The 57,671-nt window shown below is 42.6% G+C and carries 49 protein-coding genes and 2 pseudogenes (2 of these 51 cut by a window edge); 28 read left to right on the top strand and 23 right to left on the bottom strand.

The features are described 5' to 3' along the window. Both KTR07_RS10230 and KTR07_RS10225 read left to right on the top strand, forming a co-directional pair. Positions 1 to 737: the 3' portion of a glycosyltransferase family 2 protein gene (locus KTR07_RS10230; RefSeq protein ID WP_061473146.1), read on the top strand. The gene continues 178 nt to the left of window position 1, outside the view; the window shows 737 of its 915 coding nt (coding positions 179-915); the start codon falls outside the window, past its left edge; it ends in the stop codon at positions 735 to 737. Then, entirely contained in the window at positions 719 to 1,342 is a 624-nt protein-coding gene (locus KTR07_RS10225; protein WP_113748412.1) for a DapH/DapD/GlmU-related protein, read from the top strand. Before KTR07_RS10230 ends, KTR07_RS10225 begins: the two co-directional genes overlap by 19 nt. Before the next feature lie 582 nt (positions 1,343 to 1,924). On the opposite strand, the gene KTR07_RS10220 is transcribed toward KTR07_RS10225, so the two are convergent. Both KTR07_RS10220 and KTR07_RS10215 read right to left on the bottom strand, forming a co-directional pair. Then, positions 1,925 to 2,536 (bottom strand): response regulator transcription factor, encoded by a 612-nt coding sequence (locus tag KTR07_RS10220; RefSeq protein WP_008763083.1) that lies wholly within the window; start codon positions 2,534 to 2,536, stop codon positions 1,925 to 1,927. Then, positions 2,526 to 3,230: a hemerythrin domain-containing protein gene (locus KTR07_RS10215; protein WP_008763082.1), complete on the bottom strand. Its 705-nt coding sequence runs from the start codon at positions 3,228 to 3,230 to the stop codon at positions 2,526 to 2,528. Before KTR07_RS10215 ends, KTR07_RS10220 begins: the two co-directional genes overlap by 11 nt. A 203-nt stretch (positions 3,231 to 3,433) precedes the next feature. Between KTR07_RS10215 and KTR07_RS10210 the strand changes: the two genes are divergently transcribed. The 9 genes from KTR07_RS10210 to KTR07_RS10170 all read left to right on the top strand — a co-directional run bounded on the left by KTR07_RS10210 (position 3,434) and on the right by KTR07_RS10170 (position 11,287). Then, positions 3,434 to 4,609, top strand: coding sequence for a phosphoribosylaminoimidazolecarboxamide formyltransferase (locus KTR07_RS10210; protein WP_008763081.1), 1,176 nt, complete (start codon positions 3,434 to 3,436; stop codon positions 4,607 to 4,609). A gap of 183 nt (positions 4,610 to 4,792) precedes the next feature. After that, on the top strand, positions 4,793 to 5,299 hold the full coding sequence (gene fldA, locus KTR07_RS10205) for a flavodoxin FldA (RefSeq protein ID WP_008765037.1): 507 nt from the start codon (positions 4,793 to 4,795) through the stop codon (positions 5,297 to 5,299). Between the two features lie 33 nt (positions 5,300 to 5,332). Further along, entirely contained in the window at positions 5,333 to 5,695 is a 363-nt protein-coding gene (locus tag KTR07_RS10200; protein ID WP_008763079.1) for a DUF2023 family protein, read from the top strand. A 153-nt stretch (positions 5,696 to 5,848) separates the two neighbouring features. Beyond that, on the top strand, positions 5,849 to 6,874 hold the full coding sequence (locus KTR07_RS10195; RefSeq protein WP_008765036.1) for a TQO small subunit DoxD: 1,026 nt from the start codon (positions 5,849 to 5,851) through the stop codon (positions 6,872 to 6,874). 702 nt (positions 6,875 to 7,576) lie between these two features. Then, on the top strand, positions 7,577 to 8,581 hold the full coding sequence (locus KTR07_RS10190) for a hypothetical protein (RefSeq protein WP_008765035.1): 1,005 nt from the start codon (positions 7,577 to 7,579) through the stop codon (positions 8,579 to 8,581). Positions 8,582 to 8,638: 57 nt separating this feature from the next. Then, the gene (locus KTR07_RS10185) at positions 8,639 to 9,070 is read left to right on the top strand and encodes a hypothetical protein (RefSeq protein ID WP_008765034.1); all 432 of its coding nucleotides are present in this window, start codon (positions 8,639 to 8,641) and stop codon (positions 9,068 to 9,070) included. A 44-nt stretch (positions 9,071 to 9,114) separates the two neighbouring features. Next, positions 9,115 to 9,684 (top strand): hypothetical protein, encoded by a 570-nt coding sequence (locus KTR07_RS10180; protein WP_008765033.1) that lies wholly within the window; start codon positions 9,115 to 9,117, stop codon positions 9,682 to 9,684. 38 nt (positions 9,685 to 9,722) lie between these two features. Further along, complete coding sequence (locus KTR07_RS10175; RefSeq protein ID WP_008765032.1) at positions 9,723 to 10,184, top strand: radical SAM-associated putative lipoprotein; 462 nt, start codon at positions 9,723 to 9,725, stop codon at positions 10,182 to 10,184. 2 nt (positions 10,185 to 10,186) lie between these two features. Then, entirely contained in the window at positions 10,187 to 11,287 is a 1,101-nt protein-coding gene (locus KTR07_RS10170; protein WP_008765031.1) for a TIGR04133 family radical SAM/SPASM protein, read from the top strand. 321 nt (positions 11,288 to 11,608) lie between these two features. On the opposite strand, the pseudogene KTR07_RS10165 reads toward KTR07_RS10170, so the two are convergent. The 10 genes and pseudogenes from KTR07_RS10165 to KTR07_RS10120 form a co-directional block, all read right to left on the bottom strand. Next, positions 11,609 to 12,643: pseudogene (locus tag KTR07_RS10165) on the bottom strand (ABC transporter ATP-binding protein); the annotation flags it as partial. Between the two features lie 52 nt (positions 12,644 to 12,695). Beyond that, positions 12,696 to 13,037: pseudogene (locus KTR07_RS10160) on the bottom strand (TetR/AcrR family transcriptional regulator); the annotation flags it as partial. A 188-nt stretch (positions 13,038 to 13,225) separates the two neighbouring features. Beyond that, a complete protein-coding gene (locus tag KTR07_RS10155; protein ID WP_008765029.1) occupies positions 13,226 to 15,529 on the bottom strand; it encodes a family 20 glycosylhydrolase in 2,304 nt (767 codons plus the stop codon). A 178-nt stretch (positions 15,530 to 15,707) separates the two neighbouring features. Further along, positions 15,708 to 16,277, bottom strand: coding sequence for a YdeI family protein (locus KTR07_RS10150; protein ID WP_008765028.1), 570 nt, complete (start codon positions 16,275 to 16,277; stop codon positions 15,708 to 15,710). 280 nt (positions 16,278 to 16,557) lie between these two features. Continuing rightward, the gene (locus tag KTR07_RS10145; RefSeq protein WP_008765027.1) at positions 16,558 to 18,897 is read right to left on the bottom strand and encodes a TonB-dependent receptor; all 2,340 of its coding nucleotides are present in this window, start codon (positions 18,895 to 18,897) and stop codon (positions 16,558 to 16,560) included. Positions 18,898 to 18,993: 96 nt separating this feature from the next. After that, complete coding sequence (locus tag KTR07_RS10140) at positions 18,994 to 19,335, bottom strand: hypothetical protein (RefSeq protein ID WP_011107300.1); 342 nt, start codon at positions 19,333 to 19,335, stop codon at positions 18,994 to 18,996. 121 nt (positions 19,336 to 19,456) lie between these two features. Then, positions 19,457 to 21,784: a TonB-dependent receptor gene (locus KTR07_RS10135; RefSeq protein WP_008765025.1), complete on the bottom strand. Its 2,328-nt coding sequence runs from the start codon at positions 21,782 to 21,784 to the stop codon at positions 19,457 to 19,459. Positions 21,785 to 21,873: 89 nt separating this feature from the next. Continuing rightward, positions 21,874 to 22,230 (bottom strand): hypothetical protein, encoded by a 357-nt coding sequence (locus KTR07_RS10130; protein ID WP_008763067.1) that lies wholly within the window; start codon positions 22,228 to 22,230, stop codon positions 21,874 to 21,876. A gap of 75 nt (positions 22,231 to 22,305) precedes the next feature. Next, on the bottom strand, positions 22,306 to 23,904 hold the full coding sequence (locus KTR07_RS10125) for an aspartate:alanine exchanger family transporter (protein WP_008765024.1): 1,599 nt from the start codon (positions 23,902 to 23,904) through the stop codon (positions 22,306 to 22,308). A gap of 48 nt (positions 23,905 to 23,952) precedes the next feature. Next, on the bottom strand, positions 23,953 to 24,852 hold the full coding sequence (locus KTR07_RS10120; RefSeq protein WP_008765023.1) for a cation diffusion facilitator family transporter: 900 nt from the start codon (positions 24,850 to 24,852) through the stop codon (positions 23,953 to 23,955). Between the two features lie 504 nt (positions 24,853 to 25,356). Here KTR07_RS10120 and KTR07_RS10115 point away from each other — a divergent pair. From KTR07_RS10115 to KTR07_RS10080, 8 genes are all read left to right on the top strand, one after another. After that, positions 25,357 to 26,241: a calycin-like domain-containing protein gene (locus tag KTR07_RS10115; RefSeq protein WP_113748410.1), complete on the top strand. Its 885-nt coding sequence runs from the start codon at positions 25,357 to 25,359 to the stop codon at positions 26,239 to 26,241. 16 nt (positions 26,242 to 26,257) lie between these two features. After that, the gene (locus KTR07_RS10110; RefSeq protein WP_008765021.1) at positions 26,258 to 26,920 is read left to right on the top strand and encodes an HmuY family protein; all 663 of its coding nucleotides are present in this window, start codon (positions 26,258 to 26,260) and stop codon (positions 26,918 to 26,920) included. Between the two features lie 17 nt (positions 26,921 to 26,937). Beyond that, positions 26,938 to 29,085 carry a TonB-dependent receptor gene (locus tag KTR07_RS10105; RefSeq protein ID WP_011107297.1) on the top strand — a complete coding sequence of 716 codons (2,148 nt, stop codon included), beginning with the start codon at positions 26,938 to 26,940 and terminating at the stop codon, positions 29,083 to 29,085. A 42-nt stretch (positions 29,086 to 29,127) separates the two neighbouring features. Continuing rightward, on the top strand, positions 29,128 to 33,519 hold the full coding sequence (locus KTR07_RS10100) for a cobaltochelatase subunit CobN (RefSeq protein WP_022471467.1): 4,392 nt from the start codon (positions 29,128 to 29,130) through the stop codon (positions 33,517 to 33,519). A 51-nt stretch (positions 33,520 to 33,570) separates the two neighbouring features. After that, entirely contained in the window at positions 33,571 to 34,272 is a 702-nt protein-coding gene (locus tag KTR07_RS10095) for a hypothetical protein (protein ID WP_011107294.1), read from the top strand. Positions 34,273 to 34,305: 33 nt separating this feature from the next. Then, on the top strand, positions 34,306 to 34,923 hold the full coding sequence (locus KTR07_RS10090) for a MotA/TolQ/ExbB proton channel family protein (protein WP_008763053.1): 618 nt from the start codon (positions 34,306 to 34,308) through the stop codon (positions 34,921 to 34,923). After that, entirely contained in the window at positions 34,920 to 35,246 is a 327-nt protein-coding gene (locus KTR07_RS10085; protein ID WP_008765016.1) for a DUF2149 domain-containing protein, read from the top strand. The genes KTR07_RS10090 and KTR07_RS10085 overlap by 4 nt, the downstream gene beginning before the upstream one ends. 335 nt (positions 35,247 to 35,581) lie before the next feature. Then, entirely contained in the window at positions 35,582 to 35,848 is a 267-nt protein-coding gene (locus tag KTR07_RS10080) for a hypothetical protein (protein WP_008763051.1), read from the top strand. Between the two features lie 201 nt (positions 35,849 to 36,049). Here the strand turns inward: KTR07_RS10080 and KTR07_RS10075 are convergent, their stop codons facing one another. Together KTR07_RS10075 and KTR07_RS10070 are read right to left on the bottom strand one after the other, a co-directional pair. Next, positions 36,050 to 36,721, bottom strand: coding sequence for a bifunctional 4-hydroxy-2-oxoglutarate aldolase/2-dehydro-3-deoxy-phosphogluconate aldolase (locus tag KTR07_RS10075; RefSeq protein ID WP_008763050.1), 672 nt, complete (start codon positions 36,719 to 36,721; stop codon positions 36,050 to 36,052). A 64-nt stretch (positions 36,722 to 36,785) separates the two neighbouring features. After that, a complete protein-coding gene (locus KTR07_RS10070) occupies positions 36,786 to 37,811 on the bottom strand; it encodes a sugar kinase (protein WP_008763049.1) in 1,026 nt (341 codons plus the stop codon). 252 nt (positions 37,812 to 38,063) lie between these two features. Between KTR07_RS10070 and KTR07_RS10065 the strand changes: the two genes are divergently transcribed. Both KTR07_RS10065 and KTR07_RS10060 read left to right on the top strand, forming a co-directional pair. Continuing rightward, positions 38,064 to 39,128 (top strand): LacI family DNA-binding transcriptional regulator, encoded by a 1,065-nt coding sequence (locus KTR07_RS10065; protein WP_011107293.1) that lies wholly within the window; start codon positions 38,064 to 38,066, stop codon positions 39,126 to 39,128. A 25-nt stretch (positions 39,129 to 39,153) separates the two neighbouring features. Next, entirely contained in the window at positions 39,154 to 40,644 is a 1,491-nt protein-coding gene (locus tag KTR07_RS10060; protein WP_008763047.1) for a UxaA family hydrolase, read from the top strand. A 68-nt stretch (positions 40,645 to 40,712) separates the two neighbouring features. Here KTR07_RS10060 and KTR07_RS10055 read toward each other — a convergent pair whose 3' ends face one another. The 5 genes from KTR07_RS10055 to KTR07_RS10035 form a co-directional block, all read right to left on the bottom strand. After that, complete coding sequence (locus KTR07_RS10055) at positions 40,713 to 43,304, bottom strand: hypothetical protein (RefSeq protein WP_117981595.1); 2,592 nt, start codon at positions 43,302 to 43,304, stop codon at positions 40,713 to 40,715. A gap of 132 nt (positions 43,305 to 43,436) precedes the next feature. After that, positions 43,437 to 45,041, bottom strand: a complete 1,605-nt coding sequence (locus tag KTR07_RS10050) for an MFS transporter (RefSeq protein ID WP_022471470.1) — start codon at positions 45,039 to 45,041, stop codon at positions 43,437 to 43,439. After that, a complete protein-coding gene (locus KTR07_RS10045; RefSeq protein ID WP_022471471.1) occupies positions 45,038 to 46,105 on the bottom strand; it encodes an HlyD family secretion protein in 1,068 nt (355 codons plus the stop codon). The genes KTR07_RS10050 and KTR07_RS10045 overlap by 4 nt, the downstream gene beginning before the upstream one ends. Positions 46,106 to 46,117: 12 nt before the next feature. Next, positions 46,118 to 47,437: a TolC family protein gene (locus KTR07_RS10040; RefSeq protein ID WP_008765009.1), complete on the bottom strand. Its 1,320-nt coding sequence runs from the start codon at positions 47,435 to 47,437 to the stop codon at positions 46,118 to 46,120. Beyond that, positions 47,418 to 47,858: a MarR family winged helix-turn-helix transcriptional regulator gene (locus KTR07_RS10035; RefSeq protein ID WP_032840730.1), complete on the bottom strand. Its 441-nt coding sequence runs from the start codon at positions 47,856 to 47,858 to the stop codon at positions 47,418 to 47,420. Before KTR07_RS10035 ends, KTR07_RS10040 begins: the two co-directional genes overlap by 20 nt. Positions 47,859 to 48,060: 202 nt before the next feature. Between KTR07_RS10035 and KTR07_RS10030 the strand changes: the two genes are divergently transcribed. Genes KTR07_RS10030 through creD form a run of 3 tightly spaced genes read left to right on the top strand, consistent with a single transcriptional unit; the run spans position 48,061 to position 50,337 of the window. Continuing rightward, entirely contained in the window at positions 48,061 to 48,660 is a 600-nt protein-coding gene (locus KTR07_RS10030; RefSeq protein WP_008765007.1) for a hypothetical protein, read from the top strand. Continuing rightward, positions 48,661 to 48,957, top strand: coding sequence for a transcriptional regulator (locus KTR07_RS10025; RefSeq protein WP_008763041.1), 297 nt, complete (start codon positions 48,661 to 48,663; stop codon positions 48,955 to 48,957). It begins immediately after the preceding gene. A 24-nt stretch (positions 48,958 to 48,981) separates the two neighbouring features. After that, positions 48,982 to 50,337, top strand: coding sequence for a cell envelope integrity protein CreD (creD, locus tag KTR07_RS10020; protein WP_022471472.1), 1,356 nt, complete (start codon positions 48,982 to 48,984; stop codon positions 50,335 to 50,337). A gap of 124 nt (positions 50,338 to 50,461) precedes the next feature. Here the strand turns inward: creD and KTR07_RS10015 are convergent, their stop codons facing one another. Both KTR07_RS10015 and KTR07_RS10010 read right to left on the bottom strand, forming a co-directional pair. Next, positions 50,462 to 51,046: a hypothetical protein gene (locus KTR07_RS10015; protein ID WP_008765005.1), complete on the bottom strand. Its 585-nt coding sequence runs from the start codon at positions 51,044 to 51,046 to the stop codon at positions 50,462 to 50,464. Beyond that, the gene (locus tag KTR07_RS10010; RefSeq protein WP_008763038.1) at positions 51,046 to 51,327 is read right to left on the bottom strand and encodes a DUF2089 family protein; all 282 of its coding nucleotides are present in this window, start codon (positions 51,325 to 51,327) and stop codon (positions 51,046 to 51,048) included. The genes KTR07_RS10015 and KTR07_RS10010 overlap by 1 nt, the downstream gene beginning before the upstream one ends. 203 nt (positions 51,328 to 51,530) lie before the next feature. On the opposite strand from KTR07_RS10010, the gene KTR07_RS10005 reads away from it, so the two are divergent. After that, positions 51,531 to 51,998, top strand: coding sequence for a macro domain-containing protein (locus tag KTR07_RS10005; RefSeq protein ID WP_008763037.1), 468 nt, complete (start codon positions 51,531 to 51,533; stop codon positions 51,996 to 51,998). A 537-nt stretch (positions 51,999 to 52,535) separates the two neighbouring features. Here the strand turns inward: KTR07_RS10005 and KTR07_RS10000 are convergent. Next, positions 52,536 to 52,979: an N-acetyltransferase gene (locus KTR07_RS10000; protein WP_008765003.1), complete on the bottom strand. Its 444-nt coding sequence runs from the start codon at positions 52,977 to 52,979 to the stop codon at positions 52,536 to 52,538. A gap of 252 nt (positions 52,980 to 53,231) precedes the next feature. On the opposite strand from KTR07_RS10000, the gene KTR07_RS09995 reads away from it, so the two are divergent. Then, positions 53,232 to 54,212 (top strand): linear amide C-N hydrolase, encoded by a 981-nt coding sequence (locus KTR07_RS09995; RefSeq protein ID WP_008763035.1) that lies wholly within the window; start codon positions 53,232 to 53,234, stop codon positions 54,210 to 54,212. A gap of 298 nt (positions 54,213 to 54,510) precedes the next feature. Further along, the gene (locus KTR07_RS09990) at positions 54,511 to 56,745 is read left to right on the top strand and encodes a DPP IV N-terminal domain-containing protein (protein ID WP_022471474.1); all 2,235 of its coding nucleotides are present in this window, start codon (positions 54,511 to 54,513) and stop codon (positions 56,743 to 56,745) included. Positions 56,746 to 56,790: 45 nt separating this feature from the next. Here KTR07_RS09990 and KTR07_RS09985 read toward each other — a convergent pair whose 3' ends face one another. Next, a complete protein-coding gene (locus tag KTR07_RS09985) occupies positions 56,791 to 57,138 on the bottom strand; it encodes a helix-turn-helix domain-containing protein (RefSeq protein WP_008763033.1) in 348 nt (115 codons plus the stop codon). 167 nt (positions 57,139 to 57,305) lie between these two features. Between KTR07_RS09985 and KTR07_RS09980 the strand changes: the two genes are divergently transcribed. Further along, positions 57,306 to 57,671 carry the 5' portion of a DJ-1/PfpI family protein gene (locus KTR07_RS09980; RefSeq protein WP_008765001.1) on the top strand. It continues 162 nt past the right edge of the window, so the window shows 366 of its 528 coding nt (coding positions 1-366); the start codon lies at positions 57,306 to 57,308; its stop codon lies off the right edge, out of view.

Genomic DNA, 57,671 nt, shown 5'->3' with positions numbered 1-57,671 from the left:
ATCAACAGGAAGCATATGAATTCATCACATATAAAGATTTGCTGGAAGCAATTAATTCATTAGATAAAGAACGATACGAATTAGTCATCCTTCTTTCTGATAAAGCCAGTGCTTTATCACCCCATTTTCTGGAAAAGATTTATAATGCCTACGATGCCGGAATACAGGCAATGCAGTTACACACGATCATTAATAATCATAAGGGAGTACGGAAACATTTCCATGCTCTATCCGAAGAAATCAATAACAGTCTTTTCAGATCGGGGAATACTCAGATCGGCTTTTCTTCAAGTCTTTTCGGAACCAATATGGCTTTCGACTTAGAATGGCTACAGAAGAATCAAAGAACTGCCAAAACAAATCTCGAACGAAAGTTATTCAAACAGAATATATATATTGAATATCTGCCGGATGTGATTGTACACTGTGACTCCGCCCCTGTTTATCCCTATCGCAGGCGCATACGGAAGACCCTCTCTTATCTATTGCCGTCTTTATTAGAAGGCAACTGGAATTTCTGCAACCGTATAGCCCAGCAGCTGATACCTTCTCCGATGAAATTATGCACCTTCATCAGTATTTGGACTTTATTGATAACAGGATACCACTGGACCTCGTCACTCAAGTGGTGGATATTGCTTTTAGGATTGGCAATCACATACAGTCTGGCAATACCGGATTATTTAGTAGAAGATAAAAAGAAACAAAAACATTCAATATGGAAAAAAGGACACTGAAACTGCGAATCAAACAAAATCCGGCTTTGAAACAAGTCGTACATCGTTTTATTATGCATCCTGTAAAGACACGCCCCAACTGGTGGATACGCCTTTTCTATTTTGTATATCTGAAACGTGGAAAAGGTTCCGTGATTTATCGCAGTGTCCGCAAAGACCTTCCTCCTTTTAATCAGTTCTCGCTAGGGCGCTATTCGGTAGTAGAAGACTTTTCCTGCCTTAATAATGCGGTAGGAGATTTAATCATTGGAGATTATACCCGCATCGGATTAGGAAATACCATTATCGGTCCGGTTCTTATAGGAAATCATGTGAATCTTGCACAGCATGTAACAGTCACAGGACTTAATCATAATTATCAAGATGCGGAGAAATCAATCGACGAACAGGGAGTAAGTACACAGCCTGTCACTATTGAGGATGATGTATGGGTAGGTGCAAACTCAGTCATACTGCCAGGAGTTACTTTAGGGAAACATTGTGTAGTGGCTGCCGGAAGCGTTGTCAGCCGTTCCATCCCAGCATACTCTATTTGTGCCGGTTGCCCTGCCAAAGTGATCAAATCATATGATTTCGCAACGAAAGAGTGGAAAAAAGTAAAATGATATCCACCACTAATTATTAATAGTGAGAGCAACTACGCAATATACCTTATAAAGGGGATTGTGACAGATACAGAAACGCACTATCTTTGCAGTATCAGAATTGAATTAATTAGTCATAATTTTATTACGTAGCCACATTTAAGTAAAAATGAAATAGGGTCCCGCCGAAGCGATTTCGTCGGGATTTTATTTTATACACTCCTGGCATTAGCAATCCCGGTATTTATATACCTTTCGGCTCCCCTGCGTCTATAAACAAAAAACGAGTCAATTCCTAGAAGGGAACCACTCGCCACAGCATCAGAAAAGCCAAAAAGGCTTTTCTTTTATTACCTCAATTCCTGAAAACTAATCTTCTTTTTACCTTTTAAACTTCTTACCTATTGTTATCCTTTTTACCTTTTACCAAAAAATGTCCTATTGAACACTAAAAAATTTAATACCTTAATTATTTAAATCTAATACCTTAATAATCTTTTCTTTTACCTTTTAAACTAATAGCAATTTCCCAATTGCACTGCAAAGGTACGAAAAGATTCCGTGTTCGCAAACGGCTTCAGATTTTATAACATTCTTTTAAGGTTATAAATCTTTCACATCATTTAGCGTAACAAGCTTATTTACAATAGCATAAATAGTCAGGCCAGCCGCACTGTGTATCTGTAGCTTTTTGCTGATATTTCTCCGGTGAGTAATGACAGTGTGAATAGACAAGAAAAGATTCTCTGCAATCTCTTTATTCGTCATACCTTTCACCACACAGATCACTATCTCTTTCTCCCGTTGGCTAAGCGTTTCCTGATTGTCAAGCTCCTCCTCTTCCGAAGCCAGATTTAGCAGACCATGAATCTTTTTAGAAAGAATATCCAGATCATCAAAGATAGAAATCGACTCATCATATTTAGTCAGCAAAGAGGCATCTACAAAAGAGCTAACCAAAGCAATCAAACGTATTTTCTTACCGGCAGTTTCTTCCCGGAACTTATTTACATCAAAGTAGTCACCAAAAGTAGGATTTACAATCAGCATTTCCGGATATTGCGTACGCAGGCAATCACTCAGAGCCTCTACTGAAAGTAATTCTATAGGTTGCACCTTCACATTAGGAAGACGCTTCAATGCAGCGGTCAGCCCACCCCGGATAATCACTGAGGTTTCGGCGATCGCAATTCGAATGGCTTCGTTATTTTTCATTTTCCCTAATCCTCCTTTCCAACTTCAGAATGGCAGGAACAAAAATATAGTCTTCAACCTTGCAGTGAGATTCCAAACCGGCCTCACAGGCGTATATATCGAAAAGAGCCGCATTCAACAGATTCTCATTGGCTTTGGCAGGACAATATTTAATGATGATATTTTTCAGTTCTGTCAGCTTCTCTCCCACCTGGTCATGATGCTTGGAGAATGTGCTAATCTGATAATTCCGGGGAGCATTGCCATTTATCAGCGCATCCACATATTTGAATACCGTTTTCTCCTCATAATCCATGTGTTTACGTACCTCTCGTGTATATTCATCAAAGAACTTAAGAATCAGAAAAGCTACATCATCCTGCGAACAGTCAATCGCTTCAATCAGTTTACGGCGAATGGCAGGAAGAGAAAAGTCCAGAAAGTAAATATGGGCTTGCCGCAGATAATCGATTAGTGCAGGTATAGAAATATCCTCACTGCTTCCATCCATCCGCGAAAAGCCTTCAGACATAAAGTTGACTACAATCAGAAAAGTCCTGCAATCTACTCCATTAAGCTCGCAAACTTCTTTCACTGTTTTGTCACCAAATCCCAACGAAAGGCCGAAACGGCTCATCACTTGCAACAAGGAATAGTTATCACTGATGAGATCAATCATCTTATCAGTTGGTTTGTATTTTTGCAAATTATCCATTTACACCTATTTATATTAGAGACTGCAAAGAAACGGAATATTTCGAGGATATGCAATCACCACAAATAGGTATTTTCGCTACCCACAGTTTCCCCAATACTAATTACTTGTTACTAATTTATAACAGGAGGCTAGGCTGGCTATTCTTTTTTTAGTAATTTTGTCGCTATCAATTTGTAATCAGTAATTCATAATTAAATAATATGGCAAACGAACTCGAACTGAAATACGGCTGCAACCCAAATCAAAAGCCTGCCCGTATCTTCATGAAAGAAGGCGAACTACCCATTGAGGTATTGAACGGACATCCCGGTTACATCAATCTGCTGGATGCATTCAACAGTTGGCAGTTAGTAAAAGAACTGAAAGAAGCTACCGGACTTCCGGCTGCCGCATCATTCAAACACGTCAGCCCGGCAGGTGCTGCTGTTGCTGTAGAAATGAGTGACACACTGAAGAAAATCTATTTTGTGGATGATGTAAAACTGTCTCCACTGGCAACAGCCTATGCACGCGCACGCGGTGCCGACCGTATGTCTTCTTACGGAGACTTCATCGCATTGTCCGATACTTGTGATGAAGAGACTGCACGCATTATCAACCGTGAAGTATCCGATGGTGTGATTGCACCGGATTACACTCCCGAAGCTTTGGAAATCCTGAAAAATAAAAGAAAAGGAACTTACAATGTGATCAAGATAGATCCGGCTTACCGCCCGGCTCCTATCGAACACAAAGATGTTTTCGGAGTGACTTTTGAGCAAGGCAGAAACGAACTGAAAATAGACGAAAGTCTTTTGAAAGAGTTACCTACACAAAACAAGGAAATTCCGGCTGAAGCCAAACGTGACCTAATCATTTCTTTAATCACCTTAAAATATACACAATCCAATTCCGTATGTTATGCAAAGGACGGACAGGCGATTGGTATCGGTGCAGGACAGCAGTCACGTATTCACTGCACGCGCCTTGCAGGAAATAAAGCAGATATCTGGTATCTCCGCCAACATCCGAAAGTAATGAATCTGCCCTGGATTGAAAAAATCCGCCGTGCAGATCGTGATAATACTATCGACGTTTATATTTCAGAAGATCATGATGACGTATTGGCAGACGGCGTTTGGCAACAGTTTTTTACAGAAAAGCCGGAAGTACTGACCCGCGAAGAGAAACGTGCATGGCTGGATACAATGACTGGCGTAGCTTTGGGCTCTGACGCATTCTTCCCCTTCGGAGACAATATCGAACGTGCACACAAAAGCGGTGTAAGCTATATCGCACAACCGGGAGGTTCTGTACGAGATGATCATGTTATCGGTACATGCGACAAGTACAATATGGCAATGGCATTCACAGGCATTCGCTTGTTCCATCATTAATCGTTTTCTGCTATATTTTAAGATTTATATCAGGTTTGTTGGCTTTAACCTATTTATAGATCCGAAACGTTATGCTATCCCCATTTATAATGAGAATAAAGCAATTATTCCACTATAAATGGGGATTTCCTATTTCTCCGAGACCCTCTATCTTTGCACCATCACATTAAAATAGAATCAAAGATGAATAAAATTGGAGTATTTTATGGTTCCACTACCGGAACAACAGAAGACCTTGCCCGTCGGATTGCAGAGAAACTAGATGTTCCTTCCGCACATATTTATGATGTATCCAAACTCACTGAAGCTTTGGTCGGTGAATATGATGTACTGGTACTGGGCAGTTCCACATGGGGAGCCGGTGAATTGCAGGATGACTGGTACGACGGTATTAAAGTTTTAAAGAAATGCGATCTGTCTCACAAATATGTAGCCTTGTTCGGTTGTGGTGATTCCGATTCTTACAGCGATACGTTCTGTGATGCTATCGGTATTCTTTATGAAGAACTGAAAGATACCCGCTGCAAATTCTGTGGAGCGGTGGACACAGCCGGTTATACATTCGATTCTTCTATCGCTGTCGTTAATGGCAAGTTCGTAGGTCTTCCACTCGACGAAGTCAATGAAGACGGTCAGACAGATGAACGTATCAGCGCATGGGTTGAACAAGTAAAACAAGAAATCAGCTAATCTTTATCTCCATATAAAATAACAGTTTACATCATGGCTACCGAAAGAATCATTCCCGGAGAAATCCGGATTTTCCTCAACCACATTTATGAGTTCAAGAAAGGCGTACGCAACATGGTACTCTATACGATGAGCAGAGAGCACGAAGAGTTTGCCATCCGCCGGCTGAAGAATCAGAAGATCAGTTATATGATACAAGAAGTAGGTACTAACAAGATTAATCTGTTTTTCGGCAAACCCGAATGTATGGAAGCCATGCGGCATATCATCATTCGCCCCTTGAATCAACTGTCTGCCGAAGAGGACTTCATCTTGGGAGCCATGCTGGGATACGACCTTTGCCAACAATGCAAACGGTATTGTAATAAAAAAGAAGGTATAAAGATAGCCGTTTAAAGAATAACTTTTGCATTGTTAGCTTTGTTTTGTATGTAGTTTATCTTGAGTAGAATCGTTTCAAAAAAAACAGGTTTTCATAAAAACATTTTCCACTGGAAACTTGTTCTAATAAGAAACGATTCTCTCAATAACAAACTAACAACAAACAGTATGCTGACACAACAACAAGAACCATCCAAAGCCTACGTACTTGCGGGCATTTTCACTCTCTCCTTACGACTGATCGTAGGCTGGACTTATTTTTCAGCTTTTTGGCGCAGACTCGTTCTCGAAAACAAACTCATTCCGGATGCCACCGGATACATTGGAGAAAAGTTCAATCATTTCCTTCCCAATTCCATTGGTATCAAACCGATTATTGAATACTTGGTCAGCACACCGGATTTACTTTGGTGGGCAATGGTAATTTTCACATTAGTAGAAGGCATCGTCGGGTTACTCTATATGCTCGGTTTCTTCACACGATTAATGAGTATCGGCGTATTCAGTCTGGCATTCGGCATTCTTTTAGGCTCCGGCTGGCTGGGCACTACCTGCCTCGACGAATGGCAAATCGGCATCTTGGGAGTGTCAGCCGGATTCACTATTTTCCTGTCCGGTGGTGGAAAATATTCTTTGGATTATCTGTTATTACCAAAACTTTCCAAGAACAAATGGCTTGTATGGCTTACTTCCGGTGAACTTCCACTATCTATCAAGCAATTCAGTAAAGTCGCAATAAGCGGTGCAGTACTGCTTTTCATACTGACCTTATATACTAACCAAGTCTTCCATAACGGTATTTGGGGACCTTTGCACAACAAATCGGTCAAACCGGAACTGAAAATATCCAATGCAAAGATTCAAGAGGATATCCTCACGTTCAAAGTATACCGGATAGAAGGAGCCGACGTGTACGGTTCCTTCCTGATCGGCATAACACTAAAAGACGAGAATGGAAAAACAATACTTCAAAAGAATGGAGAAGAGCTAGCCCGCTTCCCACTTACCCGAATAAAAAATGACTATGTAGCCAAAGTAGCTCCGGGAAAACACAGCCTCATCATTCCTTTAGGAAGTAAAGCAACTCTTACAATCAGAAGTGATGTTTTTATGGACTTGCCCAAAAGTGACTACGAACTAATTCTGACAGATATAAGTGGTATAACCTGGAAAGAGAAAATTACCGTCAATTAAATCAAGTCAGAAAAATCTAATAACAAAAGACGGACTTTGTGGAAAGAAATATATATCGTACAAACTGTTTTTGCTATTTATGGGGAGTAGATACTGACGCTATTTACAGGATATAGTTACGCTATTTGCAGGCTGTAGTTACACTATACGCACAATATACCTTATCTAACCTTACTCTTCACGCTACTAAGCCCCGTGCTGAAGCACTCTGAGAGCCGGTCCGGGAGTAGAAGAACTACTTTCAGAGAGCGAGAAACCGCTATTTGAGGCAATTCTACAATATACAACGATAGGGAATTACTTTAAATCAAATCAAAAAGAAAGGATATCACAGAAAGTATCACACTTTTTGCTATTACACATATCCTTTCCAATATATGCAAAAGGGGGAGAATATCAATTCGCACATCCTGTGGATAAATACCAGCCTAGCATGGTAAAGATAAAAACGAGCCCGCTCTTTACCTTTTCCTGATCAAACATATCATGCAACAGATCATTGTTGACTGTCAAGGGATGCTTTTTCATAGGATAGAGGAAAAAACTAACAAATTCCTTTGTGGGTGATCAGACAAAACTGTATTTTTAGAGGCATAATATTGATGAATTATTAAATAGAAATGAATTAGATTGCTAACAAACTGATAAAGCACCTTAATAGTCAATTATCTGCCGGACATTAGCGGTTAAAATAAAAAACAAATGAACAGAATATTTGAAATAGAAGAATTAAACGAACTTGAAGTTTTTTTGAAATCTCAAAATGATATTGACAAATTGCGAGATAGTTTATTCGCTGAATTTCTTAAATATGCGGATTACAAAAATGTAGAAGAGTGGAATAATGCAGTTCGGGTTTGCGAGAGTTTGGCAATCATAGGTTGGGGATCTAATGAGGCCCTTGAGGCATTAAGAGGCTCTTTCTTTAATGGAAACCCGATGACTTGCTTTGTCAATAAACACAGAGAGCCTCGTTTCGTCGAAGCCATTTGGTCAAGAAGAATAAACGGATTTACCATGGAAGCAGGAAGGACAAGTTATCATTTCAGCCCGGATGATCCCTTTCAGAGGCAATCCATAGCATGGGAATATAAAACGAAAGAAGATGTACAAGGTATAGAACTTAGAAGTCAACGAAATTGGATTCCTAAAAATCCCATTTGGATTGAACGTACAATTGGTAACTGTTATGAGAACTCTAAGGTTGTTATTGAAAGTATTGAGAATGATTTACAATCAAAATTAAACAAACAAATGCGACCTGAATTGTATGGTCAGGCTGTCAATAAAATTATTCTAAAGTGTTCATTTAGTTATTACGACCATGTTTGCTGTAAATGCAATTACGTTATCGCTGATGAAAAACTGAAATTGAGACAAAAAGAATTATACCCCAAATTACTAACAATGTTTACCAAACAAGAGATTGAAAAGAATGGATATTATCTTCGAAATCGCTTTGAGTTTGGACCATTCAGAACAGATACTGGAAAAGTAAAAGCAGTGATAACCCTTGAAAAAGAATTTAGTGAACTGAATCATTCTGAACAAAAAAAAAGATTAAGCGAATATATCCTATCAGCATTAAGTCATATAACAAACAAACTAAATAAGAAGGTTAAGTATGACTTTGATTTAATGTTGGCTGATTTTAATGTAATATTGACCGAATGGAGTAATGAACAACTACCACTAACGAGCAAATGAGTTGTCTTAACGGTCGGTTAGCCACCGGACATTAGTTGCAATAAAAAATGAAGAAAAATGAAAGGATATAGAATAGCAATGAAGCTGATTAATCAAACCAAGATTTTTAAATTTATAGTTCCCATTATAGTATTCATTCTATTGTATGCTGTCTCAACAATTAGAAACAACAATGTAAGAAAGGATGGCATATATTCTATAGTAACTCTTATTAAATACGGTTCTGCTTATAGAGGACAAAGCGCAAAATATGAATTTATATATAATAAGACTTTATATAAAGGAAGTTTTTTTATATCATTTAACGAGAGTAAAAACACTCCAATCGGAACCCGTTATTTTGTAACATTCTTAGCCAAAGCCCCCAACCGACATCGAATATTAGACACCGTACCATCCTGGTTTACTCTAAAAGCGCCAGATAAAGGATGGAAAACATTACCTACACAAAAACAACTACGAATAATGATGAAAGATAGCTTGATTTAAACGAAACATGGCAATCCGGATTCTGTAAAAGAATTGAATTAAATATGAAAGATAAAAGTTTGGAAAAAAACACATTCTGGATTTATTCTACAAATAAGTTTGTTTGGGCAGGAGTTGCAATATGCAGTATATTCAGTGCATTTATGATCTACTTTTTATGTGTATCCAATTTAAGTGAGAATAAAGTCCTTTTTATTTTCTTGTTGCCCATATCTTTGTCTATCCTGTTAATCTATTGGGCATTACCCAGTAAGATTTTACTTTGTGAGGATAGAATAGAAGAACGAAGCCTGTTCGGGAAAAGAAGCATCCGGGTGGATGAGATTAATTCGTGGGGAGTTGTGCAAATGTATAAACCCTACCGTTGTAAAGAGGGTATTTATTCTTACATACCTGCCAAGTCATTCAAGCCTTCCCGCCAAATAGAGGAGAACATGATTTTCTCGTATAGCCTGTTTTTATCCAATATTCCGCACTATGACGGTAAAAAGAAAGATTCCTTCCAAACAGATAAAACTATTTTTGTCAGTTATCGGAAAGAAGTGTATATTGCATTGGAAAAGCATCTAAAAAAAATAAAACGAACAATGGAGAACAACCAATTCAAAGATTAATTATCTTTGTCCCAACAAGAACTAAACACATTAACAACATGAAAAACAAATATCTACTAAGTCTGCTCGCCGCTTTAGGCTTTTCCGGATGTGGCAATAATAACGAGATCTGGGACGAACCTTGTTATTATGGTCCCGGTCCCGTCTGGACTCCTGACATTATAATAAGCAGTCAAGTACAAAATGAAGAAAAAGAAACTATTAATGGCATTCGCGTAGTATCCAGTTATATGAATCAAGAAGATTCATTAATTACAGATACTGCCTATACCGAGTCACGTGAAATAGAGCATTATACGGTAAGCGGTATAGCAATCAATACATTTAAATTCAAAGAGTATCCTCCCAAAGATACAGAAATGTACCTTGAGTATACAGATGTAGACGGCGAAAAGAATGGTGCATACCAAACAAAAAAGATTAGAATACAAGACCTTGGAAAAGAGGGAAAAGTCACTTTACTTAAAGAGGAGAAAAAAGAAGAAGAAAAAGAAGACTAAGAATGAAACGTATCATCCCCCTTACTCCCCGCCGATGGCTGGCTTTAGAAATATTTCGCCGGATGAAACACGAAAGAGTGGAAGAACATCCGCTCAGGCAGCTTTTTTGGGAATGCACCTTACGATGTAATGTACGTTGCCGCCATTGTGGCAGTGACTGCAAGTCCTCTCCCGCTACTCCGGATATGCCTCTACAGGATTTTCTAAAAGTACTGGACAGCATAGCAACACATACCAATCCGCACGATGTATTCGTCATTATCTCCGGTGGAGAGCCAACCGTACGTGAAGATTTAGAAACTTGCGGCAAAGAAATATCCCGACGGGGATACCCGTGGGGCATGGTATGCAACGGCCTGTGTCTCACGCGCGAACGGCTTCACAACCTGATCCGTAGCGGTATGCGTAGTATATCCATCAGCCTGGACGGACTGAAGGATGTACACAACTGGATGCGACGACATCCCGAAAGTTTCGATTGTGCCGTAAATGCCATACGGGAAATCACAGCTATCCCCGAACTGACATTCGACGTCATTACCTGTGTCACCCGCCGTAGCCTGCCACAGTTGCCGGCTATGAAAGAGTTACTTATCAGTCTCGGAGTCAAACGATGGAGGGTATCTACCATCTTTCCGGTAGGACGAGCCGCCGAAGAACCGGAATTCCGTATGAACGGAGAAGAACTGAAACAAGTACTCGACTTCATCCGTGACACCCGAAAGGAAGGAATTATCCGTGCGAGTTACGGCTGCGAAGGTTTCCTGGGTAACTATGAAGGTGAAGTACGGAATACTCCTTTCTTCTGTAGCGCCGGAATATCAGTCGGCTCCGTTTTAATTGACGGTTCTATCAGTGCCTGTAGCAGCATCCGCTCCAACTACCATCAAGGAAATATCTATCAGGATGATTTTTGGGAAATATGGCAAACGAAATTCCAGCCTTATCGCGACCGTTCATGGATGAAAAAAGACGAGTGCGCCCGATGCAAATACTTCCGTTATTGTCAAGGCAATGGTATGCATTTGAGAGATAATGAAGGAAAACTACTGGTATGTCATCTGAACAGGTTGACAGGAAACTCTGCAAATGTTCCGGAATAAAAGATTCAGCCCCACTATATATTGCTAGTAACCCGCCCAAGAATACCCATTTCAGGTGATTGCAGGAAATCGTCAAAGCCCCTATCTTTGCAATATCAGAATTGAATTAATTAGTCATAATTAAAAAATTACGTAGCCACATTGAAAACATTGGAATCGGCCGAAGTGATTCTCCCGCATTCTCACATTTGGTTGTTAGTTAAAAAAAACATATAATGTATTCAATATTACAGAATAAGTGTAAATAGCATAAATTCTAGTAAACAAAAGGCCCGGCTTGTGAAAGCCGGACCTTTTCGTTTTATCTCTGATGAGCCGTTTTTATAGTTTCCATCCCGATGTCTGTTCCTGTATATTCCAAAGTTTGGCGTACAGCCCCGGCCGGCTCAAAAGTTCATCATGAGTGCCTTGTTCCGCAATTCGTCCTTCTTCCAGCACAATAATCCGGTCGGCATTTCGGATCGTTTTGAGGCGGTGAGCGATAACGATTACCGTCCGCCCCGCAATCAAGGTATTGATAGCTTGCTGCACTTCCACTTCATTTTCTTCATCCGTAGCATCTGTCCTGCCGAAACGGATATTATTCTTCAGCGTATCCTAAAACAGATAGACATCCTGAAAAACCATGGAACAATGTTTCATTAATGACTCCAGCTCCAGTTCTTTCATATCCATTCCGTTAAAACGAACCGAGCCTTTATGCGGATCATAGAAGCGTGCGCAAAGTTTCAGCATCGTACTCTTTCCGCTTCCGGAAGGACCGACCAAAGCAGTGAGCGTCCCTTTTCTAAGAGTCACGGAAATATCATGCAGTATTTCCTTTTCCTGATAGCCGAAAGATACATGATCAAAAGTAATATCTCCGCTTTCGGGCACATCACGATTTCCCTTCATTTCCGATTCGTTCATCAACGTAAGGATACGTCCTCCTGCGATGGAGAAGTAGCGAAACTCGGCAAAGTTAGTCAAGGCAGATGTCAACGGATCGAAAACACGGGAACCGACTACCAGAAACATGACAAACGTGAGCAGTGAAAGTTCGCCTCCTATCAACAGGTACGTACCGCAAAGTATCATGAATGTCAATCCGGCACGAATCAATGTAACCGAGAATAAGATAAATGGGCCGAGAAGCGCCTCCTGCCGGATACAGGCACGACGGAGATCACTATAAGCCATTTTCAGGCGTTCGAACTTGCCTCCCAACAAATTATATGCTTTCATCACCCGTATGCCTTGCAGATATTCTTCCAAGCGGTTTCCGGCATTAATCTTAGCTTCAATCTGCCGCACACTCAGCTTACGCTGGGCGATATTGCTAAGCAACAGGACAGCAACCGCAAGCGGTAAACATACCTTTTCATTTATCGGTATACTCCGAACGGAAGTTTTCCAGGGATGATCCCTATGCCTGGAAAAGTAACATACGCAACCGGGCACGGTGTTCGGAAACCAAATCGATATATTCCTGCACGGATTCCTGCTGATAGTCCGAATTCGTAAAAACCTCTATGGACATCTGATTGGCATCATGTCGGTATATCTTGACATACAAATCATTCAGCACAGGTTTCAGAATCGTGCGGAATATCTCATCCTTATTGGTGAAATAATGATAGATGTTGCTGACTGTAATCCCTGTTCGGGAAGCAATTTCGCGCATGGAAGCATCCTTATATCCTTTTTCAGAGAATACTTCTTCGGCTATGTGGAGGATTTTTTCCTGTATGTCTTCTTTCAGATATTGCATAGTGGCGTTTTATTCACTCTGCAAAGTTGAGAAGAACTTTTGATTTGGGAAATACCCATTTATAGGGATATTTCAACAAGAATTACCTACAGAATAAAAACAGCGGATAAAAGTATCCCTACTTCTACCCGCCTTCTATCAAACCTTATCTATATTAATACCTAATAAAAAATCTTCAGGGGATCTGTTTATTCATGTTTCAGCCATTCTTTCGGAAGCACTTCTTTCTCACCCTTTTCATTGACTAATTCCATCTGCAAAACTCCGCCATTGCAATCGAAGTAGCGTACTTCTATCGGGTGCAGTCCGGCTTTCAAGGCCTTCTGTACTATAATCTCTACCGGTGAATGTGCTCCGTCATTATCTCCCAGTAGTTCTCCGTCCAGTTTCAGCGTACTGCCGTCGTCCGAAAGAAGGGCAAATGTATAGATGCCATCAGCAGGTACTTCCAGGTAGCCCGTGAGTATCAGACCGATATCTCCTTTCACCTCTTCGGGGATAGAAACGGATTCTACGACATACTCACCATTCACGGGAGCCGCATCGATATCCGCACAAAGATTACCACGGAATTTATGCCATACGGCTTTTAGTCCAGAATTCAAAGAAGCCGGAGCAGCAGTTGCCTCCGCATAAGGAGCTTTGACGTATCGGGTACGTGCTACATCCGATGGAGTACCGTCGGGACGGAAAGTGCGGAAAGTAAAATCTGTCGTTTCCGTCACTTTCAGATTTCCTTCATAAAGAGTGGATTGCTTAGTCGGCATACTTCCGTCAGTAGTATAACGGACTTCAATGCCCGGCAACGGACAAGTCAGATCAACCGAAGCCTCATCAAGGAAAGCATTCACTTTGTAGAATCCTTCCAGATCGGGTACCCGGTAGTTCAATCCAAGGATATCCATCCGCTTGAAATGCGGAACAAGCTGACGATAGAACTCTTTCAGATCCGGTTTCGCCTCCGGCTGCACCCAGGCTATTTCACTCAACGCCACCATACGGGGAAGTATCAGATATTCGATACGTTTCATAGACGGAATCCATTCTGCCCAGAGATTAGCCTGCACGCCCCAGAAACATTCTTTCTGTTCGGGTGACAAGCGGTCGTCTGCATACGGATCGTATGCCAATATCTTCTTCACGGAGTTTTTATCCTGCGCATAATCAAAATAGAAATATTCATTCGGGCAGGCAATCACTCTTTGTCCTTGCGAAGTGGCCATAGGCACCGCCTCTTTCGACCAACTTCTCCACCAGGTAATGGCAGCATCCGAAGTCAGTCCGTCGGCAACAACTTCATCCCAGCCTATCAACTTCTTTCCATTGGCAAGGAAGAATTTCTCCATATCACGCACAAACCATGCCTGCAAATCTTCTACCGATTTCAGTCCTTCCGTGCGGATTCGCTTCTGGCAACGGGGGCACTTTTTCCAGTTATTTTTCTCGACTTCGTCACCCCCCATGTGTACATATTCATAAGGAAAGAGATCGAAAATCTCTTTAAAGACATCCTGACAGAATTCCAGCGTCGTATCCTTTCCCGGACAAATAGGAGAAGAGAATGTTTCTCCCCAGCCGATCAGTCCGTCACAAGCGAGATCCGGGTATTGGGTAATAGCAGCCAGGAAATGTCCCGGCATATCTATTTCCGGAATCACATCAATACCTCTCTGTGCAGCATAATCTACAATTTCTTTTATATCTTCGTGCGTATAGTAACCACCATACAGAGTATCTCCTTCTACAATCCGTATTTTGTTTTCCGGAATCAGGAAGTCGGTATTGTCCTCTTCTACCGCACGCTCCATACAACCACGGTCGTGCTTGTTAAATTTCCGCCACGCTCCTTTTTCCGTCAGCAACGGATATTTCTCAATTTCGATCCGCCATCCCTGATCATCCGTCAGATGCCAGTGGAACTTATTCAGTTTATATAAGGACATCAGATCCAGCACATGTTTCACTTCATCTTTATTCCAGAAGTGACGGGAAGCATCCAGCATAAAACCACGCCATTCAAAGCGCGGCGAGTCCTCTATTTGCACGGCAGGAATGGAGAAAGTCTGTTTCGTTCCCTGCACTTCTATTCCGGCAGGCAGCAGTTGGTGGAGGCTGGCAATGGCGGAAACGATACCCGAATAATCTCCGGCTTCAACCTGAACAGACTTGGGGGTAGCCTGAAGTTTGTAAGAGCCGGGCTTTCCATTATCCTGCCCTAGCTGGAGATAGATATCCGCCTTATCGGCTTCGGTCACCTCTACAGAAGTAGACACCACATTCCGAAGAATATCCTGCAAATATCCGGCAGCCGGAAATAAGGACTGATCGGAAACGCCGATTTTCATTCCATCCTTTAAGACGAAAGCACCCGACTGTTCCGTCAGACTAACGGGGGTAGGTAAAATTGCAATCTCCTGCTTCACCGTAGGCGTGCAAGAGGACAAAATACATGCTGATGCAATCAGTAGAGAAGTACTTAGTTGTTTGAACATAAGGTTAACTGTTTAATAAGTTGATTACTTTGACTTTTATTGACTATCTATATATAATACAACTCAAACAGGCAAACTACTAAAAGGGAAAGAAAAGTTTTTAGTGATTTACTACTAATGATGCTCCATCGCTTCCATCAGACTATAAGGATATTCTTCCATAAAGATTCGGACAATCTCAATAATATTTCTCTATTCCGCCAAATCCGGTTATCATCTTATTCTCTTTCACTTTACAGATAAAGTTGTTTAATCGCTTTTCAAATTCTTCCGGTCGCTTCCTTGCTGCTTCAATGTATGCAATTCGGATACGCTTATATGCGTCGGAAAAATGCCGGTAGTTTCTCCATGCTATTTCATCTTCTTTCAATCTGTCCATTATGTCATTGGGAAAAATAAAAGGGTCAGATAAAACTGTGCGTATTTTATCTTCAAATTCAGGGTGTATCATTTTATTTGCCAATAACCATTTAAGTCTTTCTTTGTTGGCTTGCGAGTATGTACTTTTAGGTTTTCTAGGCGTGAAACGCTGAATTCTATGTTCTTTATCAAGCGGTTTTATCGTACTGTCAATCCATTCGAAACAAAGGGCTTCTTCAACAGCATCGTTGTATGCAATACTTTTTTCACCTGACGATTTAAGAGGAAATACAAACCAAATTTCGTCTTCGGTTTCAAAGTTGTCCATCAGCCACTTTCTCCAGTCTTCCCGATTTTCAAAATACTTTATTTTATTTTCTGTTGCCATAATAGGTCATTCAAACTAATTATTTTACTGCCTTTACATTCGTAATAATGAAGCATTTCGTCCATCTTCTTTTTATCATAATCCGTAATACAATCTGATAAGACTTTGAATCGCTTACTTACAATCGCCAAAAATACTAAAAATCGGTCAGGCAGACATGATTATCGTTGAAATCATCAATGCCAAATCTGTCGCTTATTTATAAAACATCCGGGAAGCAATCGTTTTATCACATTCCCGGATGCATAAAATGTTCTGAAAATAACAGACCGGTATCGTATCAATAACTAATCTTCACTCCGGCAAAGAAACTTCTCGGAAGCGAAGGACCGTAGATATAGTTGGAATCCCGGTTAGCTCCTCTGTCGAAGTCTTTCTGATATGCTTCAAAGATATTCTGAACACCTCCGCTAAGTTGTAAGTCTACCGTTTTATAGAGTTTGAAGTCATACGCTATCTTCACTCCCATATCGAAGAACCGGGGTGTACGGATGGCTTCCGCCTTTCGCTCGGGCATATCGCCCATTGCTACGTTTTCTGCGCTGATGTCCATACGCTGCACAAGCATACTGCCGGTATATGTACCCGAGAGAGCAATGGACAACGGTTTGACGGGAGTATAAGTAGCCGTAAAATAACCGTAGATATCGGGAGTACGGAAGATTTTTCTTTCTGCCGGCGCATCATCGTGCCATTTATGCGGTTCATCGTATCGGCTGCGCTGCAATGTCAGTCCTGCCTGTATTTGAAGCAAAGAAAGATAAGCAATCTTTCCTTCCAGAGTCAATCCCATTACTTTGGCTCCCGGACCATTGCTGCGTATTTTCACCAGCACACCGTCACCACGGTCAAAAGGCCCTCCTAACACGAACACATCAGTCAGCCTCGTATAAAATCCTTCTACTAACAGATTAGTCTGAAAAGCACCAAAGCGGTGATACATATCTGCGGATGCACTGAAGCTCTGCGATTTTTCCTCTTTCAAGTCCTTTGCACGCTCGATCATCGCCACTGTTCCACCTACATTTTCGATATGCATATCTTCGTCAAATGCCTGTGGGGCGCGGAAGCCGGAAGAATAGCTCAAACGCAGATTGATATTATCCGTAGGATTGAAACGCAGGTTGGCACGCGGGCTGAAAATAACATCATCCACCATATTGTGCTTATCCAGACGCCCGCCAATCAAAATTCCCCAATGTTTGTTTTTCCATTCGTTCTGTAGAAAAGCACTGTAAACCTTGACCGTCTGGTCCGTATGGCGGTCGTATCCCCACATATTATCTTTCAGCCGGTCACGGTTATATTCGAGTCCCGCTGTCAGGTCGGAAGGCATGAAAAGACATTTGTCGAATGTGTGCACATATTGCACACCGCCCATAGCGGTGAGGTCGGTCGTCTTTCCGTATGCTTTCAGAGGATCGTTGCCGGGACCATAATAACTGTCACGATCCGTATTGGCTGCCGAGGCAAAAACACTTAAACGATTCTTTTCATTCGGTGAGAAATAATCGTATTTCAGACTTCCGCCATCTATGGAGTGTTGTAACTGCTCGGCAATATGGGCTTCGTGAGGAGGACGATCCAGCATATCTCCACCACGGCGGAATTCCTGCATATGATGGTATTCAAACGTTAGTTTGGAGTAAGTACTCGTTTTCAGATAAGAACGGAAACCGACCGTCTGATTCTTCAGTTTCGGAAGTTCCGTAAATCCGTCTCCGTCATAATCATATCCCGACCGATGACGGTTCTGCCCGAAGATATACAATCCGGCACGATGATCGTCCGTTACAAGGGAAGCATTCAGCGAGGTGTTGTTATCGAATGCGGAACTGCCACCAATGGAAGTGATCGTATGCGATAACTGACCGGAATTTCGCAGAGGCTCCTTCGTAATGATATTGATCGTTCCCGCAATGGCCGAAGAGCCGAACAATGCCGATCCACCCCCGCGCATGACTTCTACACGTTCGATCATGCTGGCAGGAATCTGCTCCAGCCCGTATACCCCGGAAAGGGCACTGAACACGGGACGGGAGTCGATGAGTATCTGTGTATAGGGGCCGTCCAGCCCATTGATCCGGACTTGCTGAAACCCACAATTCTGACAGTTAGTCTCTACACGGACACCAGGCTGAAAATTCAAGCCCTGTGATAATGTAGAAGAATTAGTGGTTTCAAACAGTTTCAAATCTACTACATTGACCAGAGTCGGTGCCAGACGTCGGGTCGTTTCACTACGGTTGGCAGAGACGACTACTCCGTCCAGAGCAATCGCATCTTCTTCCAGTTCAAAGTTCTCTTCCAGCGTTTTACCTTTTTTCAAGGTCACACTACGGGTAACCGTCTTATACCCTACCGAGCTGACTTCCATCATAAAGTTTCCTTCCGGCAGATTCTTCAGGAAGTAGTGTCCGGTAGCGTCGGTGACGGTTCCTATAGTGGTTCCCTTTAATGCTATGGTAATATAAGGCAGATGCTCACTTGTCTTTTTATCCAATACATGACCAATTATATTCGCATCAGATTTTTTCAATTCCGGATACTCCGGATGTTCAGCCAATGCAGGCAACAAGGCACAACATAGGCTGACCAGGACTAAAAGATATTTTTTCATTGTCGTTAGTCTTTTAATGTTTTAAATCAAAAATAATAAGGATGGGAAGCAACAGCAGTTTCCAAAGAAGACCTGCCTGCTTATACGTGATGCAGACTAAACGACAGGAGGCGCTCTGAGAGAAATGGCGCCCGGACAGGGACGACAATACCGCATACGCTGCGGAGAGGCGAGAAAAATACATAAAAGAGACAGGACAGAAGTCACAAACAAAGGTGTCAAACCATTATCTGTCACCAATGTATGGTCCAATATGTGAATCAGCTGAAACTCTACTGTCGTATGGCTATGTTCGCCACCTTTCTTAAAGGGATGTGAATGAACAATCGTAACCCCGTTTACCACATGGGAGTGAGTAAACAAAGTAATCCCTGCCATGTACGAAATAAACAGTACAGGCAAAAACCACTTCATTATATTCAGGTATATTTGTTTCATTCGTCAGTTTTTGTGCAGCGAAGATAAGGTTTATCTTCTGCGGCAAAGATAGGGATTGTCCGGTTCCGAAACAATCCCCATTTATAAGGATTTATAAGCTAAAAAGATTATTAAACCATTATTAATAGCTAATTTTCACTCCAGCAAAGAAACTTCTCGGCAGTGAAGGGCCATAAATATAGCCCGAATCACGGTCGGCTCCCTTATCAAAGTCATTCTGATAAGCATTGAAGATATTCTGTATTCCGGCATTCACCTGCAAGTTCATCGACTTATAGAGTTTGAAGTCGTATGCCGCCTTCAGAGCGATATCGAAGAAGTCTTCCGTATTGACCGTAATCGGTTTGTCGAGGAATCCGGGAACAGGTTCGTGAGGTATCAGCATCGAACCCGTATAGGTACCGGAAAGGGCGATAGACAACGGTTTGACCGGAGTATAAGTAGCTGTAAAATAGCCGTAAGTATTCGGGGTACGCATCATCTTCTTTACTGCCGGAGCTTCTTTGTTCCACACGTGCGGTTCGCTGTAATGGCTCTGCTGCAAAGTAGCCCCAGCCTGGATCTGGAATTTATTCAGATAAGCCATCTTTCCTTCCAGTGTCAGTCCCATCACACGTGCTCCGGGAGCATTATAGCGTGTACGTGTCAGAATTCCGTCTTTTACTTCGCCATCAGTCAATGCAAAGACATCCGACAATTTAGTATAGAACCCTTCCACCAAAAAGTTAATCTGGAATGCACCGAAACGGTGGTAAATATCTGCTGAAGCACTTAAGCTCTGTGATCTTTCCTCTTTCAGATCCTTTGCAAGCTCAACCATTGCCACATTTCCACCTACGTTCTCCACATGCAAATCTTCATCAAAAGCCTGCGGTGCACGGAAACCGGAAGAATAGCTCAAACGCAGGTTAATATTTTGGGTAGGATTGAAACGCAGGTTAGCACGCGGGCTGAATATAATATGATCAATCAGGTTATGCTTATCCAGACGACCGCCAAGCAAGAATCCCCAATGATCGTTCTTCCATTCATTTTGCAGGAAAGCGCTACCGATATTTACTTTTTGATCTACCGTGCGGTGATATCCCCACATATTGTCTTCCAGCTTATCCTGGTTGAATTCGATTCCGGCAGTCAGGTCCGAAGGCATAAAAATACATTTTCCGAAGCTGTAGACATATTGTGATCCTGCCATCCAGTTCAGGTCGGTAGTGTTTCCGTAAGCATTCAGATCCTGCCCGCCACCATAATAGCTGTCACGATTGATGTGTTGTGCGGATGCAAACACATTAAAACGGTGCTTCTCGTTTGGTGAGAAATAGTCATATTTCAATCCACCGCCATTGATGGAATGTTCTGTCTGTTCGGCCACATTCGCTTCATGAGGCGGACGGTTCAGTAAGTCTCCTCCCCTGCGGAATTCTTCCATATGATGATATTCGAAAGTCAGTTTTGAATAAGTAGTCGTTTTCAGGAAGGAACGGAAACCGATTGTCTGGCCATGTATTTTCGGTATTTCAGAATATCCGTCTCCATCATGGTCGTATGCCGAACGGTGGCGGTTCTGACCAAAGATATATAAACCGGCACGCTGATCGTCCGTTACAAGAGAGGCATTCAAAGCAGTATTATTATCGAAAGCGTCTCCATCTCCAATACCGGTAATGGTATGAGACAACATTCCTGAATTGCGAATCGGCTCTTTAGTAATAATATTGATTGTACCGGCAATGGCAGACGACCCGAACAAAGCTGAACCGCCTCCACGCATTACTTCCACACGCTCTATCATGCTGGCAGGAATCTGCTCAATGCCATATACACCCGAAAGTGCACTGAAAATCGGACGGGAATCAAGCAAGATTTGTGTATAAGGACCATCCAAACCGTTAATACGTACTTGCTGGAAACCACAATTCTGACAGTTGGATTCTACGCGTACTCCCGGCTGAAAGCTCAATCCCTGTGCCAGAGTAGTGGAGTTGGTCGTTTCAAACATTTTCATATCGACTACATTCACCAAAGTAGGCGCTAAACGACGGGTGGTCTCGTTACGATTGGCGGAAACAACTACGCCGTCCAAGGCAACCGCATCTTCTTCTATTTCAAAATCTTCTTCCAGCGTACGGCCTTTCTTCAGTGTTACATTGCGTCTTACGGTTTTATAACCTACTGAGCTGACTTCAAGCACGAAGTTACCTTCGGGGAGGTTCTTCAAAAAGTAGTGTCCGGTAGCATCGGTCACAGTACCGATCGTTGTACCTTTCAATGCCACAGTAATATAAGGCAGGTGTTCTTTGGTGTTTTTATCAAGGATATGACCTACGATGTTTGCATCCGATTTACGTAAATCCGGATATTCGGGATGCTCATGGAGAGCAGCTTGTCCTTCGAGGGCAGGCAACAATGCACAGCACAAGCAGACAAGCGAAAAGATGTATTTCTTCATTTTTCGTTTGTTATTCGTTTTCGTTAAGTGATGATGTGAACAAACAGATGAGGACTTCCCGCTTTACCATAAAGCAGGATACCATCGGTTCAAATGACGGAAAAACGAATAGCAGGAGGGGCTCTGAGTGCCACCACCCCATGATAGGGAGAATAGTAGTGCGTATGCTGCGTAATACCATGCAACCGCCACAAGAGGAATGGAATAAAAAGAGAGAGAGCAAACACAACAGCCGCACCGTCCGTTGTCAGATGTGACAGGAAATGAACTAATAACAGTTCGACTGTTGAGTGCTTATGTGCCGCCCCTTTCTTGAAAGGATGCGAATGGACGATTGTCACGCCATTGACCACGTGTATGTGAGCAAAGAATGTGATACTTACCAAATACGATACAAACAGTACCGGCAAGAAACAGCGCATGATATTCAATGACAATCGTTTCACCTCATCTTAAATTTTGAGGCGGCAAAGATACAAACTATTATTTTAACAATCAATACCTATATATACTGATTTTCATTAATACACAGCTGAAGATATCACCTGTATAAATAAAATAAGGAATACCATAGCAATCGGATAAACGGTCGCGTATGCCACGCTTGGAATATTACTGTCTACCATCGAATCGGCAGCAGCCAGTCCCGGAGTACTGGTCATACCTCCCGTAATGGTTCCCAGTAGATCAAGTATGTTGATCTTGAATACCAAGCGTCCTACAATTACCGCAACCAGCATCGGTACTACTGTGATAGCTGCACCCACTCCGAACATCAGTAATCCGCTTTCCTGAAAAGTAGCCACAAGGTTCTTTCCGGCAGAGGTTCCGACTTCAGCAAGGAAAAGCAACAGACCTAACTGCCGCAACAGTTGATTGGCGGGGCCGGACATAGACCAAATGATAGGCCCTGTCTTACCAACGGCACTCAAAACCAACGCCACCATCAATACTCCTCCGGTCAATCCAGGTGAAAACGACAGTGTATCGGAGAAAGAAATATTCAACTTACCAAATAAGACCCCCAGCACAATACCCATCGCGATGGGGAAGAAATCAGTATCGGAAAGTTTCTTCGCATTGTTTCCCAGTAGGCGGGCTACTCCTTTGATGCCTTCCTTCTCTCCTACCACCATCAGTTTATCACCAAACTTCAAAGCCAAATCCGGTGACGGAGATAAGTCAATACCGCTTCGACGAACACGGGTCACCGTACAACCGAAGTTTTTCTGTAAATTCAGATCACCCAGTTGCTTATTGATCATATCTTTCTTGGTCAATAGTAAGGACTCGATTTCCTGTGTTTTATCCAAAGGAAGTTCACCTTCTTCACGTTCGCCAATTAATACAGACAGCTGATTCAGTGATTCCTCACTGCCTACTGCCTGAATATAGTCTCCTTCGTGCAATACTGTATGCGCGGTGGGGATGGATATTTCATCTTTATGTTTCAGACGGGAAATAACAGCACCTGTCATTGCCCGTGCATTGATCTGCATCAAGCTACGGTTGAATACGCTTGCATTAGTGACACGGTAGATACAAGTGCCCAACTCCGGAAATTGTCCGCGGCGCTCTATTTCAAGGCGACGGGCTTCCTGATCCAAATTTACACGCATGATTTTGGGAAGCAGCTTCACAAACAAAATCACTCCGATTACACCAAACGGATAAGCGATACCGTAAGCAATGGATGCTAACGGAGAGTGGGTACTATCAATTGCTACCGCCAATCCCGGAGTACTGGTCAAAGCTCCTGCAATCAATCCGACTACACTCGGCGTATCAATATCGAACGCATACTTCAAACCTACTGCCGTGAGGCAGGCAGAACAGATAATAAGCATAGTAATGAGAATCAGCGTCTTTCCTTTACTACGAAAAGAGTCGAAGAATCCGGGACCGGCCTGAATACCGATGGTAAAAATAAAAAGTACCAAACCGAAGTTTCCTAATTCTTTAGGAATAATAACACCAAAGTGTCCAAAAAGAAGAGCAATAAAGATCACCGCTGACACATCAAGCGATAGCCCCTTAATCTTAATTCTTCCTAACATAAATCCCAACGCTACTATCAGAAAGAGCGAGAAATAAGAGGAATGCAATAAGTCAGTAAACATGTTTTTTAAAGGTTAGTTAGTTTAAGGGCGCAAAGGTACGGATTTATTTCAATCCTCACAACATTCTGTGCTACAAGTCACTTCCTCGCCCTCTATCTCTAATGTAGCATGATGGATACCTGCTGCTTCAAGCGCCTCCTTTATACGATGTTTTATTTCCTCCATTTTTGCTATATCATCCACTACAACGTGTGCAGTCAAAGCCGTTTCCGTAGTACTGATGGCCCAAATATGCAGATGATGACAGCTTTCTACCCCCGGCTGTTCCACTATCAGTTGCTGAATCTGCTGAGTATCGATTCCCACCGGAACACCATCCAGCGATAATCGAAGACTGTCATGAAGTAATCCCCAGGTAGAAACAATAATAATCACAGCGATGCCCAGTCCGATAATCGGATCGATGATGCTCCATCCCGTATACATGATAATAATACCGGAAGCAACTACTCCGACAGAGACCAGTGCGTCAGCTGCCATATGCAGGTAGGCTCCTTTTACATTCAGGTCTTTATCCTTATCCTTCATAAAAAGCCAGGCAGTAAGTGCGTTGACCACCACTCCCACTCCGGCAGTCCAGGCAATGGCGGAACCGTCAACTGATACCGGATGAAACAGCTTGTCTATGCTTTCAGCGATAATTATCCCGACAGCAACCAATAATATGACTGCATTTAGTAAAGAAACGAGGATGGTACTTTTCTTATATCCGTAGGTATAACGACTATTCGGGTGTACTTTCTCCAACCGGAAAGCCAACATAGCAAGAATCAGGCTTGCCACATCTCCCAAATTATGTCCGGCATCAGAGAGCAATCCCAGAGAATCGTAATAAAAACCAACTCCGAACTCGACTATAACGAAAGAGATATTCAGAACGATACCTATTATAAAGGCTTTATTAAGAGACGTTACCCGATGATTATGTTCGTGATGATGAGGTTCCATATTCTAAATAGGTTTATATCATATATTTAGGAAACAGTTATCTAAGAAATTAGTTCACTCTTTTCTCAAACATCAAGAATGCAACAAGAGCGGTGACAGGGCTGTGCTCACCAATAAAGTTTTCATCATAACAAAACAATAAAACCAAATAGCTGGTCCACATGATGAGATTCAGTTCCATGAAAGTTACGATAGAGGCACGTGCTCCATAAAAATCATCAATGCATGCTCTAAAGACATAGTAAACAATACAATCAGGAAATAAGTAATCCCTGTCAATACACTTTTCTATTGTAGCCACCTTTCATTCTCTTCTCAATTTCGTATTTTTAATATTTAATTAGTAAATGACTGCAAAAATAAGGACTTATCCTTCCCTATTCAATACCTATATATGATTAAACGCCCATTTTTTTTCATTTCTTTTAGGTATTGTCCCTGCTTATATATCCCCCTAACTTTGCAAACGAAAAATAAATTAATCATTATCTATCAAAATTAAGTATGAAAATATTAAACTTATGGATGGTTGCTCTAATGGCACTATCATTCTCATTCACTTTTGTATCTTGCAGTGACGATAACGACGATACCGACAATACAGAGCAAGCAAAAGCCATTGCCGGCACTTACAAAGGTTATTCTATTGGCGAAAGCAGAATGTTCTCTGATTATCTGATGGGCGACGATGCCAGCGCAACAATTACCGCCAATACAGATGGTACCGTCAATCTGGTTTATAAATCAGGATCCGGAGATTTTATCCTGAATAACCTGACAGTTTCTTCCAAATCATTTAAAGGCGAAGGTGAAGTTGCCCTAGCTATGGAAGGAAGTGAACCTGCCAACTACGAATATACACTGGAAGGTAGTGTCAGCGATGCTAAAGTACTAACCCTGAAAGCCAATGTTCCTGTGCCAATGGGTGGCATCGATATCAATTTCATTCAGGCAGAAACTCCGATTGCTTATTACGTAGCCGCTACTTATAAGTATAATACTAATCTTGCTATCAGCGTTATGGGAAGTTCATATGGTTCTACCGAAGATTGTAAAGCAGTCATTAAACGTGCATCCGAAACGACAGTAGATATCACCCTAAACGGTTTTGGCAATTTGACCGGAGGCGGTAATATGAATTTGGGAGACTTCACGATTAGCGGAGTAAACGTTAAAAAAGCAGATGACGGCTACACACTCAGTTTAGGCGCATTTGAATCTGCAGCCGAATCCGCAAGCGGTACTACTCCAATTACAGGTGAAAGTCTGGAAGGTACAGTTACAGCAAATGGTAAAGCTAATATTACGGTAGCCTTCAAACCAGGAGCCATGCCTATGGCAATCACCGCAGTATTCACCGGAAACGTCAAAAAAACTAGTGCACAATAAATAACTAATAGAAAAAATGAGAAGAAGCAGTAACGCTATTTTCAAAAATATAATGATACTGGGAGCGGCTATGTCGCTCTCAGCTTGTAATGGAATGTTTGAAGGGATTTATGACGATCCCATTGAAGCGGAAATGGAGATTAAAGAAAGTAGCTTTTCACAAATCAATGCTACCGAGTACACTAACTGGGTCTATATCGACCTATCCGAACGTAAAGCAACGACTGTTGAAATCGGAGAGGAACATAAGAGCGAGATACCAGCAAAATGGGACCTTGCCATCCACCGCTACGACATCAAAACCAATGAAGGTGCAGCCTTTCAGACAACTTATACAAGTATTGATGACCTGAAGGCCAGTGGAAAACTTCCCGCCGAAGAAAATTTTGTAAAAGACGAATGGACGACAGATAAAATAGCAATCGATATGTCCGGTATGATGGAAGGAAACATTAAATATACAGAAGACTATCGTAATGATATTTTATCCGGCTGGTTAAACGTAGACACTTCAAGTATGCCTCCTATTTACACCATGTCCAATCAAGTCTATCTGATACAGTTGAAGGATAATACCTATGCGGCCATTCGTTTTACCAACTATACCAATGCCAGAGGCATAAAAGGCTATATCGACTTCGATTTCCTATATCCACTTGATTTCGAAGAAAACAACTAAGAAACCAATTACAAAGAATGAAACCTACATTTATAGCATCAATCTTGATATTCTCCTTTATAGTAACCTGTTCCACATTCGCACAACAATCAACCGAGCACATCAGCGGACGTGTTACTGATACCAATGGTGAACCCCTACCAGGTGCGACCATTTCCATAAAAGGAGAAGAAACAGGAGCCGTCACCAGTGTTGACGGAACCTATACATTACAACTGCCGGGAATCGGTTCATATATCATTACTGCATCTTACATAGGTTATCAAACCGAACAAAAAAGAATAACCACCGAGAAAGGAAAGAAAGTTAACTTCAGCTTATCCGAAGATCAGTTCGACCTCGGAACAGTCGTTGTAACCGGTACCCGTACTCCCAAATTGCTGAAGGACGCTCCCATCATCACCCGGGTTATCACCTCAGACGATATTAAGAAAGTTAATGCCAACAACGTTGCCGACCTGCTGAAAACAGAGTTGCCCGGTATCGAATTTTCCTTCTCTATGGATCAGCAAACCGCTATTAATATGCAAGGCTTCGGCGGTAATTCCGTACTGTTTCTGGTAGATGGCGAACGGCTGGCAGGGGAAACACTGAATAATGTAGACTACGAACGTCTGAATCTCGACAATGTAGAACGCATAGAGATAGTGAAAGGTGCTGCATCTACCCTTTACGGTTCCAGTGCTATCGGAGGAGTAATTAACATCATCACCCGCGAATCGGACGATCCATGGAACTTAAATCTTAATTCACGTTTCTCCGAACACAACGACCAGCGGTGTGGTGGCACTGCAGGATTTAATGCAGGTAAATTCAACAGCCTGACCAACGTGCAGTATAATAATGTAGACACTTATGCCGTAGACAATCCGGGAGATTTCTCTACAGTGTTCGGAAGCCGGGTGTGGAACTTCAAAGAACGTTTAATATACCGTCCGCTGGAAACGCTCAAACTGACGGGAAGAGTCGGCTATTATTTCCGTGAACGCAATAAACCGGGGGATACCCAGGACAGATACCGTGGATTCAGCGGTGGAATGAAAGCTAACTACACCTTCAATATAATGAGTAACCTTGAAGTCGGTTATACTTTCGACCAGTATGATAAGAGTGATTATCAGTCTCTTTATAAAAATGACGTGCGTGATTACAGTAATGTACAGCACAATGTGCATGCACTCTATAATTATACCTTCAACGGAAAGCATACGCTGACTGTCGGCGCCGACTACCTGCGCGATTATCTGATGTCTTACCAATTCACTGATAACGCAGACCACACCATGCATACGGCAGATGCGTTCGGTCAGTTCGACTGGAACCCCACAGAAAGACTGAATGTGATAGCCGGATTACGGTTCGACTACTTCTCCGACTCCAATGTACGCCATCTGTCTCCACATTTGGGAATGATGTATAAGATAGGCAATTGTTCATTAAGAGGATCGTATTCGCAAGGATTCCGCTCTCCTACCCTGAAGGAGATGTATATGGTGTTCAATATGGCAAATATGATGATGATTTATGGTAATCCGGACCTTAAGTCGGAAACAAGCCATAATTTCTCTGTATCTGCCGAATATACCAAGAGTCGTTATAACTTCTCTATTACAGGATATTATAACCTGGTACACAATCGTATCAATACCGTTTACAGCGAAGACCCCAAAGGACAAATCTATACCAATACCGACAAAATGGATATTGCAGGAATTGACGCCAACGTTTCCGCCAAGTATCCTTGCGGACTCGGCTATCGTCTGTCATACACATATATTCATGAGTTCATGCGCGACGGTCAAAAGAAATTCACGGATACACGTCCCCATACGGCAACTGTAAGAATCGACTGGGGCAAGACTCTGAACAAAATAGATTTCAACTACTCACTCAACGGACGTTTGCTGTCAAAAGTTAAAACAAACATCTACAACGATAGTTTCAACAACCCGTCTGCCGGAAGCCAGGCAGTCGAATACCCGGGATATATGATATGGGATCTTACTTTCTCGTTGGGAATTATAAAAGGGATCAATATGAATCTGGCTGTAAACAACCTGTTCGACTATGTGCCGGATTATTATTATTTCAACTCTCCTACCACGACGGGAACCAACCTGACATTAGGACTATCACTGGATATAGACAGGCTCTTCAAAAAATAAACGGCAACAATAGAACTACATACAAAGCTAAAAATAAGAGAAATGAAAAAGAAAAGTAAAATCATTTTAGGTGGATGCATCGTTGTAGCAGCCCTGATAGGTCTATCCGTATGGAATACCTGGTTCAGCGCTACCAAAATAGCTTTCGTCAACTTCCAGACCATACAGCAGGGAAGCATCTCGAAAGCCAACGACAATTCATTCATCAAACTCAGCGAAGTGTCTCTTGACAACCTCGATCGTCTGACCAGTTATGACATGGTATTCATCAATGGCATGGGACTGCGCATTGTCGAAGAACAACGTCAGCAAATACAGCAGGCAGCAGATAAGGGTATCCCCGTATACACCTCTATGGCTACCAACCCTGCCAATAACATCTGCAACCTCGACAGTATACAGCAGAATCTCATACGCGGCTATCTGAGCAACGGCGGAAAGACCAACTACCGCAATATGCTGAACTATATCCGTAAAGCCATTGACGGAAAGGCTTCTGCTGTACCCGAAGTGGAAGATCCGATAGAAAGACCGAGCGATATGCTTTATCATGCCGGAATCAGTAATCCGGATGATGAACAGGAATTTCTTACCGTTGCCGATTATGAGAAATTCATGCAAGAGAATAACCTTTATAAAGAAGGGGCACGAAAAATCATGATTACCGGACAAATGGCAGATGCCACCGATCTGATAAAAGCGCTGGAGAATGCGGGATATAATGTTTATCCCGTTCAATCCATGACAAGATTCATGTCATTCATTGAGGAAGTGCAGCCCGATGCCGTCATCAATATGGCACACGGACGTATGGGAGATAAAATGGTTGATTATCTGAAAGCCAGAAATATCCTTTTGTTCGCTCCGCTCACAATCAACAGTCTTGTGGATGAATGGGAAAACGATCCGATGGGTATGTCGGGAGGCTTTATGTCACAGAGCATCGTAACACCGGAAATAGACGGAGCTATCCGCCCTTTCGCCCTTTTCGCACAATATGAAGATAAAGAAGGATTGCGCCATTCGTATGCCGTCCCCGAACGTCTGAAGACTTTTGTATCTACAATAGACAACTACCTGAATCTGAAAACAAAACCTAATTTTGAGAAGAAAGTAGCTATCTATTATTACAAAGGTCCCGGTCAGAACGCATTGACCGCTGCCGGCATGGAAGTAGTACCTTCCCTTTACAATCTTCTGCTTCGTATGAAACAAGAGGGATATAATATATCCGGTCTGCCTGCCAACGCTCAGGAACTGGGAAAAATGATACAAGCCCAGGGGGCGGTATTCAACGCTTATGCAGAAGGAGCTTTCAACGACTTCATGCAAAACGGACATCCCGAACTGATCACCAAAGAACAGTATGAAAGCTGGGTGAAAGAATCGCTTCGTCCCGAAAAGTATCAGGAGGTGGTAGATGCTTTCGGAGAATTTCCCGGCAACTATATGGTGACTCCTGACGGCAAATTAGGTATTGCCCGTTTACAGTTCGGTAACGTTGTGCTATTGCCACAAAACGCTGCCGGAAGCGGTGACAACTCCTTCCAGGTGGTGCACGGCACCGACATGGCTCCGCCACACACCTACATTGCCTCATACCTGTGGATGCAACATGGCTTCAAAGCCGATGCACTGATTCACTTCGGTACACACGGCAGTCTCGAATTCACTCCGAGAAAACAAGTCGCATTATGCAGCAATGACTGGCCGGACCGTTTGGTAGGAGCCGTTCCCCACTACTACCTCTACTCTATCGGAAACGTCGGAGAAGGTATGATGGCCAAACGCCGTTCTTATGCTACCTTGCAATCATATCTCACTCCTCCTTTCCTTGAAAGCAGCGTACGCGGCATTTACCGGGAATTAATGGAAAAGATCAAAATCTATAATAACTCCCAGAAGGCAAACAAAGATCAGGAGTCGCTGGCTGTGAAAACCTTGACTGTGAAGATGGGAATCCATCGTGATTTAGGACTGGACAGTATGGCTAATAAACCGTATACGGAAGATGAAATCGCCCGTGTAGAAAACTTTGCCGAAGAACTGGCTACAGAGAAAATCACGGGGCAGCTTTACACAATGGGAGTTCCTTACGAACCGGAAAGAATAACTTCTTCTGTCTACGCGATGGCAACAGAACCGATTGCCTATAGTCTTTTTGCTCTTGACAAGCAACGCGGCAAAGCTACAGAATCTGCCGAAAAACACCGAAGTGTCTTTACCCAGCAATATCTCATGCCTGCCCGCCTTCTCGTAGAGAGACTGATGGCTAACCCTTCACTGGCAACCGACGAACTGATTTGCCACACAGCCGGAATCACTCCGCAAGAGTTGGCAAAAGCGAGACAGATAGAAGCCGAGCGCAATGCCCCCAAAGGCATGATGGCAATGATGATGGCTGCCGCAGCCAAAAAGGATCAGGCTGATAATGAGCCGTCGGGCAATGGTCATCCGGCTTCGGCAAAAATGGAAAAAGGACCTCATGGTAAAATGCCTGCAGGCATGAAAGAAGCCATGAAGAAAATGGGTGCTAACATGGACCCGGAAAAAGCGATGGAAATGGCCAAATCAATGGGTGCCAGTCCGGAAGCTTTAAAGAAAATGGAAGCCAGCATGAAGGCTAATAAGGATACATCCACAGACGCTTCGGGCAAACCGGCAATGGCAGGAAAGACTGAAAAGCCGCAGGGTATGTCAGCAATGATGGCAGCTATGGGAAAGGCTCCGAAAGAATACAGCAAAGAAGAGGTGGAATTTGCGCTTGCAGTAGCTGAAGTAGAACGTACCATCAAGAATGTAGGCAATTATAAAAATGCACTTCTGACAAGTCCGGAAGAGGAACTGAGCAGTCTGATGAATGCCTTGAAAGGCGGATACACAGCTCCCACACCCGGTGGTGACCCGATCGCTAATCCGAACACGCTACCTACCGGACGTAATATGTATGCCATTAATGCCGAAGCGACTCCGACAGAGTCTGCCTGGGAAAAAGGTATTGCTTTGGCCAAGCAGACAATTGATAGGTACAAGCAACGTCACAACGACTCCATACCACGCAAGGTCAGTTATACACTATGGTCATCCGAGTTTATTGAAACCGGAGGGGCAACCATCGCACAGGTACTTTATATGTTAGGTGTTGAGCCTGTCCGTGATGCTTTCGGTCGTGTCAGCGATTTAAAACTGATTCCTTCAACCGAATTAGGACGTCCGCGCATCGACGTGGTAGTCCAGACTTCCGGACAACTTCGTGATCTTGCCGCCTCCCGTCTCTTCCTCATCAACCGTGCAGTAGAAATGGCTGCCGCCGCCAAAGACGACAAATATGAAAATCAGGTTGCCTCCAGCGTAATAGAAGCCGAACGGGTGCTGACCGAAAAAGGATTAAGCCCGAAAGATGCCCGCGAAATTTCAACATTCCGGGTATTCGGAGGAGCCAACGGTATGTATGGAACCGGTATTCAGGAAATGGTAGAATCCGGCGACCGCTGGGAGAATGAATCGGAAATCGCCGATACTTATCTCAATAATATGGGCGCGTATTACGGCAGCGAAAAGAATTGGGAAGTATTCCAAAAGTTCGCTTTCGAGGCTGCACTGACCCGGACGGATGTTGTCGTACAACCACGGCAAAGTAATACCTGGGGAGCTTTAAGCCTTGACCATGTATACGAATTTATGGGAGGTATGAATCTCGCCGTACGCAATGTGACCGGCAAAGATCCGGATGCCTACCTCAGTGATTATCGCAACCGGAACCATATGAAGATGCAGGAACTGAAAGAGGCTGTCGGCGTAGAAAGTCGCACCACTATCCTGAACCCAACTTACATCAAAGAGAAAATGAAAGGCGGGGCTTCTTCGGCAAGTGAATTTGCAGAAGTGATCACCAATACCTATGGATGGAATGTGATGAAACCGGCTGCAATCGACAAAGAGCTTTGGGATAATATATATAATGTATATGTGAAGGATGAACTGAACTTGGGAGTCAAACAATATTTCGAACAACAGAATCCTGCCGCTTTGGAAGAGATGACTGCCGTCATGCTCGAAAGCGCCCGTAAGGGATTGTGGCAAGCAAGTGAAGAACAGGTAGCGGAACTTAGCAAACTTCATACGGAGATTGTCAATACTTACCGCCCGTCTTGTTCCGGATTTGTTTGTGACAATGCCAAGCTCCGTGACTTCATTGCATCGAAAGCAGACGCACAAACCGCTACACAGTACAAAGAAAATATCTCTAAAATCCGTGAAGCAAAAGCAAGCGGCAGCAACAAGGGAGTGGTGATGAAAAAAGAAGAGATGAATCAGACAGCCGAAAATCAGACAAATACATTAAGCAATGTAGCCGTAGGCATCGCTGTCATTATCGTTATTCTTGCTCTGATACTCTTTGTACGCAAGCGCCGCAAAAGCAGTCAGATGTAACCCACGTCCTGTGAATTATCAATCGTAACTTGTAAATTGTAAAATCATATAATGGATACAGTTGTTCTTGTACTTATGCTTCTTACAGCATTTAACTTTCTGTTGAAGCAAACGTTCTGGAAATTAATAGCGGTCGGTATTATCACCGCTATCTGCGCTGTCTTCGCCGGATTGATGTGGCCGTATGCTATCGAGCAATCGAAGACTCAGATAGCCAATTGGCTAAGCAATCAGCCCTTGATGCTAGATACTTCCGTACTCCTCAGTGTGGAAGTCTGCATACAAATGGCTTATGCCATGCTTGCCGTCCACGTAGCCAATGACTATCCGGTCAAGCCGCGCATGATACTCATGTACCGTTTTCTCCGCTGGTTTCCGGGATTATTGATTTTCCCGGTTTTATTCAGCGGGCTGGTATATCTCATCTTTGCTTTTCCGGGTACTTCATTTCAAACGATAGCATGGAGCTATGCAGCCTTTATCCTGGCAGCCATCCCTTGCGGCAGATTTATACTGCTCTATTTGTTGCCGGAAAAAGAACTGCGCCTCGAACTATTTTTCCTAACCAATGCCCTGGTAGCCGTTTTGGGAATTGTTGCCACAGTCAACGGAAAGACTTCCGCAGCAGGTGTCAGTGAAATAGACTGGAAAGCATTGACAGGCGTCATAGTCATCGCACTGGCTGGCGGAATTCTCGGACTTCTCTGGTGGAACATCCGAAACAGAAACAAAGAAAAAAGTGTGAAACAATAATAGAATAAATAACTCTTCAAATTATCAATAACAATGAACTTTATATCAGATATTTTATACTGGATTTCAACAGGCTTGCTCGTTCCTGTCATCGTTTTATTAATCATCCTCTTTTGCCGCGCGATTTTACTTGCCGGTAGTTTCTATGGTCAATATCTGTCCATTCGTAAAACGGAAACCCTGCTCCGCAACGAGCTGAGCAAGCTGACTCCGGACACAGTAGAAGAACTGAGTTCCAAACTTCCGGAAAATTCTAGATCACTTGTCATTACCTATATGCGTCAGGTATTGGACGCCCGTGATACTCCGGCACAGGTACAACGTTTATTGGCTAATTTTGAAATCGCAGCGGACAAAGACTTAGCCATCTCCAAGACCCTGACCAAACTGGGACCGATCTTAGGTCTGATGGGAACATTAATTCCAATGGGACCCGCCCTCGCAGGACTGGCCAGCGGAGATATTGCTTCCATGGCTTACAATATGCAGATCGCTTTCGCCACCACTGTAGTCGGACTGGTAGCCGGTGCCGTAGGCTTCCTTACACAGCAAGTGAAACAACGCTGGTACCTGCAGGATATGACCAACCTTGAATTCATATCCGAATTGCTCAATGACAAACGTTCCATCCATAAAACCTCAGAGAAATGAAACATAACCTATTGCGAAAAGAGGAAGACTCCGACCCGATCAGCGTAGTATCCAATCTGTTCGACATTGCGATGGTTTTTGCCGTTGCATTGATGGTAGCACTTGTCAGCCGGTATAACATGACAGAGGTTTTCTCGCAGGAAGACTATACGATGGTAAAGAATCCGGGTAAAGAGAATATGGAAATCATTACCAAGGAAGGCAATAAAATCAACCGGTATACCCCGTCCGAAGATCAGGACAAGAAAGAAGGTAAACGTGGGAAAAAGGTAGGCATTGCCTATGAACTGGATAACGGTGAAATCATTTATGTACCTGAATAACTAATTAAGGCATCTTTGTCGTCCGAACAATTAACATCGTGAAGAATCTCCTCTTTGTATGTACAGAAGAAGAGATTCTTCTTTAGCACAACACACATACAACTTTTATCATTGGTATGGCGTTGCACAACAGCGATAACCCCGATTGCATGTGCCTTGTCTGCCTGTATAATTGATCTACATCAAATCATTTGAAAAGAATATGCTTCTCATGCTCCATCGTTTACTTTTTTAGTTACCTTTGCGCCGATTTTAAGAATCCCTTTGAACTAAACCATAAGTACTGTGTTGAAACCATAACAGGAATTTACGTATAACTTAAAAGGGTAAGAAAGATGTCTACAGAAATATTAGTGGATACTGTAACCACAACTACAGATAGCTGCCAGATGGTAGCAACAGAAACAACACTGCAAGTAACAGCAGCCACCAAGTCTGACAATCAGACTACAGCCAACGAGGCTTATACCGCTGTACCTCCACGCCGCACTTTCAATGAACAGAAACCGTTTGTATTTTCAATCGTAGGCTTTGCCGTGGTGTACATTGCAGCGCTCGTTATCGGACGGATTATCAAAATGCGAATGCCACATCATTCTTAAAAGAAGCGCTTACGACCAACAAAAAAAACAAGTCACCAAAATGATCACTCATTCCGATGACTTATCCCCTTTAAACACCTTTAAACAAAATGGAAAATATGCCTCATTACTAACTAAACTAACTAACCCTTTGAGGCATATTTTGAAGAGGCTGACGCATCAGCCTCTTTTTTATTTATAGATAGCTTTCGCTCTCTAATCTTATTTTTTGCGAGCCTCGGCAATATAGCTAAGAGCTTCTTCGCATTTTGCAGTTACATAAGCCCAGTCTTCTGCTGCTACCTTGTCTTTCGGGAACAGTTTTGATCCCATACCGACACAGAATACACCTGCTTTAATCCATGCAGTCAGGTTTTCCTTGGAAGGCTCTACCCCACCAGTCACCATCAGCTTAGACCATGGCATCGGAGCCATCAAACCTTTCACAAAGTTAGTTCCATATACATCACCCGGAAACACTTTGCAAAGATCACAACCTACTTCCTGCGCAAAACCTACTTCAGATACAGAACCACAACCCGGAGTATAAGCTACCAGACGACGGTTACATATCTTAGCGATTTCCGGATTAAATAACGGACCTACCACAAAGTTAGCTCCTAACTGAAGATACATAGCAGCAGTAGCCGGATCAACGATTGAACCGATACCGATAGCCATTTCAGGACATTCTTTTGCTGCATATTTCACGATTTCAGCAAATACTTCCTGTGCAAAGTCACCACGGTTGGTGAATTCGAAAGCACGAACACCACCGTCATAACAAGCCTTTACTACTTTCTTTGCCACTTCCGCATCTTTGTGATAGAATACAGGAACCATACCTGTAGAGCCGATTTTATTCAATACGGCTATTTTATCGAATTTTGCCATTTTAATTTCTTATTTTAAATGAATTGATTTTTCAAACTCTCAACTCTCCATTCTCAACTCTCAACTATCGCTGTACGCGACCGCTTGCGTCACCACCAGCCAATGCTTCCACTTCTTCTACAGAAACAAGGTTAAAGTCACCATTGATTGTGTGTTTCAAAGCAGATGCAGCAACAGCGAATTCAAGAGCTGCACCCTGGTTAGGCTTAGTCATCAAACCGTGGATAATACCGCCGGAGAAAGAGTCACCACCACCTACACGGTCGATAATCGGATCGATATCATAACGTTTGGAAGTATAGAATTCTTCGCCATTGTATATCATAGCTTTCCAACCATTGTGAGTAGCAGAGAAAGATTCGCGCAATGTAGAAACCACATACTTGAATCCGAATTCTTTCATCATCTGCTGGAAGATACCTTTATAGCCTTCAGCATCTGTGTGGCCTGCTTCAACGTCAGCATCCGGTTTGAAGCCCAGACACAGTTCCGCATCCTCTTCGTTACCGATACATACATCCACATACTTCATCAACGGTTTCATGATAGACTGTGCTTTTTCCTTTGTCCACAGTTTCTTACGGAAATTCAAGTCAACCGATACAGTTACGCCATGACGCTTAGCTGCTTCGCAAGCCAGACGAGTCAGTTCGGCAGCTTTGTCAGAAATAGCCGGAGTGATACCGGACCAGTGGAACCAGTCAGCACCTTCCATAATAGCATCAAAATCGAAGTCGGCAGCATCAGCTTCAGCGATAGCAGAATGAGCACGGTCATAGATAACCTTGCTGGGACGCATAGAAGCGCCTGTTTCCAGATAGTAGATACCTACGCGGTCGCCACCACGAGCAATAAAGTCTGTCTTTACACCATATTTACGCAATGCGTTTACAGCAGACTGTCCGATTTCATGTTTCGGCAATTTGGTTACGAAATAGGCTTCATGTCCGTAGTTGGCACAGCTTACTGCAACGTTCGCTTCTCCACCACCATATACTACATCAAAAGAGTCAGACTGAACAAAGCGGGTATTACCTGGAGTTGACAATCTAAGCATGATTTCGCCTAATGTAACGACTTTCTTTCCCATAATCTTATGTTTTAAATTCTAAGTTATTAATATTATGAAGTTTCAATTTATCATTTTTACCCCATTTTATGAGTTAAACTACTGATTACATGACTATTAATACATAAACAGAGTTATACCACACACCTTTCGTGTGCGGGCACAAAGATACAACAATTTTCGTAATTACAAAAATTGTTATATATTTGTATCGAAAATATTAAGATTATTATTGTGTGCGAGCACATAAACCTATATAAATAAGGTGATCGTATGAATAAATTGCCCGAAAGAATCAGAATCAAAGACATCGCCCGTTTAGCAGACGTGTCTGTAGGAACAGTAGACCGCGTCATTCACGGACGCAGCGGAGTATCAGAAGCAAGCAAAAAACGGGTGGAAGAAATTCTGAAGCAGCTTGACTATCAACCTAACATGTATGCCAGTGCCCTGGCTTCCAACAAGAAGTACACATTCATCTGTCTTCTGCCTCAACATCTGGAAGGCGAATACTGGACAGCAGTAGAACTGGGTATCCACGAAGCTATCGCGACCTACTCGGACTTCAATACCTCGGTAAAGATCAACTATTACGATCCATACGACTATCATTCGTTTGTAGACGCCAGCGAAGCTATCCTGACTCAGCAACCGGACGGAGTGATGGTGGCCCCTACGGCTCCGCAATATACGAAAGGCTTTACTGATCAGTTGCAAACGTTGGATATACCTTATATATATATAGACTCAAATATCAAAGACGTACCTCCCCTCGCCTTCTTCGGTCAGAACTCACGCCAAAGCGGATACTTTGCCGCCCGTATGCTAATGCTGCTTGCCAGAGACGAAAAGGAAATCGTTATTTTCCGTAAGATACATGAAGGAATTGTCGGTTCTAACCAGCAAGAGAACAGGGAAATCGGATTCAGGCAGTACATGGAGGAACATCATCCGTCTTGTACTATACTGGAGCTTGACTTGCATGCCGAACGCAATGATGAAGATAACGAAATGCTGGATGAATTCTTCCGTTCTCACCCGAACGTAAAGAATGGAATCACTTTCAATTCAAAAGTCTACATTATCGGCGAATACCTGCAAAGTCGCGGAAAGAAAAATTTCAATCTGATAGGCTACGACCTTCTGGAACGGAATGTCACTTGCCTGAAAGAAGGAAGCGTTTCCTTCCTCATCGCCCAGCAACCGGAACTGCAAGGCCTCAACGGCATCAAGGCGCTCTGCGATCACCTCATTTTCAAGAAAGACGTGACTTGCATCAACTATATGCCGATTGACTTGTTGACTGTAGAAACAATAGACTATTACCATAGCAAATAACAACAAAATCCAACTAAACAAGTACATGGAAACAAAGTATTTAAGAATTAATCCTGCCGACAACGTTGCCGTTGCCATTGTTAACCTCCCGGCAGGAGAGCATCTATCCGTAGATGGAATAGAGATTACACTAAACGAAGACATTCCTGCTGGACATAAGTTTGCATTAAAAGATTTTGCAGAAGGCGAGAACGTAATCAAGTACGGCTACCCTATCGGTCATGCCCGTATGGCAAAAAAACAGGGAGACTGGATGAATGAAACGAATATCAAGACTAATCTCGCCGGACTGTTGGAGTATACCTACCATCCGACTCAGGTTACTCTGGATATCCCTCATAAAAACCTCACTTTTAAAGGCTACCGCCGTAAAAATGGTGATGTCGGCGTAAGAAATGAAATCTGGATTATCCCGACTGTAGGTTGCGTTAACGGTATCATCGGACAACTGGCCGAAGGCCTGCGCCGTGAAACGGAAGGAAAAGGGGTAGATGCCATCGTGGCTTTCCCGCACAACTACGGTTGCTCACAGCTTGGAGACGATCACGAAAACACGAAAAAGATTCTTCGCGATATGGTACTTCACCCGAATGCAGGCGCAGTACTGATAGTAGGCTTGGGCTGCGAAAACAACCAGCCGGACGTATTCCGTGAATTCTTAGGAGACTATGACCAGGACCGTGTGAAATTCATGGTAACCCAGAAAGTTGGTGACGAATACGAAGAAGGAATGGATATTCTGCGCGATTTATATGCCAAAGCATCCAAAGATGAACGTACGGAAGTACCTTTGTCAGAACTTCGTGTCGGACTGAAATGTGGTGGTTCCGACGGTTTCTCAGGTATCACTGCCAATCCGTTGCTGGGCATGTTCTCAGACTTCCTGATTGCACAAGGCGGTACAAGCGTGCTGACTGAAGTTCCGGAAATGTTTGGTGCGGAAACAATTCTGATGAACCGTTGCGAGAACAAAGACCTGTTCGAACAGACCGTACACTTGATCAATGACTTCAAAGAATATTTCCTGTCCCATGGCGAGCCTGTGGGTGAAAATCCATCTCCGGGAAATAAAGCCGGCGGCATCTCCACTCTGGAAGAAAAAGCACTGGGATGTACACAGAAATGTGGTAAAAGCTATGTATCCGGCGTGATGCCTTACGGAGAACGTCTGCAAAAGAAAGGACTGAACCTGCTTTCCGCCCCGGGCAATGACCTAGTAGCTGCTACTACCCTTGCCGCAAGCGGATGCCATATGGTACTCTTTACCACCGGACGTGGTACTCCTTTCGGCACTTTCGTTCCGACGATGAAGATTTCCACCAATTCTACTTTGGCTAAAAACAAACCGGGATGGATTGATTTCAATGCCGGAGTCATCGTTGAGAACGAACCGATGGAAAAGACTTGCGAACGCTTTATCGAGTATGTGATTAAAGTAGCAAGCGGTGAGTTCGTTAATAACGAGAAGAAAGGTTATCGTGAAATTGCCATCTTTAAAACAGGAGTTACATTATAAGCGTTTCACCATCAAAGGAAATATTACAGTTATGGGGAGGGTGTATCAAAACACCCTCTTTTTTTATATCACTCGTTAAACATGCCAATAGCCCCATCCGCAGAAATCATTTCAGCCGTTATTTTTAACCTGCGGCAACGACTGTTGTTATAGAACCTCACCTGAGCATTCCCTGCTTCATCCGGCATCACTTCCGGGTTCCAGTATAATGTGCGGCGATAGTCCTCTTCTTTGGGAAGAACAGAATAATCGGGATGATAAAACTCTACAGGTTCGCTATAGCCATCCAACCAAGTTCTTCTGACTCCCCTGCCTCCTTTTACGGGAATCTCTCCTTCCGGATAGGTTTCAATAAAAACAGCACAACCATATATTTCATCTACATCCATCGGAGACATACGGATGTCAGCATAACGACATCTTGCCGATAACTCCTCGTTGATATAAATAGACTTGATAGCCACCAGGCGAAGTGTCCGGTATCGGGTCTGATCTATTTCAGTAGCCTCCGTTCGTTTATAGTTTATCACATACAAGGGAGAGCGACCTTTGTACTGCAACCATTCCTCACCACCACTATACCTGCGTATGAAATTGGGATTCATACGGACAAGTAGCTCGTGGATATCTTCACCGATATAACCTCCCTTATCCAAAATATCATCCATCTCCGAAGGTACATCGTAGTAAGCAACCGACTTCGAACGATTTTCATAAATATCCTTCTCACGACTCCATTTCTTAGCCTTCACCACCACTTCACCCAAACGGTGATTTTTCTCTCTCATACCCCGTTTTGACAGAGAATCTTCATAAGCATCCATAAAACGATTATAATCGATATCATCACCAATCACAGTATCTGTCTGTAGTTCCTGTTCTGCTCCCGGTTTATCTCTGCCGGACAGGCTTATCTGCATTTCTCCCAGCGGATATTGTGTAGGTTGAGGGCTGAAGACTCTGTCTAATACAATCCGGTGGTCTTTCCGCTTACCTTTCTCCATCACAGAAAGAATCAGATTCCACTTGCCAATAATATCGGTAATAAAAGCAAAACGTCCCACACTGTCTGTTTCAAACAGGTTAAGAGAAAGCGCTCCCGGCGAAGTTTCCTCATCTCCCCGCTTCGCCAGAAAAGAAGAGACTTGTATATTTGGTTTAGGCTTACCTCTAACAAATGAAACAACTTGTCCATGCACTTCAATCCCTTGTTCGGGCATGTACTTCAATTCAAACGGTTCCACCCCCGACTCGTATTTCCATGCATAACGCCGCCATCCCTGCACCAACAACAAGTGATCCAAAGCTGTTCTGTGCTCTTTATCATCCGCTTCGAAATAATAGAGCGGACGATGAACGTAGCCTTTAATCTCAGACATTAACAATAAGTCCGCTAACATAGAATGCCGGCTTTCCACTTCTTCCCATCCGTCACGCACAGATACTGATATCGGAGCGGACACAGGCTTACCCGCCGTGTCACGTACTGAAAAGTCCAATAAGACACGATCAAACGGCTGATAATCCTCTTTGTTTTTCCGGACACTGATTGTCAATGGCTCCGGTTTTCTCATAAAGATAAGGCGGTCGGCAATAATCTGTCCTGCTGTATCAAACAATACGATCTGTGCCACCCCTGCCTTCCATTCCGTCTTGTCAAGTTTGAAAGAGACAGGTGTATTTTTCCGGATGTTCAACAGACAATAATTAAGCAGTTTCCCATGACCAAGCACAGCTAAGCCTAAGACAGACTCCGGTGTATGCGGATTCTTTTGTACACTGACTGCTATACTGTCTTCCGAAGAAAGATTATCAACTTGCAAGACATATCCCTGCAACCGGGCTTCCGGCAAATCAAAACGGTACTTTTTGCCATTCAACTCCACCTCAGCCTTATGATTCTCTCCGTTCGTAGGAGTATACACAAAGGTGCCACGTCCTTCGTGTACAGTGGCAAAGGAGGCGATTTCTTTCTTTTCCCGGTTGATAACCGTTCCGGACAGTGCGATCGGATTTCCATAGGCATCCGTTGCCTCAAAAGCAACGCGGGAAGGAATGCCTTCGACCAAATTTCCTCCTTCAGGAAAAAACTTCAGATTGACTTTTTTCTCCTTAGCCGTTTTTTTCCGTACCTGCGGATATTTATAAACAGCATATCTCTGTATGTTCTTTTCTTTAAAATCACCAGCTGCCCGTGGCTTATCAAATACCGGAAGAACCCGGGAGAAAATAACCTCCTCTCCAAAGTTCAACATATATTTCGTGTAAGCACGAACCTCATAAAAACCGGAATAAAAAGGTAATTGTGTTAATTCGAAACTACCGTGGCAACGGCCGTTCCTAACAGGCAATACACGTTTCGCTATGACTTCCCCACCCGGATTCAACAATTCGACATAAAGGGTTTTACTCAAATCCGACGGGCGGTTCAGTTCAGATGTCACAACATAACACTGAAACCAAACAGGGTCTCCCTGATAATAACTGGTATTGTCGAAATGTAAATAGACTTTTTCCTGTGGCAGCATTTCTCCAAAATTCTGCACTGCTTCAATATAGCCCGATAATTTACGAACGATACTGTCCGGCATCTGGGCTTGCAAAGAAAATGGCAGTGCCGACAAGAGGAATAGTAAGACGAGGATAGCCCTGTTCATCATAATTCATCTATTTCAAATTCGTGTTTAAGATTAGATCTGTCCTACTCCGGAGAGAATCTGTTCTCCAGTGATTACCAGCCAAATATAGGAAAAAGAATTGAAAAATTGGGATGATTTACTCATTTTTATATGCTATACCATATCATCTCCCGTCTTGGCAAATGTAACACGAATCGTCTTATGAAACGGAATGAAACGCGAGATAACAGCTATTATGACCGATATCACCAACAGATAACCTAATATTTCTTTCAGTGCAAGCAACAGACTCTGCTCCTGCAAAGTTCCATAAAGAGAATGGGTAGCTATCTGTACCGCTTCATCATATCTATGTCCTTGTGCAAGCGCATTATTCAGAGATTGAGTATAACGGGACGCAGCCAGCGGGTCGGCAGTCGTGATAGTCTCCGACAAAGAATATATATATTTCTGTTGCAGACGATACAGCATATTGCTGTAAAAAGAAGTAGCCATGATAGGTGCCAGTACCGAACGGAAGATTATCAGAAAGAAAGCATTCGACAACAAAAACTTCGGGTTCAAATCTTCTACGGCAAACAAGGCAAAGGCTATAATCAAAGTCAACATACCCAATCCGCGAAAAAAGATGGGCAGATATAACATTTCATACGTACTGTTCGGCGCAATGCCAAAATAAAGAACACCAAAGAAAATAACAAAACAACTCATTCCGCCCGCTATCAGAAACCGGAAACGCCAACGCTGCCAACGAAACCACCAGAAACAGATAAAAGCTCCGATTACATACCCCGGGAGCAAAAAGATATAAAGAGAATAGGTATGCGTGCTGTCTACTTTCAGGATGATGCTCAGGTAATTGGTCAATAATGTGGTGGATGTACTGAAAAACATAACAAGCATCATATAGAAATATCCGATGATTGCTTTAGGCTGAAACAGAGGGGCAAGACTTACATAGGGATTCTTCGAATGGTGCTGAATCCAGATAAATAATGCGATCAGTATAGGAGAAATTACAATATAAGCACAAAGTTTGGCAGAAGCCATCCAATCCAGAACTTTCCCATAATTGATGACGTAAATCAGCATCAGCAGCCCTACCGAAATGATAAACATCTCCCGAATATGCAAATCGGATAACGGCACCGATTTAATCGGGCGGTTATGCCGGAAACAGATGATAACAAACAGAACAGAAACCAGAATCAAAAGCATCATGAAGTAATACATATACTTCCAGTTATAGTGATATGCCAATTGCGCAGTGACCAACATGGAAGCCTGTCCGCCCCCGTACACTAATGGATAAAAATAAGAATAGAACTCGCTGCGGATATTCTTCGCACTGAAAATCTTCTGTGCATAACGAATAAACCATAACATCAGAAAACCTTTCAGAAAGCCGATAGCAAAACTGCAGGCAATCAGAATATCGGCATTCTGCGAACGGGCGCAAATCCAACTCAAAAAGAACTGCAGGAGCAAGTCTATCAGCAAGAGAAACTTGACCGAAACGGCTGCCAGCACTTTAGGAATAATAGGATAAGCAATGGCCATGCCTGCCGAAGCCGCATAATATCCCATCGTTATATCTTCCGAATTGGTTCCAAGCGTATTCGATACTTCGAGCATGCTTCCGGTATACGAACCATTCAGCATGGTAACCGGAAGAATAACAATGAAAATGCAACAGAACCCCAACCAATCGGGCACCCAGGAACGAACGGGTACTCCCAACTCTTTCATTGTTATCATTTGCGCAAAGCTTCTGTTTCAACCATCATACCCGCTCTTAATTGTGCCATTTCTTCTGAAGAGATATTCTCCAGTTCTATCCGTACCGGGATACGCTGTTGTACTTTTACAAAGTTTCCCGCGGAATTGTCTGTGGGAACCAGAGAATATTTCGACCCGGTTGCCTCCGAGATAGCAGTGACTTCCCCGTTAAAAATCTTCCCGGGCAACGCATCTACTTTAACACGTACCTGCTGACCAATATAGATATTGGCAATCTGTGTTTCCTTATAATTAGCAGTAATCCATTTATCCTTGTTGCGTACCAGATAAGAGATGGTTTGCCCCGTCTGGACATACTGTCCGGGTTCTAAGGTGCGCCTGCCCATATATCCATCGTATGGAGCAGTGAGTACCGTATAAGACAAGTTCAATTTAGCCAAATCCAAATCCGCTTCTTTACGCAAGATACCGGCTTGAACTCCGGTTGTCTTTTTACTCGTTTCCGCATATTGCGACAAAGCAGCCTGTTTTTGTGCGACTAATGCCTGATAGCGTGCCTCAGCTGCTTCATACGCGGCTTTGGTCTGCTCGTACTGTTGTTCCGGCACCGATTCTTCTTTCAGCAAACGTTCAAAGCGATGATAGTCCTGTTCCAATTGCCAGAGCTTCGCCTTCGCTTCGGCTATATTGGCATCCTGCACGGCTATATTAGTATGGGAAGTTTCGATACCTGAGTGAAGAACATCCTGCAAACCGTGCGCATCCAGCAGAGCTGCTTCGGCTTCCTTCACTTTAATTTGATATTCACGGTTATCGAGCACTAACAAGGTATCTCCCTGACGCACATATTGATGTTCCTTGAAACGGATATCCTTGATATATCCCGAAGCACGTATATTTAACGGAGCAACGTATTGGTCTACAAAAGCATCATTGGTCACTTCGTAGTTAATGTAACGCCAAAAATAAGTAATAGTCCACCAGAGCCCGGAGACAGCCAAACATACACACACCATATTTAATATGATGTTGCGAGCTCTCATTTTTTTAAGTTTCCGTTTTTTTTCCTTTAATGTTGCCATAACCCTAATATATTATAGACGACCACAAGCCTTCTGAAGTTGATAATAAGTATAAATCACACGAGTGCGGGCAGTGACCAGCTGCAACTCTACATTCAAACGGACAGAGTTGGCATCCAGCAAGTCAGTCAGAATAGCCAACTGATTCAGATAACGGTTCTGCATAATACGATAGTTCTCCTGCGCCTGCCGGACAGACAACTGTAAGGCTTCTACCCGTTGCAAAGCTTCCTGATGCCGCAGAAAAGCAGTGCGCACATCCATACGGATTCTCTGCATCTTCTGCTCTTCATCATTCTTACGCAAAGACACCATCAGTTTGCTTTCCTTTATTTTATGACTGTTTTTGTAGATTGAGGATAAAGGATAAGAAACCGACAGTCCTACATTCCAGTTATTGTTGTACATATCCGTCAATGTACGCGAAACAGGGCGTGCCAGTGTATTTGAGGCATACAGCGATATGCTGGGAAGAGACAACGACTGAGCCAACCGGATCTCGTTCCGGGCAAGTTCCGTTTGTTTTCTGAGCAATTTCATTGCCGGATCATTTGTGTAAGCAAGGGTGATATAGTCGTCATACGCTTCCAGAGCAACTGCCTGATGCAGTAGGGTCGTATCCGGTTTCAGTAACAGGTTCTCATCCTGTCCCAATAAAATATCCAGCTGCTGCGACACGAGTACGATGCTATTTTCCGTTTCCTGCAAAGACAAACGGTCGTTCGTCAACTGCATCTCGCTGCGCAATACATCATTATTCGTTATCACCCCCTCCTTTTTCATCCGGCGAATATCCCGCAGGCGTAATTCGGATTCCTCAATGTTCCGCATCAATATCTCATGCTGCTTGAAAAGGCTGAACAGATTCATGTATTGGTTCAGCAAACCAAGTTTGATTTCCGCCTGGTCTGTTAATGTCTGCAACTCGGCAACTTGTTTTTCCATCTCTGCCTTATGGATAGTCCTCCGAATCTTGCCACCTTGATACAGTGGTTGGGAAAAGTCGATGGCGTAATTCTGTGACCAGTCCGGAATATCCGGATATGTCGGGCCGGACAATCCCCGTTCCCAAACGACCGGCTGTCCCACAAAACCTCCTTTCAATCCCACTTGCAGATCGGGCAGTGATGATGTGCGTGCCGTCCGTGTCCGTTCTTGCGCCATGGCTTCTTTGAGCGCATCCGCCTGAAGCTGCAAACTATGCTGCACCCCCCGTTCGAAAAGCTGGTCTACGGAAAGAAATAAAGAATCCGTCTGCGCCTTTGCCGGCTGACCGGCGAACATCAGGCAGAGCGGCCCCATCAGATATACCCTATACGTTTTCAAGAACATCGTATACTCCCTTTAATTCCGATAACATGAGTTCAATGCTTTCTATGCCAATCACCTGTTCTGCGTATACATAAACCTGATCCAGTATGGGACGAATCTGTTCCTTAAACTCCTCTCCTTCCGGAGTCAGATAAACCTGTTTGTTGCGGCGGTCTGCCGGATCTTCCTTCCGGTGGACATACCCTTTCTTCTCCAGATTGTTCATCAGATTGGTCAGACATGCTTTGTCTTTTGCGATACGTTCAGCCAATATTTGCTGGCTAATGCCTTGTTCATGCCATAAACAGCTCAGTACCTGAAGCATTTCGAATGTGATACCTGCGTTGTTCTTTCTCAGTGTCCGCTGCATCGACCTACGAAAAGCCATGCGGGTACGGAAAACCTGTAGCATGAGTTCTCTAAACTCTGCTCCTTCTCTTATCATAAAAGTACTTTTTACCTTTTTCGGGCGCAAAGGTATGTATTTCTACCGAATTAGTCAAATGTTTGACTAATTTCATATAAAACGACTCTATAAATTGTTCCATTCACCCACACTAATCTCTAATTTTCAAAATAAATGAGCAGAATCTTTGTTCATCTGAAATCTTTTATTTTACTTTGCATCACAAAGTACTTTTTATATGAATAAAGATAAAGCATTAGAATCAGTAAATGAGATAAAAGAGTTGATGGAAAAGTCCTCCAAGTTTATCTCGATCAGTGGATTAGCGGCTATTATGGCCGGAGTTTACGCACTAGCGGGTACATACATCGCCACTTGCCTTGTTACCCCGGACACAACATTAATCGTAGCCTTGAAGCTGATGATTATGGTAGCCATCCTTGTATTGGCAGCTGCCGCCGTCACTGCCGGCATACTGTCTTACAACAAGTCCAAAAAGCTGCGACAAAAATTTTTCAGCAAGCTGACCTATCGGGCATTATGGAATTTTTCACTTCCGATGCTGACCGGAGGTGCTTTATGTATTTCTCTGCTGCTGCATGGATATTATGACATTTTATCCTCGGTCATGCTTTTATTCTATGGACTGACTTTGGTCAATGTTTCTAAATTTACCTATGCCAATATAGCTTGGTTGGGATACGCTTTTATCTGTCTGGGAGTCATAGATAGTTTTTGGGAAGGCCACGCCTTACTGTTCTGGACGATAGGTTTCGGTGGATTTCATATCCTCTATGGAATACTGTTCTATTTACATTACGAAAGAAAGCAGTCATAAATGATAGAAGCATTTCAAAATATAAATAAGGCATTCGAGAGTAAGGTCCGGCTAGGAATTATGGCTGTTCTGATGGTCAATGAGGAAGCTGATTTCAATTTTCTGAAAGAACAACTCTCACTGACAGACGGCAATCTGGCCAGCCACACCCGTGCGCTGGAAGAACTCGGCTACATCGAATGCAGCAAAGGCTTTGTAGGACGAAAACCGCGAACTGTTTTCCGGGCCACAAAGCAAGGCAGAGAAGCCTTCAAATCTCATATTGAAGCCCTGGAGAATTTTCTAAAGTCAACATAATAATTCACTAAACACTATTATCTTATGGACGGTTTCAATGAAAAATCAACTGAGCAAGTGCAGGAACAACAACCGCTGGGATGCCTCCGCCGCTTCTCTAAAACAATCAAGGTCATCATTATCGGAGGATTAATCATTCTTCTGATGATACCGATGTTCATGATCGAAGATCTTATTTCCGAGCGGGGACGTACGCAGGAAGAAGCTATTAATGAAGTAAGCGAGAAATGGAGCCTTGCCCAAACCATTACCGGTCCCTATCTGAATATCCAGTATCCGGTAACGACAGAGAACAACGGGGAAAAGAAGGTATCAATCAAGGACCTTTTCTTGTTTCCGGACGAACTTCTGGTCAATGGACAATTGAAAACCGAAATACTCAAAAGAAGTATTTATGAAGTGAACGTGTATCAGTCGGAACTGACTTTGAAAGGTTTATTCAGTCCCGAAGAGCTGATAAAAAGCAGGGTGGATATGGAACAACTACAATTTGACAGAGCTGCCATCTGCCTGAACCTGACGGATATGCGGGGCATCAGCGAGCAGATCAGTATCACGCTGGGAGATTCTGTTTACGTCTTTGAACCGGGAATGGATAACAGAGGGATAGGCGCTACGGGAGTACACGCCATTACCGACTTATCCGATCTGAAGAAGAACAAGAAACTGCCTTATGAGATTAAAATCAAGCTGAAAGGTTCGCAGTCCATCAACTTTATCCCATTGGGTAAAACGACCCGTGTTGATTTGAAAGCCAACTGGAATACTCCAAGTTTTACAGGAAACTACTTGCCCAACAACCGCGAGATTACAGAAAAAGAATTCTCGGCACAATGGCAGGTACTGAATCTGAACCGCAACTATTCGCAGGTTCTGGTGAATTACAACAATACCAATATCAAGGATATTGAGAACTCCAGTTTCGGCGTCAACTTCAAAATACCGGTAGAGCAGTATCAACAGTCCATGCGTTCAGCCAAATATGCTATTCTGATTATTCTGCTGACGTTCGGTGTCATTTTCTTCACTGAAATCATGAATAAAACCCGTATTCATGCGTTACAGTATTTATTGGTAGGTTTAGCACTCTGCCTGTTCTATAGTCTGCTGCTCTCCTTCTCCGAACATATCGGCTTTAATCCTGCTTATTTGTTATCTGCGGCACTGACTATTATATTAGTTGGCGGATATATGTTGGGAATCACCAAAAAGAAGAAACCGTCATTGATCATGTCCGGACTATTAAGTGTACTCTACCTTTATATCTTCGTTTTGATTCAACTGGAAACCTTTGCATTATTAGCAGGCAGTCTGGGACTATTTATCATTTTGGCAATGGTAATGTATTTCTCCAAGAAGATAGACTGGTTCAATGAGTAAAATTAATTATGGTGTAATAATTACCATGATTGAAAATAGTGTCACTATCCGCTCGTTATAGTGACACTATCACAGAGACATAGTGACACTATCGTGACGGGATAGTGTCACTATATTTAAGCCGTTAATACAACCATCCTATCAGGAACCGGCACAAGACGTCACCACCAATAATTCCTATAAGTGCGACTGTCCATAACTTCCATTGTTTCAAGTTACAAGACACTTTCAAGGCATTAAACATCCAAATCAAAGTAAGTATCAGAAACGGCAATCCCAACAGTGTAAGAATCATTGCCAGGATAAAATAAGGCTGTGCCAGCATTTCTTCGGGAGACATATTCATGTTCATTTGTGACATCATCCGCATGGCCGGCAACAGGCTGATCAGATTCATTCCAAGCAACGGCAGCTGAGCAAACAAAACAGTACCCAGTACATCTATCACACGAATGCGGGAATGAGACAGAAAAAGACCTCCCAGATAAAAGAGCAGTGCAGGAATCAGCCACACAATCAGATGTTCCGCCAGATAACACCACCAAGCCGGATTGGGGGCCGGTCCAAAATGAAGCAAACCATGATAATGATAACCCGATATCCAACACAATAAGGTAGATACTATTAAGCCCAGAAAGCCCCATATCAACGCTTGACCACCTGCAATCCGAATAAACGGATTCACTATTAATTTTACTTTGTTTTTCATCACATATCCATTTTAGTTAGTTTATCTATTATATCGTCCAACATATTTCGAACTGTAGGGTAGCTGACTCCTATGTTCTTCGCCATATCTTTCAAACTGCCGCTTGACTTTACAAAATCAAGAACAAATTGCTGCTCTTTCTCCGACAGGCGCGCCAGTAAAGGCAATTCAAAATTGCCACAAACTTCCGTATTGCATTCTTCACAAAACAACCGTCCTACTTTCAATGGAGCATCACAGGATGGACATTGCAATGGTAACCGTTTCTTTACTTCATTCATATCATCTTCATTTATGATGCAAAAGTAGAGATAAATTCGAATAAAACAAACGATCACATCAATAATATTAATATAGAATTTAATTTTATTCATTATTGATTTAATTATAATCATTTTTATATTCATTCAAAGAAGAACTTTCCATTATTATTCACCATATCTCTGTTTTTTTCTATCTTTGCTTTGATTAAAAAGATAAAACGATGGAAATACTATATATAAAAGGAGATGCCACAGCACCGATTGGTTCAGGTGTCAAAGTGATTACTCATATTTGCAACGATATCGGAGGATGGGGAAAAGGGTTTGTACTGGCACTTTCTAAAAAATGGAAAATGCCGGAAGAAGCCTATCGCCAGTGGTACAAATCACAGGAAGAATTTACTTTGGGAGCTGTACAGTTTGTAAATGTTGAAAATGAGTTATATGTCGCCAATATGATAGGACAACATGGCATTTATAAAGACAGTAAAGGACTCCCTCCCATCCGTTATGACGCTGTTCGGCAATGTTTGAAGGAGGTAGCCCTGTTTGCAATTGACCACAAGGCAAGTGTACATATGCCCCGTATTGGCTGTGGACTGGCAGGTGGCAAGTGGGAACTTATGGAGCAAATCATAAAAGAAGAGCTTATCACCAAAGAAATAGCTGTAACCGTATATGATTTATAAATAAAATCAGAGCTATTTGGTGAATAACCCGCTTTTCTTATGAAACACTTGACAAACGGCTTTTAATGTTGTATCTTTGAGGAAAGAAAACTAAAAAAGAATGAGTTTTATTAAAAAAATAGATACATAACACACACATAAACTGATATCTCTTTATATCAGAGCAACCATGATATGGGGCAATAGTCGGATGATTATTGCCCCATTTTGTTTATATTTTCGCTTAATTCATTTTATATTTTCTTCCAAAACTCAAAAAATAGTTTTTAATAAACTCGAATACCGTTTCTAATAAACGTGCAAAAAGTTTATTAGAAACTGAAACTGCGTTTATTAACAACGGAAATAATAAATGTAAGAATAATAGACCTCTCTTTTCAGATGAAGAAACTATCAATATTACGGGCTCTTCTATTGATAATATAAACATACAGTTCTATTATTTCATCCACACAATCGGATAACCTAAATCTCTTTTGATAGCTTCCATACTCTTTCACCAACCGGTTTATATCCATCTCCATCACAAAGCAAATACTAAAATGTCTTTTTCAGATATACCATATCCACCAGTTGCTTGCCGTCTTCGTACATAGGATGGTCGTAATTGTCGGTAAAGAAATTCTTTAGCCGATGGGAAATGGTGAAGCCACAATGTTCGTAGAAAGAAAGCGTAGAAGGTACATCGCCTGTACCGACCAGCAATTCTGAGCATTTCCCCCGATAATGATCAAATAAAAATTGAATCAAGCGTTTTCCATATCCCTGCCGCTGGAAAAAAGAGATCGTAGCTATGTTCTTGATTTCATAAATTCCTTCCCCTTCACGGGTTACGACACAGCACGCTTTCAATCCGTTATCATACAAGACAAACATATCGCCACGTTCCAGATAGCGGTCGATCATACTCTCCTGTTCATCAGCCAAAAGCAACAGTTCCAAGAACTCTTTTTTATCCGAAATTACTTTTTTTATCTCCATATTTTAAAACTTTGAACCTTTCATCAGTATCTTGCAAAGGTATAAAAATTCACCTGATAAACAATTTCCCGAAAGTATATCTTGAAAAACCGGCTCAGCAATCTCGCGCTATCAATACAAACGCTGAACTTTAAGGGCATATTCTTGTTAACTTCTCACTATCGTGACTGATAGTTCTGTGACAGAATTCCGAACAGGTTGCATCTCACAGATGAATAACCAATAATAAACCTATAACTAAAAATCGAAATTATGTGTACGAGAGTCGTTTATTCAGGAAGCAATGGTATGGTAGCAACCGGTCGTTCTATGGACTGGAAAACAGATATGCACAGCAACCTTTGGGTGTTTCCCAGAGGGATGAAACGGAACGGAGAAACCGGAGAGAACTCGCTGGAATGGACTTCCAGATACGGTAGCGTAGTGACTTCCGCTTTCGAGATCGCCAGTACGGACGGTATGAATGAGAAAGGATTGGTCGCCAATCTGCTTTGGTTGCCCGAAACCGAATACCCCGTAAGAGATAAGAATAAACCGGGACTTGCCATTACAGCCTGGGTGCAATATATGCTGGACAATTTTGCCACCGTAGAAGAAGCCGTAGCATACATTGACGAAGATACCTTTCAGGTCGTTTCGGATATGATGCCGGACGGTTCCCGGTTGGCTACTTTACATTTATCTATTTCGGATGCTACAGGTGACTGTGCCATTTTTGAATATATCGGTGGGAAACTCACGGTATATCACAGTAAGGAATACAAGGTTATGACCAACTCTCCTACTTACAACAAGCAACTGGCACTGAGCGAATACTGGAAATCGATAGGAGGACTGAGCTTTCTGCCCGGTACGAATCGCGCTGCCGACCGCTTTGCCAGAGCCAGCTTCTACATCAACGCATTGCCCGAGACCGACGATGAAAGAATAGCTGTTGCCAGTGTATTCAGTGTTGTACGCAATGCTTCTGTTCCTTACGGGATATCCACTCCCGAAAGTCCCGAGATTTCCACTACGCAATGGAGAACCGTTTCGGAGAGCAAGAACCTGAGATACTTTTTCGAATCAAGTCTGACTCCGAATACCTTTTGGGTAAATCTGAAAGATTTCGATTTATCGGAAGGAGCTCCGGTGTTCAAACTGTCTATTGCCAATGGAGAGATGTATCATGGAAATACAGCCAAGAATTTTAAAACAGCGCTGCCTTTCAAATTTATGGGCGTAAAGGGATAAATTGATAGCAGCTTGCTGCATCACATATATCAGAGAAGTATTTTCTCCACGTCTTCGGGAACATATACTGTTCCCGAAAACTCCTGAGCAGCTTCTTCCGTATAATACAACAAAATATTTCCGAATACTATTCACGCACCACACCACTGACTTCCATTTCAAGGAAGTAGTCATTCTCCAATTTAAAGGTGTACTAAAGAATCAAACAATCATCCAAATCAATAGAAAAATAATACAATGCACTTGTTTTCTCTTATTATTATCGTTTACTTTGTTGGCAAAAATTAATTAACGAGCCATGAAAAACCTACTATTAGCAGCCATGCTTTTCTGCACAAACATAGCCATCGCACAAGGTACTATAGAAGATTACCGTCGTGCTTACTCAGCAGGAGAAAAATTCAGTGCAAACAAAGTATTCTATTCCAATGTCAATCCGGAGTGGATTGGTAAAACGCATTATTTCTGGTATGTACGAAATACTCCCGACGGACGTATCTATGTATTAGTGGATGCCGACACTCAAAACAGAAAAGACTTGTTTGACCACAAACTCGTGGCAGCAGCTTTAAGTGAGGCATCGGGACGCAAAATAGAAGCCACTTCTCTTTATCTGGATCGTCTGTCTGTCAACAACGGACTGGATACGCTACATTTCGTTTTCAACAATCATCGCTGGATGTATGTCATCGACAAAAATCAGCTGACAGATGAAGGTGCTCTGCCCACTCCACGCAAACAACGCCACTGGATGGAAACAGATGATGAAAAGACGGCTGCTCCCGTCACCTCTCCTGACAAGAAATATACAGCATTCATTAAGAATCATAATATATATGTAAAAGAAACAGCTACCGGAAAAGAAAAACAGCTAAGTCTGGACGGTACTTTGGGAAATTATTACTCAGCCTATATCCGCTGGTCTCCCGACAGCAAAAAAGTCGCTTCCTGCAAGATTCGTCCGGTAGAAAAACGCTATGTATATTATGTGGAATCCTCCCCAAGCGATCAGCTTCAACCCAAACTCCACAAACAAGAGTATGCCAAACCGGGCGATGAACTTCCGTTTAAGATACCCTGCATATACGATGTGGAAACAGGACACAGTGTGATTCCATCGACAGATTTATTCTCTCAACAATATTACATTACGGCCCCCGAATGGAACAGCGACAGTCAAGCCATCACTTTCGAATACAATCAGCGCGGACATCAGGTCTACCGGGTATTGGAATTTTCTGCCGCAACAGGAAAGGTACGCCCGTTAATAGAAGAGACAAGCGACAAATACGTTAATTATTCCCGTCGTTTCCGACATGATTTACAAAATGGAAAACGAATGATATGGATGAGTGAACGTGACAACTGGAATCACCTGTATATGTATGACCGTACTACAGCCCAGCCTATTCGTCAGATAACCAAAGGCGAATGGTACGTACGTGATATCCTCCGGGTAGATGAAACCAACCAACTTATTTATTTCTCGGCAAATGGCGTACAAGCTAAAGAAGATCCCTACCTGATCCGTTATTATCGTATCGGCTTCGACGGTAAGAATCTCACTTGTCTCACTCCGACAGAAGGAATGCATAATGCATGGTTCTCAAAAGATATGCAATATTTAGTTGATGTATATTCTATGGTAGACAAAGCTCCTGTAGCCGTACTCCGGGATGCCAAAAACGGAAAAGTCATCATGCCACTTGAAACGGCTGATATCAGTCGTCTGGAAGCTGAAGGCTGGAAAGCTCCCGAAGTATTCACCGCCAAAGGTCGTGACGGAAAAACGGATATGTGGGGAATCATCATTCGTCCCAGCAATTTTGATCCTGACAAAAAATACCCCGTTTTGGAGTATATCTATCAAGGACCGGGTAATCAATACGTACCCAAAACCTTTATTCCTTATAACTACTTTATGAGTGGTATTGCCGAACTCGGTTTTATTGTTGTCATGGTAGATGGGATGGGAACTTCTTTCCGTTCACGCACTTTCGAAAACGTATGTTACAAGAATCTGAAAGATGCCGGATTGCCCGATCATATTGCCTGGATAAAATCCGCTGCCCAAAAGTACCCTTATATGGACATAGATCGTGTCGGAATTTATGGTTGTTCCGCAGGTGGACAGGAATCAATGACAGCAGTACTGTTTCATCCCGAATTTTATAAAGCAGCATATTCTGCCTGTGGCTGCCATGACAATCGTATGGATAAGATATGGTGGAATGAACAATGGCTGGGTTATCCGGTTGGTGAACAATATAAAGAAGGATCGAATGTTGAGAATGCTCACTTACTCAGTCGCCCGTTAATGCTGGTAGTAGGTGAAATGGATGATAACGTAGATCCGGCTTCTACCATGCAGGTAGCAAATGCGTTGATCAAAGCCAATAAAGATTTTGAGTTAGTGGTTATTCCCGGTGCTCACCACACTATGGGAGAAAGTTTCGGTGAACATAAACGCTACGACTTCTTCGTGCGCAATCTATTAAATACAACTCCGCCGAAATGGAATGAAATAAAATAGTGAATACTTTGTAGAACAGTATCCACTACTTTATTCATAATCCGGTCAGTTACTTTTTCTATGCTCCAGAATCGTATCCATATTTTCCAAAGCCCAGCCCACTAATCCTTCAATATGCGGAATCAAAGTTCCTCCTGTATCTGTCAGATAATACTCTACACGGGGAGGTACTTCCGCATATATTTTCCGTTCAATCAAACCGTCAGATTCGAGCGTACGAAGAGTAACAGTCAGCATCCGCTGTGAAATATCCTCTATCGTTTTATGAATATCGCTAAAACGCATCGTACCATTCGCATTCAAAGTTATCAGTACCAGCATCGACCATTTGTCTCCCAAGCGGCTTATGACATCTCTTACAGGGCAATTCCCTGTCGGGTGAAAGTTTTTCATCTTTTTAACGTTTTGTATTATACTGAGTTTCAACAATAGTTACTTCCATGTAACTACCTTATTCTGAGGTTCGTTCTTGTATTTTTCAATTAAGGTAGATACATTTGCATCACAAAAGTAATAAACTTACTAAAAATAACTATTGTTTCATTTAAATAATTATGATTATGGCAAAGAAAGTAGCAGTTTTAGCAGTGAATCCGGTAAATGGTTGTGGTTTATTCCAATACTTGGAAGCCTTTTTCGAAAATGGCATTTCCTATAAAGTATTTGCCGTATCGGATACGAAAGAGATCAAAACCAATTCAGGAATGGTCCTAATAGTAGATGATGTGATTGCTAATCTAAAAGGGCATGAAGACGAATTTGATGCACTTGTATTCTCCTGTGGAGATGCAGTACCTGTATTCCAGCAGTATGCAAACCAGCCATACAATGTGGACTTGATGGAAGTCATCAAGACTTTCGGAGAAAAAGGAAAGATGATGATCGGACACTGTGCCGGTGCAATGATGTTTGACTTTACAGGTATA

The sequence above is a fragment of the Bacteroides sp. MSK.20.82 genome (assembly GCF_019052485.1).
GTDB classification, from domain to species: domain Bacteria; phylum Bacteroidota; class Bacteroidia; order Bacteroidales; family Bacteroidaceae; genus Bacteroides; species Bacteroides thetaiotaomicron.
This window is presented reverse-complemented; position numbering and strand designations above follow the sequence as displayed.

Bases quoted from the DNA above. Each gene is read 5' to 3' on its own strand.
- KTR07_RS10220 (WP_008763083.1), bottom strand. From the start codon at position 2,536: ATGAAAAATAACGAAGCCATTCGAATTGCGATCGCCGAAACCTCAGTG.
- KTR07_RS09985 (WP_008763033.1), bottom strand. From the start codon at position 57,138: ATGAAAAACTTTCACCCGACAGGGAATTGCCCTGTAAGAGATGTCATA.
- KTR07_RS10170 (WP_008765031.1), top strand. From the start codon at position 10,187: ATGAAACGTATCATCCCCCTTACTCCCCGCCGATGGCTGGCTTTAGAA.
- KTR07_RS10115 (WP_113748410.1), top strand. From the start codon at position 25,357: ATGAAAATATTAAACTTATGGATGGTTGCTCTAATGGCACTATCATTC.
- KTR07_RS10125 (WP_008765024.1), bottom strand. From the start codon at position 23,904: ATGTTTACTGACTTATTGCATTCCTCTTATTTCTCGCTCTTTCTGATA.
- KTR07_RS10060 (WP_008763047.1), top strand. From the start codon at position 39,154: ATGGAAACAAAGTATTTAAGAATTAATCCTGCCGACAACGTTGCCGTT.
- KTR07_RS10200 (WP_008763079.1), top strand. From the start codon at position 5,333: ATGGCTACCGAAAGAATCATTCCCGGAGAAATCCGGATTTTCCTCAAC.
- KTR07_RS10120 (WP_008765023.1), bottom strand. From the start codon at position 24,852: ATGGAACCTCATCATCACGAACATAATCATCGGGTAACGTCTCTTAAT.
- KTR07_RS10000 (WP_008765003.1), bottom strand. From the start codon at position 52,979: ATGGAGATAAAAAAAGTAATTTCGGATAAAAAAGAGTTCTTGGAACTG.
- KTR07_RS10210 (WP_008763081.1), top strand. From the start codon at position 3,434: ATGGCAAACGAACTCGAACTGAAATACGGCTGCAACCCAAATCAAAAG.
- KTR07_RS10225 (WP_113748412.1), top strand. From the start codon at position 719: ATGGAAAAAAGGACACTGAAACTGCGAATCAAACAAAATCCGGCTTTG.
- KTR07_RS10105 (WP_011107297.1), top strand. From the start codon at position 26,938: ATGAAACCTACATTTATAGCATCAATCTTGATATTCTCCTTTATAGTA.
- KTR07_RS10090 (WP_008763053.1), top strand. From the start codon at position 34,306: ATGAACTTTATATCAGATATTTTATACTGGATTTCAACAGGCTTGCTC.
- fldA (WP_008765037.1), top strand. From the start codon at position 4,793: ATGAATAAAATTGGAGTATTTTATGGTTCCACTACCGGAACAACAGAA.
- KTR07_RS10030 (WP_008765007.1), top strand. From the start codon at position 48,061: ATGAATAAAGATAAAGCATTAGAATCAGTAAATGAGATAAAAGAGTTG.
- KTR07_RS10025 (WP_008763041.1), top strand. From the start codon at position 48,661: ATGATAGAAGCATTTCAAAATATAAATAAGGCATTCGAGAGTAAGGTC.
- KTR07_RS10110 (WP_008765021.1), top strand. From the start codon at position 26,258: ATGAGAAGAAGCAGTAACGCTATTTTCAAAAATATAATGATACTGGGA.
- KTR07_RS10100 (WP_022471467.1), top strand. From the start codon at position 29,128: ATGAAAAAGAAAAGTAAAATCATTTTAGGTGGATGCATCGTTGTAGCA.
- KTR07_RS10045 (WP_022471471.1), bottom strand. From the start codon at position 46,105: ATGGCAACATTAAAGGAAAAAAAACGGAAACTTAAAAAAATGAGAGCT.
- KTR07_RS10015 (WP_008765005.1), bottom strand. From the start codon at position 51,046: ATGAAAAACAAAGTAAAATTAATAGTGAATCCGTTTATTCGGATTGCA.
- KTR07_RS09990 (WP_022471474.1), top strand. From the start codon at position 54,511: ATGAAAAACCTACTATTAGCAGCCATGCTTTTCTGCACAAACATAGCC.
- creD (WP_022471472.1), top strand. From the start codon at position 48,982: ATGGACGGTTTCAATGAAAAATCAACTGAGCAAGTGCAGGAACAACAA.
- KTR07_RS10095 (WP_011107294.1), top strand. From the start codon at position 33,571: ATGGATACAGTTGTTCTTGTACTTATGCTTCTTACAGCATTTAACTTT.
- KTR07_RS10185 (WP_008765034.1), top strand. From the start codon at position 8,639: ATGAAAGGATATAGAATAGCAATGAAGCTGATTAATCAAACCAAGATT.
- KTR07_RS10005 (WP_008763037.1), top strand. From the start codon at position 51,531: ATGGAAATACTATATATAAAAGGAGATGCCACAGCACCGATTGGTTCA.
- KTR07_RS10195 (WP_008765036.1), top strand. From the start codon at position 5,849: ATGCTGACACAACAACAAGAACCATCCAAAGCCTACGTACTTGCGGGC.
- KTR07_RS10215 (WP_008763082.1), bottom strand. From the start codon at position 3,230: ATGGATAATTTGCAAAAATACAAACCAACTGATAAGATGATTGATCTC.
- KTR07_RS10065 (WP_011107293.1), top strand. From the start codon at position 38,064: ATGAATAAATTGCCCGAAAGAATCAGAATCAAAGACATCGCCCGTTTA.
- KTR07_RS10135 (WP_008765025.1), bottom strand. From the start codon at position 21,784: ATGAAGAAATACATCTTTTCGCTTGTCTGCTTGTGCTGTGCATTGTTG.
- KTR07_RS10145 (WP_008765027.1), bottom strand. From the start codon at position 18,897: ATGAAAAAATATCTTTTAGTCCTGGTCAGCCTATGTTGTGCCTTGTTG.
- KTR07_RS10085 (WP_008765016.1), top strand. From the start codon at position 34,920: ATGAAACATAACCTATTGCGAAAAGAGGAAGACTCCGACCCGATCAGC.
- KTR07_RS10175 (WP_008765032.1), top strand. From the start codon at position 9,723: ATGAAAAACAAATATCTACTAAGTCTGCTCGCCGCTTTAGGCTTTTCC.
- KTR07_RS10190 (WP_008765035.1), top strand. From the start codon at position 7,577: ATGAACAGAATATTTGAAATAGAAGAATTAAACGAACTTGAAGTTTTT.
- KTR07_RS10040 (WP_008765009.1), bottom strand. From the start codon at position 47,437: ATGTTCTTGAAAACGTATAGGGTATATCTGATGGGGCCGCTCTGCCTG.
- KTR07_RS10140 (WP_011107300.1), bottom strand. From the start codon at position 19,335: ATGAAACAAATATACCTGAATATAATGAAGTGGTTTTTGCCTGTACTG.
- KTR07_RS10070 (WP_008763049.1), bottom strand. From the start codon at position 37,811: ATGGGAAAGAAAGTCGTTACATTAGGCGAAATCATGCTTAGATTGTCA.
- KTR07_RS10055 (WP_117981595.1), bottom strand. From the start codon at position 43,304: ATGATGAACAGGGCTATCCTCGTCTTACTATTCCTCTTGTCGGCACTG.
- KTR07_RS10050 (WP_022471470.1), bottom strand. From the start codon at position 45,041: ATGATAACAATGAAAGAGTTGGGAGTACCCGTTCGTTCCTGGGTGCCC.
- KTR07_RS10080 (WP_008763051.1), top strand. From the start codon at position 35,582: ATGTCTACAGAAATATTAGTGGATACTGTAACCACAACTACAGATAGC.
- KTR07_RS10155 (WP_008765029.1), bottom strand. From the start codon at position 15,529: ATGTTCAAACAACTAAGTACTTCTCTACTGATTGCATCAGCATGTATT.
- KTR07_RS10150 (WP_008765028.1), bottom strand. From the start codon at position 16,277: ATGGCAACAGAAAATAAAATAAAGTATTTTGAAAATCGGGAAGACTGG.
- KTR07_RS10075 (WP_008763050.1), bottom strand. From the start codon at position 36,721: ATGGCAAAATTCGATAAAATAGCCGTATTGAATAAAATCGGCTCTACA.
- KTR07_RS09995 (WP_008763035.1), top strand. From the start codon at position 53,232: ATGTGTACGAGAGTCGTTTATTCAGGAAGCAATGGTATGGTAGCAACC.
- KTR07_RS10180 (WP_008765033.1), top strand. From the start codon at position 9,115: ATGAAAGATAAAAGTTTGGAAAAAAACACATTCTGGATTTATTCTACA.
- KTR07_RS10010 (WP_008763038.1), bottom strand. From the start codon at position 51,327: ATGAATGAAGTAAAGAAACGGTTACCATTGCAATGTCCATCCTGTGAT.